Annotated in this window: 45 protein-coding genes (1 of these 45 cut by a window edge); 29 read left to right on the top strand and 16 right to left on the bottom strand. The window is 62.5% G+C overall.

Features of this window, described 5'->3' with window-relative positions:
- Positions 1 to 465, bottom strand: a 465-nt coding sequence (locus LPA34_RS18785) for a porin (RefSeq protein WP_228980992.1), incomplete at its 3' end; no start/stop codon positions are given.
- Positions 466 to 758: 293 nt separating this feature from the next.
- On the opposite strand from LPA34_RS18785, the gene LPA34_RS18780 reads away from it, so the two are divergent.
- The gene (locus LPA34_RS18780) at positions 759 to 1,571 is read left to right on the top strand and encodes a MetQ/NlpA family ABC transporter substrate-binding protein (protein ID WP_228980989.1); all 813 of its coding nucleotides are present in this window, start codon (positions 759 to 761) and stop codon (positions 1,569 to 1,571) included.
- A 102-nt stretch (positions 1,572 to 1,673) separates the two neighbouring features.
- Here LPA34_RS18780 and LPA34_RS18775 read toward each other — a convergent pair whose 3' ends face one another.
- Together LPA34_RS18775 and LPA34_RS18770 are read right to left on the bottom strand one after the other, a co-directional pair.
- Positions 1,674 to 2,795 (bottom strand): succinylglutamate desuccinylase/aspartoacylase family protein, encoded by a 1,122-nt coding sequence (locus LPA34_RS18775; protein WP_228980988.1) that lies wholly within the window; start codon positions 2,793 to 2,795, stop codon positions 1,674 to 1,676.
- Positions 2,796 to 3,162: 367 nt separating this feature from the next.
- Positions 3,163 to 3,945: an ABC transporter substrate-binding protein gene (locus tag LPA34_RS18770; protein WP_228980986.1), complete on the bottom strand. Its 783-nt coding sequence runs from the start codon at positions 3,943 to 3,945 to the stop codon at positions 3,163 to 3,165.
- A gap of 527 nt (positions 3,946 to 4,472) precedes the next feature.
- On the opposite strand from LPA34_RS18770, the gene phnN reads away from it, so the two are divergent.
- Positions 4,473 to 5,027: a phosphonate metabolism protein/1,5-bisphosphokinase (PRPP-forming) PhnN gene (phnN, locus tag LPA34_RS18765; protein ID WP_228980984.1), complete on the top strand. Its 555-nt coding sequence runs from the start codon at positions 4,473 to 4,475 to the stop codon at positions 5,025 to 5,027.
- A gap of 54 nt (positions 5,028 to 5,081) precedes the next feature.
- Here phnN and LPA34_RS18760 read toward each other — a convergent pair whose 3' ends face one another.
- Positions 5,082 to 6,560 (bottom strand): HD domain-containing phosphohydrolase, encoded by a 1,479-nt coding sequence (locus LPA34_RS18760; protein WP_228980982.1) that lies wholly within the window; start codon positions 6,558 to 6,560, stop codon positions 5,082 to 5,084.
- Positions 6,561 to 6,714: 154 nt separating this feature from the next.
- On the opposite strand from LPA34_RS18760, the gene LPA34_RS18755 reads away from it, so the two are divergent.
- Positions 6,715 to 7,494, top strand: a complete 780-nt coding sequence (locus LPA34_RS18755) for an alpha/beta fold hydrolase (protein ID WP_228980981.1) — start codon at positions 6,715 to 6,717, stop codon at positions 7,492 to 7,494.
- 242 nt (positions 7,495 to 7,736) lie between these two features.
- Positions 7,737 to 8,924: a M20 aminoacylase family protein gene (locus LPA34_RS18750; RefSeq protein ID WP_228980979.1), complete on the top strand. Its 1,188-nt coding sequence runs from the start codon at positions 7,737 to 7,739 to the stop codon at positions 8,922 to 8,924.
- 33 nt (positions 8,925 to 8,957) lie between these two features.
- Here the strand turns inward: LPA34_RS18750 and LPA34_RS18745 are convergent, their stop codons facing one another.
- Entirely contained in the window at positions 8,958 to 9,791 is an 834-nt protein-coding gene (locus LPA34_RS18745; RefSeq protein WP_228980977.1) for an IclR family transcriptional regulator, read from the bottom strand.
- 161 nt (positions 9,792 to 9,952) lie between these two features.
- On the opposite strand from LPA34_RS18745, the gene otnI reads away from it, so the two are divergent.
- The 4 genes from otnI (at position 9,953) to LPA34_RS18725 (ending at position 14,866) form a co-directional block, all read left to right on the top strand.
- Complete coding sequence (otnI, locus tag LPA34_RS18740) at positions 9,953 to 10,729, top strand: 2-oxo-tetronate isomerase (RefSeq protein WP_228980976.1); 777 nt, start codon at positions 9,953 to 9,955, stop codon at positions 10,727 to 10,729.
- Between the two features lie 347 nt (positions 10,730 to 11,076).
- Entirely contained in the window at positions 11,077 to 12,279 is a 1,203-nt protein-coding gene (gene pcaF / locus LPA34_RS18735) for a 3-oxoadipyl-CoA thiolase (protein ID WP_228980972.1), read from the top strand.
- 442 nt (positions 12,280 to 12,721) lie between these two features.
- Positions 12,722 to 14,077 (top strand): Fic family protein, encoded by a 1,356-nt coding sequence (locus tag LPA34_RS18730; RefSeq protein WP_228980966.1) that lies wholly within the window; start codon positions 12,722 to 12,724, stop codon positions 14,075 to 14,077.
- Positions 14,078 to 14,296: 219 nt separating this feature from the next.
- On the top strand, positions 14,297 to 14,866 hold the full coding sequence (locus LPA34_RS18725) for a hypothetical protein (protein ID WP_228980964.1): 570 nt from the start codon (positions 14,297 to 14,299) through the stop codon (positions 14,864 to 14,866).
- A 117-nt stretch (positions 14,867 to 14,983) separates the two neighbouring features.
- Here the strand turns inward: LPA34_RS18725 and LPA34_RS18720 are convergent, their stop codons facing one another.
- On the bottom strand, positions 14,984 to 16,918 hold the full coding sequence (locus tag LPA34_RS18720) for a sigma-54-dependent Fis family transcriptional regulator (protein WP_228980962.1): 1,935 nt from the start codon (positions 16,916 to 16,918) through the stop codon (positions 14,984 to 14,986).
- Positions 16,919 to 17,361: 443 nt separating this feature from the next.
- On the opposite strand from LPA34_RS18720, the gene LPA34_RS18715 reads away from it, so the two are divergent.
- The 5 genes from LPA34_RS18715 (at position 17,362) to lipA (ending at position 22,849) form a co-directional block, all read left to right on the top strand.
- Positions 17,362 to 18,420, top strand: a complete 1,059-nt coding sequence (locus tag LPA34_RS18715) for an ATP-NAD kinase family protein (RefSeq protein ID WP_228980961.1) — start codon at positions 17,362 to 17,364, stop codon at positions 18,418 to 18,420.
- Between the two features lie 81 nt (positions 18,421 to 18,501).
- Entirely contained in the window at positions 18,502 to 19,485 is a 984-nt protein-coding gene (locus LPA34_RS18710; RefSeq protein WP_228980958.1) for a thiamine pyrophosphate-dependent dehydrogenase E1 component subunit alpha, read from the top strand.
- A 263-nt stretch (positions 19,486 to 19,748) separates the two neighbouring features.
- Complete coding sequence (locus LPA34_RS18705) at positions 19,749 to 20,753, top strand: alpha-ketoacid dehydrogenase subunit beta (RefSeq protein ID WP_228980956.1); 1,005 nt, start codon at positions 19,749 to 19,751, stop codon at positions 20,751 to 20,753.
- Positions 20,754 to 20,756: 3 nt separating this feature from the next.
- Positions 20,757 to 21,869 carry an acetoin dehydrogenase dihydrolipoyllysine-residue acetyltransferase subunit gene (locus LPA34_RS18700; RefSeq protein ID WP_228980953.1) on the top strand — a complete coding sequence of 371 codons (1,113 nt, stop codon included), beginning with the start codon at positions 20,757 to 20,759 and terminating at the stop codon, positions 21,867 to 21,869.
- 2 nt (positions 21,870 to 21,871) lie between these two features.
- Positions 21,872 to 22,849 (top strand): lipoyl synthase, encoded by a 978-nt coding sequence (lipA, locus tag LPA34_RS18695; protein ID WP_228980952.1) that lies wholly within the window; start codon positions 21,872 to 21,874, stop codon positions 22,847 to 22,849.
- Positions 22,850 to 22,910: 61 nt separating this feature from the next.
- Here lipA and LPA34_RS18690 read toward each other — a convergent pair whose 3' ends face one another.
- Positions 22,911 to 24,380, bottom strand: coding sequence for an NAD-dependent succinate-semialdehyde dehydrogenase (locus LPA34_RS18690; RefSeq protein ID WP_228980950.1), 1,470 nt, complete (start codon positions 24,378 to 24,380; stop codon positions 22,911 to 22,913).
- Positions 24,381 to 24,416: 36 nt separating this feature from the next.
- Positions 24,417 to 25,715 (bottom strand): 4-aminobutyrate--2-oxoglutarate transaminase, encoded by a 1,299-nt coding sequence (locus tag LPA34_RS18685; protein WP_228980999.1) that lies wholly within the window; start codon positions 25,713 to 25,715, stop codon positions 24,417 to 24,419.
- Between the two features lie 156 nt (positions 25,716 to 25,871).
- Here LPA34_RS18685 and pdxR point away from each other — a divergent pair, with 156 nt between their 5' ends.
- Positions 25,872 to 27,419, top strand: a complete 1,548-nt coding sequence (pdxR, locus tag LPA34_RS18680; protein WP_228980949.1) for a MocR-like pyridoxine biosynthesis transcription factor PdxR — start codon at positions 25,872 to 25,874, stop codon at positions 27,417 to 27,419.
- A gap of 33 nt (positions 27,420 to 27,452) precedes the next feature.
- Here the strand turns inward: pdxR and LPA34_RS18675 are convergent, their stop codons facing one another.
- Both LPA34_RS18675 and LPA34_RS18670 read right to left on the bottom strand, forming a co-directional pair.
- Complete coding sequence (locus LPA34_RS18675) at positions 27,453 to 28,289, bottom strand: DMT family transporter (RefSeq protein ID WP_228980948.1); 837 nt, start codon at positions 28,287 to 28,289, stop codon at positions 27,453 to 27,455.
- Between the two features lie 212 nt (positions 28,290 to 28,501).
- Positions 28,502 to 29,419, bottom strand: coding sequence for a LysR family transcriptional regulator (locus tag LPA34_RS18670; RefSeq protein WP_228980947.1), 918 nt, complete (start codon positions 29,417 to 29,419; stop codon positions 28,502 to 28,504).
- Positions 29,420 to 29,542: 123 nt separating this feature from the next.
- Here LPA34_RS18670 and LPA34_RS18665 point away from each other — a divergent pair, with 123 nt between their 5' ends.
- From LPA34_RS18665 to LPA34_RS18655, 3 genes are all read left to right on the top strand, one after another.
- The gene (locus LPA34_RS18665) at positions 29,543 to 30,475 is read left to right on the top strand and encodes an alpha/beta hydrolase fold domain-containing protein (protein ID WP_228980946.1); all 933 of its coding nucleotides are present in this window, start codon (positions 29,543 to 29,545) and stop codon (positions 30,473 to 30,475) included.
- Positions 30,476 to 30,816: 341 nt separating this feature from the next.
- Positions 30,817 to 31,431, top strand: a complete 615-nt coding sequence (locus tag LPA34_RS18660; RefSeq protein ID WP_228980945.1) for a TetR/AcrR family transcriptional regulator — start codon at positions 30,817 to 30,819, stop codon at positions 31,429 to 31,431.
- Positions 31,428 to 32,657, top strand: a complete 1,230-nt coding sequence (locus LPA34_RS18655; RefSeq protein WP_228980944.1) for a glycosyltransferase — start codon at positions 31,428 to 31,430, stop codon at positions 32,655 to 32,657. The genes LPA34_RS18660 and LPA34_RS18655 overlap by 4 nt, the downstream gene beginning before the upstream one ends.
- A gap of 105 nt (positions 32,658 to 32,762) precedes the next feature.
- Here LPA34_RS18655 and LPA34_RS18650 read toward each other — a convergent pair whose 3' ends face one another.
- Complete coding sequence (locus LPA34_RS18650) at positions 32,763 to 33,743, bottom strand: phosphotransferase family protein (RefSeq protein ID WP_228980942.1); 981 nt, start codon at positions 33,741 to 33,743, stop codon at positions 32,763 to 32,765.
- A 593-nt stretch (positions 33,744 to 34,336) separates the two neighbouring features.
- Between LPA34_RS18650 and LPA34_RS18645 the strand changes: the two genes are divergently transcribed.
- The 8 genes from LPA34_RS18645 (at position 34,337) to LPA34_RS18610 (ending at position 42,916) form a co-directional block, all read left to right on the top strand.
- Positions 34,337 to 34,786, top strand: coding sequence for an ester cyclase (locus LPA34_RS18645; protein WP_228980940.1), 450 nt, complete (start codon positions 34,337 to 34,339; stop codon positions 34,784 to 34,786).
- Between the two features lie 445 nt (positions 34,787 to 35,231).
- The gene (locus tag LPA34_RS18640) at positions 35,232 to 36,260 is read left to right on the top strand and encodes a M14 family zinc carboxypeptidase (RefSeq protein ID WP_228980937.1); all 1,029 of its coding nucleotides are present in this window, start codon (positions 35,232 to 35,234) and stop codon (positions 36,258 to 36,260) included.
- Complete coding sequence (locus LPA34_RS18635; protein ID WP_228980935.1) at positions 36,257 to 37,039, top strand: alpha/beta fold hydrolase; 783 nt, start codon at positions 36,257 to 36,259, stop codon at positions 37,037 to 37,039. Before LPA34_RS18640 ends, LPA34_RS18635 begins: the two co-directional genes overlap by 4 nt.
- Positions 37,040 to 37,651: 612 nt before the next feature.
- Positions 37,652 to 38,884, top strand: coding sequence for a hypothetical protein (locus tag LPA34_RS18630; RefSeq protein WP_228980933.1), 1,233 nt, complete (start codon positions 37,652 to 37,654; stop codon positions 38,882 to 38,884).
- 16 nt (positions 38,885 to 38,900) lie between these two features.
- Positions 38,901 to 40,133, top strand: a complete 1,233-nt coding sequence (locus LPA34_RS18625; RefSeq protein ID WP_228980932.1) for a hypothetical protein — start codon at positions 38,901 to 38,903, stop codon at positions 40,131 to 40,133.
- Positions 40,134 to 40,316: 183 nt separating this feature from the next.
- The gene (locus tag LPA34_RS18620) at positions 40,317 to 40,775 is read left to right on the top strand and encodes a hypothetical protein (RefSeq protein WP_228980931.1); all 459 of its coding nucleotides are present in this window, start codon (positions 40,317 to 40,319) and stop codon (positions 40,773 to 40,775) included.
- Positions 40,776 to 40,778: 3 nt separating this feature from the next.
- Positions 40,779 to 41,465 (top strand): C39 family peptidase, encoded by a 687-nt coding sequence (locus LPA34_RS18615; protein ID WP_228980930.1) that lies wholly within the window; start codon positions 40,779 to 40,781, stop codon positions 41,463 to 41,465.
- A gap of 8 nt (positions 41,466 to 41,473) precedes the next feature.
- Positions 41,474 to 42,916, top strand: a complete 1,443-nt coding sequence (locus tag LPA34_RS18610) for a hypothetical protein (protein WP_228980926.1) — start codon at positions 41,474 to 41,476, stop codon at positions 42,914 to 42,916.
- Positions 42,917 to 42,985: 69 nt separating this feature from the next.
- Here LPA34_RS18610 and LPA34_RS18605 read toward each other — a convergent pair whose 3' ends face one another.
- On the bottom strand, positions 42,986 to 44,392 hold the full coding sequence (locus LPA34_RS18605) for an acetate kinase (protein ID WP_228980924.1): 1,407 nt from the start codon (positions 44,390 to 44,392) through the stop codon (positions 42,986 to 42,988).
- Positions 44,393 to 45,030: 638 nt separating this feature from the next.
- Here LPA34_RS18605 and LPA34_RS18600 point away from each other — a divergent pair.
- Together LPA34_RS18600 and LPA34_RS18595 are read left to right on the top strand one after the other, a co-directional pair.
- Positions 45,031 to 49,872, top strand: a complete 4,842-nt coding sequence (locus tag LPA34_RS18600) for an NAD-glutamate dehydrogenase (RefSeq protein WP_228980922.1) — start codon at positions 45,031 to 45,033, stop codon at positions 49,870 to 49,872.
- Positions 49,873 to 49,995: 123 nt separating this feature from the next.
- Positions 49,996 to 50,901, top strand: a complete 906-nt coding sequence (locus LPA34_RS18595) for a cation diffusion facilitator family transporter (RefSeq protein ID WP_228980919.1) — start codon at positions 49,996 to 49,998, stop codon at positions 50,899 to 50,901.
- 157 nt (positions 50,902 to 51,058) lie between these two features.
- Here the strand turns inward: LPA34_RS18595 and LPA34_RS18590 are convergent, their stop codons facing one another.
- Together LPA34_RS18590 and LPA34_RS18585 are read right to left on the bottom strand one after the other, a co-directional pair.
- Positions 51,059 to 51,400 (bottom strand): DUF1634 domain-containing protein, encoded by a 342-nt coding sequence (locus LPA34_RS18590; protein WP_228980918.1) that lies wholly within the window; start codon positions 51,398 to 51,400, stop codon positions 51,059 to 51,061.
- The gene (locus LPA34_RS18585; protein ID WP_228980997.1) at positions 51,400 to 52,263 is read right to left on the bottom strand and encodes a sulfite exporter TauE/SafE family protein; all 864 of its coding nucleotides are present in this window, start codon (positions 52,261 to 52,263) and stop codon (positions 51,400 to 51,402) included. Before LPA34_RS18585 ends, LPA34_RS18590 begins: the two co-directional genes overlap by 1 nt.
- Before the next feature lie 334 nt (positions 52,264 to 52,597).
- On the opposite strand from LPA34_RS18585, the gene LPA34_RS18580 reads away from it, so the two are divergent.
- Positions 52,598 to 53,359, top strand: coding sequence for a GntR family transcriptional regulator (locus LPA34_RS18580; protein WP_228980916.1), 762 nt, complete (start codon positions 52,598 to 52,600; stop codon positions 53,357 to 53,359).
- Positions 53,360 to 53,750: 391 nt separating this feature from the next.
- On the opposite strand, the gene LPA34_RS18575 is transcribed toward LPA34_RS18580, so the two are convergent.
- Positions 53,751 to 54,050: a DUF4148 domain-containing protein gene (locus LPA34_RS18575; RefSeq protein ID WP_228980913.1), complete on the bottom strand. Its 300-nt coding sequence runs from the start codon at positions 54,048 to 54,050 to the stop codon at positions 53,751 to 53,753.
- Between the two features lie 163 nt (positions 54,051 to 54,213).
- On the bottom strand, positions 54,214 to 55,218 hold the full coding sequence (locus tag LPA34_RS18570) for a LysR family transcriptional regulator (protein WP_228980912.1): 1,005 nt from the start codon (positions 55,216 to 55,218) through the stop codon (positions 54,214 to 54,216).
- A 174-nt stretch (positions 55,219 to 55,392) separates the two neighbouring features.
- Between LPA34_RS18570 and LPA34_RS18565 the strand changes: the two genes are divergently transcribed.
- Positions 55,393 to 55,993, top strand: the 5' portion of a protein-coding gene (locus tag LPA34_RS18565) for an alpha/beta hydrolase (RefSeq protein WP_228980911.1). Its footprint extends 251 nt past the window's final position; only the first 601 of its 852 coding nucleotides appear in the window; it begins with the start codon at positions 55,393 to 55,395; its stop codon lies off the right edge, out of view.

Below are 55,993 nucleotides of genomic sequence, written 5' to 3'. Positions count from 1 at the left end.
GCTGGACGTCAGCTGGTCGATATCGTTGATGTGGTAAGCGTAGTTACCCGCGACGGTCTGGCTGCCGGTCGAATAGTTGGCGCCGAGATAGTCGGTGCTGAACGTGTACTGACGACCCATCGTGAACGAGCCGATGTTGTCCTTCGTCACGCCGACATACGCCTGGCGGCCAAACATCGCGCCGCCCTGGCCGAGTGTTCCGTTGCCGCTGTTGAAGCCGCTTTCGAGTACGAAAATCGCCTTCAGGCCGCCACCAAGATCTTCGGTGCCACGCAGGCCCCAACGGCTGCCAGACGCTACACCGTCGTCATATTTGACGAGATCGTCGTGCGAATTGCCAACCTTGGAGTGGTTCGCATAGCTGATACCTGCGTCGATCAACCCGTACAGTGTCACGCTGCTTTGCGCGTGAGCCGCGCCTGCGAACGTGGCGAGAATAGCAGTGGTCAGTACTTTCTTGTTCAAGACGTTTCTCCGATTAGAAAAGATGCGATCGACACGCCACGCTCTACGGCTGGTCATGCGATGGCCCGAAATGTAAGCGACTGCCGGGAACTGAATATGACAGGCCAGTTATTTTTTGAAATGTGTCGCATGCGCACGACAGGCGCCGTTTCTCATCGACGAATTCGAGCAGGGCATGCGCGCATATGCTCTGCGTGAGCGGCTGCATATGCGTATGACAATTCATTGGTTATCGCCGTGGCTGCACCGTGTGACGATGCCCATCCAACATTCATGGATTCAACGGGGAACGTATGCAGCGCAGAACACTCATCAAGACGCTCGCCGTGCTGGCGGCAGCAGGTGCCACGCTGGCGACAACCCTGGCCCGTGCCGACGACAAGGTCATCAAGGTCGGCACGATGAGCGGTCCCGATGCGCAGATCTGGTCGGTGGTGACGAAGGTCGCGGCGCGCGACGGCCTGACGCTCAAGGTGATCGAGTTCAACGATTACGTGCAGCCGAACGCCGCGCTCGATGCGGGCGATCTCGATGCGAACGGCTTTCAGCATCAGCCGTTTCTGGACAGCCAGATCAGACAGCGGGGCTACAGGATCGTGAACGTCGGCCTGACCTATACGTCGCCGATGGGCTTCTACTCGAAGAAGTACAAGTCGCTGAAGGACCTGCCGGAAGGCGCGAAGGTTGGCATCCAGAACGATCCGTCGAACGGGAACCGTGCGCTGTTGCTGCTGCAGAAATATGGTGTGATCAGGCTGAAGGCGGGCGCTGGGGTAAACGGCGTCAACGCGACACCGCTCGACGTCGCGGAAAATCCGGAGAAAATCAGGCTCGTGGAACTTGATGCCGCGCAGTTGCCGCGCGCACTCGACGATCTCGACGCCGCTTCGATCAACACCGACTACGCGGTGAAAGCCGGTCTGCAGCCGACGAAAGACGCGATCGGCATCGAGGACCTGAAGGGGCCGTACGCGAACCTGATCGCCGTGCGCGAGCAGGACCGCAACAAGCCGTGGGTGAAGAAACTCGTGGCGGCGTACGAATCCGACGACGTGCGCCGGTTCCTCGACACGCAGTTCAAGGGCGCGATTGTGCCGGCGTTCTAGCGCGCTCCCGCGAAACGCGGATGTCCAGACGAAAATCGCCCGCATTAGCGGGCGATTTTCATGGGCGCAGCGGTCATGAAACCACAGAAGCCGTGCTACGCGTCATGCCGACAGCAGCGACCCCGTGCGATACGCCTTCGCGCCTGCCACACGCGCCACTTCCAGCCCGGCGGTCGCGAAGCGCGCGGAATGCCGCGCGTACAGCACGCCGGCCACCGCATTCTTCAGCGTCGCGACATGGCCCGTCAGCGGATCGATGATATCGGCGATCTCGGTGCCTGCATCGACCCACGTGCCCACCTGGGCGCCCGGCCGGTACACGACGACACCCGTGATCGGCGCGACGATGGGTTCGTTGCCGGCGAGCGGCGTAGCGGCGAATTCGAGCGGCGGCATGTCGGCTGCGGTGCCTTCGATCACGCCACGATGCGTCAGATATTCGATGATGCCCTGCGCGTCGCGTTCCGCGAGTTCATACGACACATCGCGCTGGCCGCGCAGTTCGATCGTGACCGACACCGAGCCGTTCGGAATCGGGAAACGGTCGCCGTAGTGGCTACGCAGATCCGACCAGATGAAACTGTGGATTTCGTCGAACGGGTTGCCCATTGAATCGACCGCGAGCAGCGACGCCTTCGAATCCAGATAGCGCGCGAGCGGTTCCACTTCCGGCCAGATGTCCGGGTTCGTGTAGATGTGCATCGCGGCTTCCCAGTCGCAATGCAGGTCGAGCACGACGTCGGCATCGTACGAGAGCTTTTGCAGTGCTAGCCGCTGCGACTCCAGTTCGTTCTTCGGCTGTTGCGCGTCGAGGCCTTCGCGCATCGCGAGGCGGATGGCCTGACGGTTTTCGTCGACGTCGTGTGTGAGACGCGCTTCGATCACAGGCTGCACGAGCCCGGCCAGATCGTAGAAGTTGCGGTTGAAGTTCTGGCCGCTGTTCGCTTCGAAGCGTCCCGCCAGATGGCTGTGTACATGCTGGTTCAGGCCGATCGGATTGGCGACCGGCACGAGCACGACTTCGCCGCGCACCTTGCCGGCCGCTTCGAGCGCGGCAAGCTTCTGGCGCAGGACATGCGCAACCAGCATGCCGGGCAGCTCGTCGGCGTGCAGCGACGACTGGATATAGATTTTCTGTCCACCGCCGGCGCCGTAGTGAAAACTCGTCAGGTTGCGCGCGGTGCCGAGCGTCGGGGAAATCAGCGGATGGGTCTGGGTTTGCATGGTTCTTCAGACGCCGCGAGCAGCAGGCAGGCAGCGTTTTCGGTTGGTTGCAGGGGATGAAAGCGTTGACAAAGCGAGCGAAAAAATCGTGATAACCAGCGAGTTCTGCTGTCACGAAGCGGGCATGAAGCGGAAGACACGTCGTGACGCTTCGTACACGAACTGGCTGCGAATCATTCGATCTTAGCCGATTCTGGCGAGGCAGCGTGGTTTCTCCGTCAGGCGCGGCGGATGCCGCGTGCCGCGCCGGCCCGCGCCGGCCAGCTGGAGAACGCGTCGTGGCGCCCAAAACAAAACGGGCTCCGCCTGTTCGCGGAGCCCGTTTCCTCAGACCTCGGCGGCGCGCCCGAAGACGTGCCGTCGTGGATCAGCTGCCGTACACGTCGAAGTCGAAGTACTTCTTTTCGAGCTTCTTGTAGGTGCCGTCCTTGATGATCTCAGCGATAGCCTTGTCGACCTTCGCCTTCAGATCCGTGTCTTCCTTGCGCATGCCGATGCCAGCGCCGTTGCCGAGGATCTTCGGATCGTCCAGATCCTTGCCCACGAACTCGAAGCCAGCGCCGCGCGGCGTCTTCAGGAAGCCGATCTCAGCCTGCACTGCATCTTGCAGCGCTGCGTCCAGACGGCCCGACAACAGATCGGCATAGACCTGATCCTGGTTCTGGTACGGCGTGACCTTCGCGCCCTTGGCTTCCCAGTAGGTCTTCGCGTAGGTTTCCTGGATCGTGCCCTGCTCGACGCCCACGTTCTTGCCCTTCAGCGATTCAGCCGTCGGCATGATGCCCGAACCCTTCTTCGCGATCAGGCGCGTCGGCGTGTTGAACAGCTTCGACGAGAAGGCGATCTGTTCAGCGCGCTGCGGCGTCATCGACATCGACGACAGCACGCCGTCGAACTTCTTGGCCTTCAGGGCCGGGATCATGCCGTCGAAATCGTTTTCAACCCACACGCACTTTGCCTTCAGGCGCTCGCAGATTGCGTTGCCGAGGTCGATGTCGAAGCCGACCAGTTTGCCGTCCGGGCCTTTGGATTCGAACGGAGCGTAGCTGGCGTCGACGCCGAAGCGGATCGTGGACCAGTCTTTAGCGTGTGCGGTAATCGAGACGGTGGCAAGCAGGGCAACCGTCAAAGTCGCCAGCAGTTTTTTCACTTATTTACTCCTCGGAGTGGTTCAGATTGCCCCGCATGGGTTGTGCCGCCGCGGAACACTACCCGGCGCGAGTCGCGACCGGACATGGTTATTGTCTGCCAGCGTGGGCCAGCAGTGCGCGCCAAGCTTACCAAGAAAAAAAATCCGTGTAGCTAGTGAAACACCGGATAGCAAACGGGCGTGCTCTTTCGGCGTCGATGTGCACTTGCAGCAAAAGCGCTCTGAAGATCCGGATGAAAGGCGGATGACAGCTTTGCATTGACGGCTGGAGTCAGGCCCACGCCCCGTGCGTACCACGGTGCACGGCGTCGCCACGTCACGCGGTGCGGCCGGAAACCGGCGGGTTTCGATCTTCGGCGTCGCGCGGCGGCTTTCATCGACGCGCCAGGCACGCCGGACGCGGCTTTGGAGCATGCCCTCTATCGCGGGGGCGATGTGTCGCGCGCGTTAGAATGCATCGAGGCAAGCGGCCATCCGTGGGCCTGACTGGCGACGTCAGGCGTTTTACCCCGTTCAATGGAGACTCGATGAGCGGCCAGTTGATTTACGTAATGGGGCCATCCGGCGCGGGCAAGGACTCGCTGCTCAGCTTTGCGCGCGAGAAAATCCCCGGCGAACCCGTTGTGTTCGCGCATCGTTACATCACGCGTTCGGCAGGCGAGGGGGAAAACCACGTTGCCCTGACGCACGAGGAATTCGAGGCGCGCTCGGCGCTGGGCCTGTTCGCGCTCGAGTGGTCGAGCCACGCATTGCGTTACGGCATCGGCATCGAGCTCGATGCGTGGCTCGCACGCGGCTGCACGGTGGTCGTCAACGGTTCGCGGGCGCATCTGGCGAAAGCGCTGGCGCGTTATCCGCGCGCAGTCGTCGTGCATGTGAATGCGGCGCCCGATATTCTCGAAGCGCGGCTCGGCGCCCGGGCGCGCGAAACGCCGGGGCAGGTTGCCGAACGGCTGGCACGGCGCGCCACCTTCACGTTGCCACAGGGTGTCTCGCTGACCGTGATCGATAACTCCGGTGCGCTCGAAGAAGCGGGGCACGCGTTCGTCGAAGTCGTGCGGCGCGCGGCGACGCGACGATAGCGCCGCCGGCATCTGAATTCGTGCCGTGCCGTGACCTGACCTGACGTGACCGGCCTACAGAAATCCCATCGCCGACGCCTTCAGCGTGGCCGCCGCGCGCGTCGAGCACTCGAGCTTGCGGAACACGCTTTCGACGTGCGTGCGCACCGTGCTCGGGCTCAACTCCAGTTCACGCGCCGCTTCCTTGTTGCTGGCACCGCGGCTGATCGAACGCAGCACGTCGATTTCGCGCGTCGAAAGAGGCACCCCCTGAGGCCGGTAGCGCAGCCCCTGCTGCGGCGTCGGGCCTGACGCGAGCAGCGTTTCGACGACTTCCGCGTCGAAGCGGCCCTCGCGGGCGTCGGTGCGTAGCGCTTCGGCGGCTTCGGGATCGGTCAGCGCATCGCGCCACGGACGCGCCGAGCGCAGCGCCACCCACGCCACCGATGCCGCGAGAACGCGCGCCTCCAGCGTCAGCGCCTGGGCGCCCACGCTACGAAAGTAGCCGGAGCCGTCCAGCCGTTCATACGCGTAGGACGCCAGTTCCGCCGCCTGCGCGAGCGCGCCGGTCTGCTTGCCGGCGCGCGCGGTCCAGTACGGCACGAGGCGCACTTTTTCCCACGCCGACGCCGACAGGCGCGTGGCGGTGTTCCATACCGCGTTCGGTACGGCGGCGCGGCCGATGCCATGAATCAGGCCCGCGTGATAGACACGCTCCTGCGTCTGCGGCCCGGTTCCCAGCCGCTTGCAGCATGCGACGGCCGTCGCGGCCACGGCGCGCGAATAACCCGTCATCCACGGCAGCTTCAGGTCGATCACGTCCGCGATCAGTTCGGCGGAGGTGGCCTCTCGCATCGGCGGCGTCAGCAGCGCGTCGTCGAGACGCGATATCGGCATCGCGTCGAGCGTGGCCAGCCATTGCGCCGCGTGATCGACGGCAAGCGAAGCGAGCCGCGCGGGATAGCGCGCATCGGCGCGTTGTGCGATCAGCGCGAGCGCGCGCTCGAACCCATAGATGCGGCTGAAGATTTCCAGGTCGCCCGCGAGCGCGACGACGAACACGGCGAGCGGCACCGAGCCGCCCGCCATGCGATCGGGCAGGCCGGTGCCGTCCCACGCCTCGAAAATGTGTCGCAGCGCCGTTTCTGTCCCGCTCGCGAGACCCATCATGTGTGCGACTTCGCCGGATACCTCGCAGTGAATCTTCGCGAAAGGCGTCATCGCGGCGCTCGTGCCGCCTCGAGCGTCGAGCGCGCTGTCCCAGTCGGGGCGCAGCGCAAGCATCGCTTCGCGGCTCGCGATGTCGTCGCCGAGCGCATCGGCGAATTCCGGCGCGTTCGCCGTGCAGCCTGACCAGCGCAGCAGCGACGCTTCGCGCACCGTGTCGCAGCCGGCCGCATCGAAACCGCTTGCCTGTGCGAGTTGCGCGGCGAGCCACGCGGTGCGCAGCGAGTGATCGGTGGGTTGCCCCATGCTCAGGTCGCCGATGAAGGCGAGTGCCTTGACGGCGTCGAACACCCGAATCGCCGATCCATTGTCCTGCTGTGTCTGCATGCTCCGCTGCGCCTCCCGAACCGGCCGTCTTGACGGTGCCTACTATAAACGTGCCAGGGAATTCCAGCCGATGGGTCGGTCATTCGACCGATACCGCGGCGACGCTCGCCCTGAGATAGTCCGTCTCAATCCAACCGAGGCGAGGAAGCCCATCATGAATACGCTGCTGAAAAAAGTCCTGACGTCCGCGCTGCTGCTTGGCAGCCTGTTTTCGCTGCAAGCGGCACACGCCGCGCCCGCGCAGGACCTGAAGGGCAAGAACGTCGTGCTGGTACACGGCGCGTTTGCCGACGGATCGAGCTGGGACAAGGTCATTCCACTGCTCGAAGCGCGCGGTCTGCACGTGGTCGCGGTGCAGAATCCGCTCAGTTCGCTGAACGACGACGTCGCCGCGACACGGCGCGTGATCGAGCAGCAGGACGGCCCGGTGGTGCTGGTCGGCCATTCGTGGGGCGGCGTCGTGATCACGCAGGCGGGCAATGAAGACAAGGTGAAGTCGCTTGTCTATGTGGCGGCATTCGCGCCCGACAGCGGCCAGTCGATCAACGACATGCTGAAGGGCAAGCCGGCGCCGGCGTGGGCGAGCGCCTTGCAGAAGGACTCCGCGGGCTTCCTGACGCTGTCGACCGATGCCGTGATCCATCAGTTCGCGCAGGATCTGCCGCCGGCCCAGGCGCGCCTCGTCGCCGCGACGCAGGGTCCGTGGTTCGCCGGCTGTACCGATGACAAGGTGACCACGGCGGCATGGCACACGAAGCCGTCGACGTTCGTGATTACCGGCATGGATCACATGATCGATCCGCGTTTGCAGGAAGCGATGGCGAGCCAGATCGACGCAACCGTCACGCGGGTCAGCGCGAGCCACGTCGCGATGCTCAGCCAGCCGAAAGCGGTGGCGGACGCCATCATCGCCGCGGCGAGCAAGGTGCGGTAAGTGTTGTTGAACGGGTAGGGCGCATCCGCGTCGTGCCCGTGCAGAGGGATACGCCCACGCGAAGCCCGCGCCTCGCGTGGGCGTGCGCGCCTGTTCGCGTGGCGATTCCGGCCGGCCGGCGCAGGCTGGTTTTAGCGTTCGGGCAGGAACGGGCATCGCATCGAAGCTGGACGGCGTCGATATAATGCTGGCAATTCGCCGTGATATACGGCGCGACCTGCCTGATACGACTGGAGTCAGTGATGAACGTAGCACGGCGTTTTGCCGAAATTGACGACCTGGTTCCCGCCGCCGAAAGCCTGCGCGAGATTCGCCACCACATTCACCATCATCCCGAACTGGCGTACGAAGAAGTCGCCACTGCGGCGCTCGTCGCGGAAAAGCTCGAGGCGTGGGGCTGGCAGGTGACGCGCGGCGTCGGCAGGACGGGCGTGGTGGGTACGATGAAGCTGGGCGCAGGTACACGCAGCATCGGGATTCGCGCCGACATGGACGCGCTGCCGATCGTCGAGCAGACTGGCCTCCCGTACGCGAGCGGCACGCACGGCAAGATGCACGCATGCGGCCACGACGGCCATACGGCGATGCTGCTCGGCGCCGCGCAGCATCTCGCCGCGACGCGCCGTTTTTCGGGCACCGTGCATCTGTATTTTCAGCCGGCCGAAGAAACCGGCATCGACAGCGGCGCGATGAAGATGATCGAAGACGGTCTCTTCGAACGTTTTCCGTGCGACGCCGTGTTCGGTCTGCACAATCATCCGGGCGCCGAGCCGGGCAAGCTGCTGTTCCGCAAGGGCGCGTTCATGGCAGCCGGCGACAAGGCCATCATCAACATCGAAGGGGTCGGCGGTCATGCAGCACGGCCGCATCTGACAGTCGATCCGATCGTGATTGCCGCGAGCATCGTGATGGCGTTGCAGACCGTCGTCGCGCGCAACGTCGATCCGTCGCAACCGGCGGTCGTGACGGTGGGTTCGATGCATTCGGGCATCGCGAACAACGTGATCCCCAGCTCGGCGAAGCTCGAACTGAGCGTGCGCTCGTTCAGCCCGGAAGTGCGTGCATTGCTGAAACAGCGCATCACGGAGCTCGCGGAAGGCCAGGCGGCCAGCTATGGCGGCAAGGCGACTGTCGAATACATCGAAGGCTATCCGGTCGTCGTCAATTCGGACGCGGAAACGGAATTCGCGATCGAAGTGGCACGCGAACTGGTCGGCGACGACAAGGTGGTCGCGCACACCGACCTGCTGATGGGCAGCGAGGATTTCGCGTTCATGTTGCAGAAGCGCCCCGGCACGTTCCTGCGCATCGGCAACGGCGTCGGCGAAGACGGGTGCATGGTGCACAACCCGCATTACGATTTCAACGACTTCAATTTGCCGGTGGGCGCCGCGTTCTGGACGCGCCTCGTCGAGCGGTTTCTCGAGTAGTTCGCCGACGTTCGAACGCGATGCAGCGCGTTGCTAGCCGCGTCGTGCGACCATGTCGGAGACGGTCTGCGCGGCGTGCTGCAGCGGTTCCAGAAACGCCTTCACCATCTGCTTTGCTGAATTGCGCTGCGCGTTGCCGCTGATGTTCATCGCCGCGATCACGCGGCCCTGGCGGTTGCGGATCGGCGCGGACAGCGAGATCAAACCACCTTCCAGTTCCTGGTCGACAATCGCCCACCCCTGGCGGCGCACCTGTGCGATCAGCTTTTTCAGTTCTTCCTTGTCGGTCACGGTGCGCGGCGTGTGCGCGTAGAGTTGCGTCGCACCGAGCGTCGCGTCGAGCGCGTCGTCGTCGAGCGCGGAGAGCAGCACGCGGCCCATCGACGTGCAGTAAGCCGGCAGACGGCTTCCGATCGACAGGTTGATCGTCATGATCTTGTGCGTCGGCACGCGCAGCACATAGACGATTTCCGTGCGGTCGAGCACGGCCGCCGAGCAGCTCTCGTGCACTTTCCCCGACAGTTCCTCCATCACCGGTTCAGCGAGATTCCAGAACGGCATCGACGTCAGATACGCAAAACCGAGATCGAGGATTTTCGGCGTCAGCCGGAAGAGGCGCCCTTCGGCTTCCACGTAACCGAGCGTCTGCAACGTGAGCAGAATGCGGCGCGCGCCAGCGCGTGTGAGCCCGGCTGCGGCGGCGACGTCGGTGAGCGTCTGTTCGGGGCGCTCCGCGTTGAACGCGCGGATCACCGCAAGGCCGCGTGCAAACGACTGCACGTACGAATCGCCCGGTTTGTCGGGTGCTTCCGGGGTTTGCGCGGCGTTGGCGGACAGCGACGGGGACGCGGGAAGAGCTTTGCTCATGTGCCTCAGGGAAAAAGCGATGGCCGGCGGAGTGGCCTCGAAAGCCGAGACGATAGCGTATGACCCGCGTTTCGCCAACCTTGACGACACCTCAGCGGCGCCGGGACCGCGACTCTTTGTATGATAGACGGACGAAAACCCGTCATGCAGGAGACAGCACGATGCCGCGCTTTGCCGCCAACCTCACGATGATGTACAACGAACACCCGTTCCTCGATCGTTTCGGCGCCGCGGCGCGTGATGGCTTCAAGGGTGTCGAGGTGTTGTTCCCGTACGCGTTTCCCGCTGCCGGTCTGAAAGCGCGGCTCGACGAACATCAACTGACGCAGGCGCTCTTCAATGCACCGTGCGGCGACTGGGCCGCCGGCGACCGGGGCCTGGCATCGGTGCCGGGGCGGGAAGACGAATTCCGGCGCAGCATCGACACGGCGCTGGAATACGCGCGCGTGCTGGGCAACCGGAGGCTGCACGTGATGGCCGGACTGATCGCCGCGGACCAGTCGCGCGAACGTCACCGTGAGGTTTATCTGAAGAACCTCGCGTACGCTGCGCAGGCCGCCCAGGCCGACGGCATCACGGTCGTGATCGAACCGATCAACACGCGCGACATGCCGGGTTTCTTTCTGAACCGTCAGGACGATGCGCAGGCCATCTGCGCGGAAGTCGGCGCATCGAACCTGAAGGTGCAGTTCGACTGCTATCACTGCCAGATCGTCGAAGGCGATCTGGCAGTCAAACTCAGGCGCGATATGGCGCACATCGGGCATATCCAGATTGCAGGCGTGCCGGAGCGGCATGAGCCCGATATCGGTGAAATCAACTATCCGTATCTTTTCGAGCTGATCGATTCGCTGGGCTATGACGGCTGGACCGGTTGCGAATACCGGCCGCGCGCGGGCACGTCAGCCGGGCTCGGGTGGCTCAGGCGCTGGCTGTAACGCGTGCGACGCCGGGACCAGAAACGCGACCATACTCATACGGGCGGCGTGGGCTTTTTCGGCACATTCCGCACTGCACGTATGCCTGCCTTTGCATCTGATGCAGCTTGACACGGGTCGCCGGTAGACCCTACTATCCAGTCTAAATGTTCGCTATTCGATATATTGTTCGTATATAGAACATATTTTGAATCGCGATCCAGTCCTTCCAGTCCCGCGATGAGCGGCGTGGGACGTTGAGAGAATCTGTTCCGCTCATCGCGAACGATGCCAGGCTGTCGGGCGGATTTCGCGTCAGGCGCCGGCTGGAAACACAAAGCGGCGCAGCCTGCAAATGGAGACATCACATGACCGAAGCTTTCCTGTGCGATGCAATTCGTACGCCGATTGGCCGCTATGCGGGTGCGCTGTCGTCGGTTCGCGCCGACGATCTCGGCGCCGTGCCGCTCAGGGCGCTGATGGAGCGCAACAAGGACGTCGACTGGTCGGTCATCGACGATGTGATTTACGGCTGCGCCAATCAGGCGGGTGAAGACAACCGCAACATCGCGCGCATGTCGCTGCTGCTCGCAGGGTTGCCGCTGGACGTGCCGGGTTCGACGGTCAACCGTCTGTGCGGCTCGGGCATGGATGCCGTCGGCATCGCCGCGCGCGCGATCAAATCGGGCGAGGCTGCGTTGATGGTCGCGGGTGGCGTCGAAAGCATGAGCCGCGCGCCGTTCGTGATGAACAAGGCCGGCAGCGCGTTTTCGCGGGAAGCGGCGATCTACGACACGACCATCGGCTGGCGCTTCGTCAACAAGCTGATGAAGCAGCAATACGGTGTCGACTCGATGCCGGAAACCGGCGAAAACGTCGCGCAGGATTACGGTGTGAGCCGCACCGATCAGGATGCGTTCGCGATGCGCAGCCAGCAGAACGCGGCGCGCGCGCAGCGCGACGGCACACTCGCGCAGGAAATCGTGCCGGTATCGGTTGCGCAGAAGAAGGGCGACCCGACCATCGTGTCGCAGGACGAACATCCGCGCGAAACCAGCCTCGAAACGCTGGCGAAACTGAAGGGCGTCGTGCGCCCCGATGGCACGGTGACGGCAGGCAACGCTTCGGGCGTGAACGACGGCGCCGCGGCCCTGCTGCTGGCGAACGAAGAAACCGCGAAGCGCTTTGGCCTCGTGCCGCGCGCACGCGTGCTCGGTATTGCGACCGCAGGCGTCGCGCCGCGTGTGATGGGCATCGGCCCGGCTCCGGCTACGCAGAAACTGCTGGCGCGTCTCGGCATGACGATCGACCAGTTCGACGTGATCGAACTGAACGAAGCGTTTGCGTCGCAAGGTCTCGCGGTGCTGCGGATGCTCGGCGTCGCCGATGACGACGCGCGCGTGAATCCGAACGGCGGCGCGATCGCGCTGGGCCATCCGCTCGGGATGAGCGGCGCGCGTCTCGTCACCACCGCGATGTATCAGTTGCAGCGCACGAAGGGTCGCTTTGCACTGTGTACGATGTGTATCGGTGTCGGTCAGGGCATCGCTATTGCGATCGAGCGGGTTTAGGGTTTTTTTGCTGTAGCGCTTCCTAAGCGTGGAACGGGCACCCGTGGTGGCTAGCGGTTTAAGGAGTGGCCCGGGCCGGTCGGCAGGTTCATTGAAAGCCCCCGGCCTCTGGCGCCAGTCCCTTACCGTGCGTGTCGTTGCCCGAGATTTGATTTAACGCTGAGCCCCGCCAGTCCTGGATTGACCGGACTTGTCTTGCTCCAGAAATATTTCCCTGCCGGAACCCGGCGAAGTCCCCGCCGGGCGACATTCGCCGCGGTCTGTCGACGCTGGGGGCGAGCGCCCTTCACCGACCTCACAGTGAACCGTAGTGCCAGTCCCTGGGCAATTTGCTCAAATTCATTAGTCACTGTGCCTATCTGCTCAGTATCTGCTCAAAATTTGATTTATCTGCTCATTTTGATAGTATCCGCTCAATACTGAGCAGATACTGAGCAGATACATGGGCAAATTGACCCCCGAAGCTATCCTCGACGCCATCCGACGTCTGGCCCAGGCAGGCGAACTGGAGGTTTCCTCTACTGACGTCATCCGCGCTACGCACGGCAGCTCCGCCACCGTCCGGCGCCATCTGGATGCGCTGTGTTCCAGTGGGCAGCTCACGCGTAGTGGCCAGGCGCGTGCAGTTCGCTACCGGCTGGCTGGGGTGGCTGCGACTGTCCAGACCGCCACCCGCGAGGCGCCTTCCGCCGTCCTGCATCCGGTGTGGTCACTCGACGCCGTTGAGCTTGGCCGCAAACTTGATGCCCCCCTGGCTGCGCGCGACCCGGTCACCTACCGGCGCGAATTTGTCGAAGACTACGTGCCCAATGAGAGCTGGTTGATGCCACAAGCCCTGGCCGAAGAGCTCTATCGTGCCGGTCGCCTGCGCGAACAACAGCCAGCGGGGACCTACGCGCGCAAGGTGCTGGAGCAACTGCTCATCGATCTGTCCTGGTCGTCCTCTCGTCTGGAGGGCAACCGTTACACCCTGCTGGCGACAGAGGAGTTGTTCAGGCGGGGGACCGCCGGCAGCGACGCTGACGCGGTGATGCTACTCAACCACAAAACGGCCATCGAGTTTCTGGTCGATGCAGTACCGTTGCAGGGTCTCTCGGCCGCGCTCATTCAAAACCTTCATGCAGTGCTCATGCAGGACCTTCTGGCCGATACCGATGCGCTGGGCACTATCCGCAAGAAGCTGGTCAACATCAGTGACACGGTCTACGTACCGACGCAAGTGCCGGCCGTGCTCGAGGAGATGCTGGAGATCATTCTGGCCAAGGCCAGGCTCATCAAGAATCCGGTCGAGGCTGCCTTTTTCCTGTGGGTGAATCTGGCGTACCTGCAGCCATTCGAGGATGGCAACAAGCGCACCAGTCGTCTCGCAGCAAACATTCCGCTGATGCTCTATAACTGCGCGCCGTTGTCCTTCCTGGACGTCGATCCTCACGACTATGCCCAGGCGATGCTGGGCGTGTACGAATTCCGGGATGTCTCGCGCGCAGTGGACCTGTTCGCCTGGAGCTGGCGGCGCTCGATGAAAAAATATGTCGTCGTGATGGAGTCCATGGGCGCCCCGAACCCTCTGAGACTGCGATACCGTGAGCATCTGACCGAAGCCATTGGCCTGGTGGTTCTCGACAGAAAATCCGCGCAGGCTGCAATGGAGAAGTTGGGGCTCACGGAGGACCAGGCCCCGGGCTTCCCGGCGATGTTGCTTGAGGAGCTGAAGAAGCTGGAGGTATTCAACTGCGCGCGGTACCGGCTGACGCTGACCGCCACGCAGGCCTGGATCGACGCCAGCCGGCCGTACTAAACTAATCCGCGACTGTGGACGCGAACCCAGGCTTGTCAGGCCCACAGCCTGCCGGGCGTCGGCATCATGACGGGCTGGGCTTGTACAATCATTTCGCCGGATGCTGTCGATTGTTTCAGCCGGTAGCATGATTCATTCGATGATGTCTTTTTCGCGGTTGACACGCGTTTTTTAGCCGATTCGAAATCGCTGGATCAGCCTTTCAAAGGAGAACGTTCAATGAAGGTAGCGACCGTTGGAACTGCCGTGCTGCTCTCGCTGGCTGCCGCGCAACCTGTCTGGGCGCAGGACTCGCTGGCGAGTTCGGCACAAGGCGTGATCGACGCAGTACAGCCGGTTCACATGAAAGGACAGATCACGGGTATCGAGCCCGCTTCGCGAACGCTGACGGTGAAAGGCGCGGCCGGCAATGTGGTGGTCGTCGTGGTGAACGAAGAGGTCACCGGTTTCGACAAGCTCAAGCTCGGCGACACCGTGGACGTTCTGTACAAGAACGCGCTGCTGCTCACCGCCGACAAGGTCACCGGCCCGGATGCGGGTCTGCGCAAGCGGGTCGATACGCAGGCTTATCAGCCGGCATCGGGCGGCTTCCAGTCGACGCGGCAGATCGAGATTCTGGCGACCGTGCAGAAGATCGATCGCAAGAAGCGCCTCGTGACGCTGCGCGGGGCGTATCAGACTCGGACCGTCGAAGCGCGCCCCGATATCGATCTGAGCGGCGTGAAAGTGGGCGATACCGTGCACGCGGTGTTCGTTTCCGCCGCGGCGGTCAAGGTCACACCGAAGTAAGCGTGTGGCTTCTCGCCCGTCATGAAACGAAAGCCCGTTGCCAGCCGCAACGGGCTTTTTTCATGTGCGCCGCTACGCGCCCTTCGCCACGAACAGCAAAGCTGTCAGCGCCTTACGTCAGCAGCGATGCGGCCCGATGATGTTCAGCTTTGCCATGCGCCGGTACAACGTCGCGCGCGACATCCCTAGCGCCTGTGCCGCTGCGTTGGGACGCCAGTGCTGCTGCGTGAGCACTTCGATAATGCGCGTGCGTTCATCCGTCGGTGCGGGTGCGTGTGACAGTTCGCGTCCGGTAGCGGGTGAAATGAGTGCGGCGATATCCGGCGCGATGTGGCGCATCTCGACCCGTGACAAATCGCATACCGCGCACGCATAACGCAGCACGTTGCGCAACTGGCGGATATTGCCGGGCCACGGTAGCGTCGCCAGCTGTTCTGCAAGATGCGCGTCGAGCATCAGCACGTGAGCGGCGTTCCCGGCTTCTTCATCGAAGACCGCTTCGATCACGTCGCGAATGTCGGCGCGCTCACGGAGTGGCGGCATCGTCAGCGTCGCGCCGCTCAGACGGTAGAACAGGTCCTCGCGAAACGCGCCTTCGCTCACCATCTGCGAAGGGCTGCGATGCGTGGCGCAGATCACGTCGATGTCCACACGCACCGGCACGTCGCCGCCGAGCGGCACGACTTCGCCTTCTGCCAGCACGCGCAGCAGACGGGTCTGCAGACTGAGCGGCATGTCGCCGATTTCGTCGAGAAACAGCGTGCCGCCGCTCGCCATGGCGATCTTGCCGCGCGCACCGCGGCTTCGGGCGCCGGTGAACGCGCCGGGCGCATAGCCGAACAGTTCGCTCTCGATCAGCGATTCAGGAATCGCCGCGCAGTTCACGGCGACGAACGGCCGCGCGCGCCGCTCCCCCGCCTCGTGAATCGCCCGCGCGAACACTTCCTTGCCAACGCCTGTTTCGCCGAGAATCAGGACCGGCAGTCGCTTTCCAGCGATACGCAGCGCAACCTGCGCGTTCTGGGCGATGCGCGGATCGGCGCTATGCAGGAACCGGCTCATCGCACCGGGATGCCGCCCGGCGTGCGATTCACGCGGCGCGGCCGCCGCTGTCGCGGCGACGCGCGTGGGCCGCCGCATCGGGGCACGGATGCGCGCGTGCAGCGTGGCGCCCGTCGCGCGCAGGCGCAATCCGGTAATTGCGTCGGTGCGTGCGAGGTCGTGCAGATGAACCTCGGACGTATCGAAGATATCGTCGATGTGGCGCGGTCCGCTCAGGTCCGGAATGCATTCGCGCGCCTTGCGGTTGGCCGTCACGATGTTGCCGCATTCGTCGAACGCAATCAGCAGTTCAGGCTGCGCTTCGACGAAGTTGCGGCTTTGATGGCCGAACAGGATCCAGTGCTGCGTCGTCTGGTTCAGGAAGTAGCCGTCTTCGATCAGCCCCGCGCTTTGACGTACCAGCTGGAACACGAGCCGCTGGCTGTCACGGTTATCCGGCGATTGCACCGCCGAGGCGTCGAGCACGCCGATCAGTTCGCCCGCGGGCGCGAAGATTGGCGCGGCGCTGCACGTCAGCGTCGTGAACGCGGCGCGAAAGTGATCTGTCTTGTGCACCGTGATCGGCGCGAGATCCGTCAGCACGTTCGCGACGCCGCAGGTACCTTCCTCACGTTCGGACCAGCATGAGCCGATGTAAAGACCCGCGTGCCTGAAATGACTGCGCCGGTCGCGATCGATCCGGTAGTCGATCGTCACGCCGTGCGCGTCGGTCAGCATCACGCAGTAATCGGCGACGCGAATCATGTCGTGCAACCGCGACAGGCACTGGCCCGACGCGCGCAGAAAGGCTTCTTCCTTCCCCTGGATTTCGCGCAGTTCCGCTGACGTCAACACGCGCGGACCGATGGCCGAGCCGGGATCGAGCTGCCAGGTTTCGAACGAGCGCTGCCACGAGGACACGAGACGCGGTGAGCCGGCGGGCGCGGGCAGACGTCCTTCGATGGCGCCCCGCACGCGATCGACGTGCTGTGTTTGCGAGACGTAAGGCATGATCGACTCCCGTCGAGCGATGCTGGAGGATTCCTGTTCGACCTTGTAGCACAACTCGAAAGCGCAATCACACTGCATTGCAGCACGAAAGACACTTGAGACGTTCGTCTCAACGCGAGGTGAGACAGTACCGGCCGCCCGCAATCGCACGTCCTGCAAGGCGCGGGCGGATTCGTTCGTCGCATGGCGTAGCGCGTGTGGGCGCGTCGCATCGACGACGAGACGCAGCATGCGTACCAGCGCACGCGTTTTTCCCCATGCGTTGAAACCGCGCCGATCGCGCAAAGCCCTTTAAATACGGGCTTTTCTTCGTATTCTGGTGTGCTGGATGTGTTTTGGCACGTCCCTTGCAGAGTCTCCCTGTACTCGAAGCGCGCGTTGCGTTTCATAAAAAGACCAGTCCGCGCATACGCGGGCAACTCTGGTCGACAGGAGACAACCCCGTGTCCGTTCCCGTCACAGTTGGCGTGATTGCGAATCCTGCGTCAGGCCGCGATATCCGGCGTCTCACGACGTACGCCTCCGTTTTCCCGACGGCGGAGAAAGCCAACATGATCGTGCGGCTGCTCGCGGGTCTCGGCGCGCTCGGCGTCGATCGCGTGCTGACGCTGCGCGACAAGACCGGCGTTTCCGCGTTGCTCCTGCGCGCAATCGAAACACACAGGGCCATCGCCGCACGTCAACGCTGGCCCGAGGTCGAATTCCTTGCATTGCCGTTTTCCGACAGCGTCGCGGATACGCACGTGGGCGTCCAGCACATGGTGCGTGAAGGCGTTGGCCTGATCGCGGTGCTCGGCGGCGACGGTACCCATCGCGCGGCCGCCGCGCATAGTGGCGACGTGCCGCTGCTGACGCTTTCGACTGGTACCAACAACGCGTTTCCCGATCTGCGTGAAGCCACCGTCGCGGGGCTTGCGGGTGCGCTCGTGGCCTCGCGCGCGGTGCCGCCCGACATCGCGCTGGTGCGCAACAAGCGGCTTGTCGTGCGCTGCGTCGACGGCCCAAACCGGGGGCGCGAGGAAATCGCGCTGGTTGACGTGTGCGTGAGCCGTCAGCGTTTTGTCGGGGCCCGCGCGGTGTCCGAGCCGTCCGATATCGAAACGCTCTTTCTGACTTTCGCCGCGCCGGATGGCATCGGCCTGTCGTCGATCGGTGGTGCGTTCGCGCCGGTCGATCGCGCGGCGTCGCACGGCTTGCATCTGACGTTCGCGCGCCCCGGCGAGCCCGGTGTGCCGATCGTTGCCCCGATTGCGCCCGGGCGTGTCGATCAGGTGACGATGCGCACCTGCGAGCGTCTCGAAGCAGGCGCATGGACGCCACTTCACGCAGAGCACGGCACGCTCGCGTTCGACGGCGAACGCGAGATCGAACTCGAACGCGGCGATCGATATGAAGTGATGCTCGACTGGCACGGACCGCTCACGGTCGACGTCGAGCGCGTGCTGCGTTACTCGGCGTCGCGGCAACTCATCCGGGAAGTGGCAGCAGGAGACAGTGTGTAAGAAGTCGGTGTCGCATGAAACGGATTACGTTCGTGTGGCGCTCATTGCAGCAGGCAGTGAAATCAATCAAGGAGACGCACCATGTCTGTTTCAGCACAGTTGGGCAAGGACGAACTGCTGGAGGCGTATCGAATGATGCGCACGATCCGCGAATTCGAGGAACGTCTGCACGTTGAATTCGCGACAGGAGAAATCCCCGGTTTCGTGCACCTGTATGCCGGCGAAGAGGCGTCGGCGGTCGGCACGATGCTGCATCTGAACGACGCCGACTATGTGGCTACGACGCACCGCGGTCACGGTCACTGCATCGCGAAAGGCGTCGACGTGCGCGGCATGATGGCGGAGATTTATGGCCGCAAGACCGGCGTGTGCCACGGCAAAGGCGGCTCGATGCATATCGCCGATCTGTCGAAAGGCATGCTTGGCGCGAACGGTATCGTCGGTGCGGGCGGCCCGCTCGTGTGCGGCGCGGCGCTCGCCGCGAAGCTGAAGAAAACCGGCGGCGTGGGCGTGTGCTTCTTTGGCGATGGCGCATCGAATCAGGGTGTGATCTTCGAATCGATGAATCTCGCTTCGGTGTGGCGGTTGCCGGTGATCTTCGTCGCGGAAAACAATGGCTACGCGGAAGCCACGTCGTCGACGTATTCGGTGGCGACCGACAACATCGCCGACCGTGCGAGCGGCTTCGGCATGCCGGGCGTGATCGTCGACGGCTTCGACTTCTTCGCCGTGCATGAAGCCCTTGGTGAAGCGATCGAACGTGCGCGCGGCGGTGGTGGCCCGACGCTCGTCGAAGTCAAGTTTTCCCGCTATTTCGGGCATTTTGAAGGCGATGCGCAAACCTATCGCGCGCCCGGCGAGGTGCAGAAACTGCGTGACGAAAAGGATTGTCTCAAGCGCTTCGAAGAGCGCGTGGTGCGCGCGGAAATGGCGACGAGCGACGACCTGCGTGGCATCGACGCAAAAGTGAAGACGCTGATCGACGACGCTGTCAGCGAGGCCAAGGCCGCGCCGATGCCAGGCGCCGAAGACCTGTTGACCGACGTCTACGTGTCATATCCGTAACGTCGTCACGCTGTGGCGCAAACGCGAGACGAACCCGACAGATTCAGCAAGTAACTTGCATGGGACCAGAGTAAGAGCTTTGCATGGGACCAGAGTAAGCACTAAAGCGCTAACTCTGGTCGACAGCTAAAGCGCTAACTCCGGTCGACCGCAATAAATTGCATGGGACCAGAGTAAGAGCTTTGCATGGGACCGGAGTAAGCGCTAAAGCGCTAACTCTGGTCGACAGCTAAAGCGCTAACTCCGGTCGACAGGAGACAGACATGGCACGGAAGATCACTTTTTCTCAGGCAATCAATGAAGCCCTGAGCCAGGAGATGGCGCGCGACGACAGCGTCATCGTAATGGGCGAAGACAACGCGGGCGGCGCAGGCTCGCCCGGTGAGCAGGACGCGTGGGGCGGTGTACTCGGCGTCACGAAAGGGCTGTATCACAAGTACCCCGGGCGTGTGCTCGACACGCCGCTTTCGGAAGGCGGCTATATCGGCGCGGCGGTCGGCGCGGCGGCGTGCGGCATGCGGCCCGTGGCGGAGTTGATGTTCATCGACTTCATGGGTGTGTGCTTCGACCAGATCTTCAATCAGGCCGCGAAATTCCGCTACATGTTCGGCGGCAAGGCGGTCACCCCCGTCGTCATCCGCGCGATGCAGGGCGCGGGCCTGCGCGCGGCGGCCCAGCATTCGCAGATGCTGACGTCGCTCTTCACGCATATTCCCGGCCTCAAGGTGGTGTGTCCTTCGACACCGTACGACGCAAAAGGTCTGCTGATCCAGGCAATCCGCGACAACGATCCGGTCATCTTCTGCGAGCACAAACTGCTGTACAGCCGTGAAGGCGATGTACCGGAAGAGTCGTATGCGATTCCGTTCGGCGAGGCGAACGTCGTGCGCGAAGGCGATGACGCAACCATCGTCACCTACGGCCGCATGGTGCACTACGCGACCGAAGCCGCGGAAAAGCTCGCAAAGGAAGGCATCCAGGTCGACGTGATCGATCTGCGCACGACCTCGCCGCTCGACGAGGAAACCATTCTCGAAAGCGCCGAACGCACGGGGCGCGTCGTCGTCGTGGACGAGGCGAATCGCCGCTGTTCGATGGCGACGGACATTTCGGCGCTAGTCGCCGGGCGCGCGTTCCATTCGCTAAAGGCGCCAATTGAACTGGTCACCGCGCCACATACACCCGTGCCGTTTTCCGGTGTGCTCGAAGACATGTATATCCCTTCGCCGGACCAGATCGCGGCCGCCGTACGCAAGGTAAGGAGCTGAGCAATGTCGATTCACATGATCACGATGCCCAAGTGGGGTCTCTCGATGGAGCAGGGCCAGGTCAACGGCTGGCTGAAGTCGGTGGGCGACAAGGTCGCGAAAGGCGACGAAGTGCTCGACGTGGAAACCGACAAGATTTCCTCCGGCGTGGAGTGCGCGTTTATCGGCACGTTGCGGCGGCAGGTCGCGCAGGAAGGCGAGACGTTGCCGGTCGGCGCACTGCTTGGCGTCGTGGCCGACGTGGAAACGCCCGACAGCGAAATCGATGCGGCCGTCGAAGCGTTCCAGCGCGACTTCGTGCCGCCGACGGCGGCCGACGGCGACGCCGGTCCGCAGCCCGGGAAAGCGCAGATTGGCGGCCGCACGATGCGCTTCCTGAAGCTCGGTGACGGCGGCACGCCAGTGGTGCTGATTCATGGCTTTGGCGGCGATCTCAACAACTGGCTCTTCAATCACGCCGATCTCGCCGCGCATCGCGCGGTATGGGCGCTCGATCTGCCCGGGCACGGCGAATCGGCCAAAGCGGTCGAAACCGGTAGCGCGGATGAACTCGCCGACAGTGTGACCGCGTTTCTCGACGATCGCGGCATCGAACGGGCGCATCTCGTCGGGCATTCGATGGGTGCGCTCATCGCGATGACAGTCGCGGCACGCGCGCCACAACGCGTCGCTTCGCTTGCGTTGATTAGCGGCGCGGGCCTTGGCGACGAGATCAACCGCGAGTACATCGAAGGCTTCACGGCCGGCTCCAGTCGCAACACGCTAAAGCCGCATCTGACGAAACTGTTCGCCGATGGATCGCTGGTCACGCGCCAGCTCGTGGAAGACATCGTTCGCTACAAGCGGCTCGAAGGCGTGAGCGACGCGCTGCAGAAAATCGCCACGTCGGCTTTCGAGGGCGGCGTGCAACGGCGAAACTATCGCGACCGGCTGGAGACGCTCGCGCCGTGCACGCTGGTGATCTGGGGCAGTGACGACCAGATCATCCCGGCACGTCACGCCGAAGGGTTGCCGTCGAATGCGCGTGTTCATGTGATCCAGGGGAAGGGGCACATGGTACAGATGGAAGCGGCAACGGAAGTGAACCGTCTGCTCAATGAATTTTTCGGGCAATGACGATGAATACCGCGACCGGGAATCAGAGCACGACCGCGCTCGGTCAGCACGGGTTGCGCAGCCGCGAGAAGCTGGCCCGCATTCCCGTGAAGATCGTGCCTGTGTCAGCGGGTGACGTCGGTGGCCTGCCGAAGCCGCCGTGGCTGCACGCACGGCCGATGATGAGCGAAACCATTGCGGAAATGGCGGCCATCCTGCGCGCGCATCGTCTGCATTCGGTATGCGAGGAGGCGATGTGCCCGAACATCGGCGAGTGTTTCGCGCAGCGCACGGCGACGTTCATGATCATGGGAGGGATCTGTACGCGCCGATGTGCGTTCTGCGATGTGGCGCACGGGCGGCCCGAGCCGCTCGATGCAGAAGAGCCTGAGCGGCTTGCTGACGCGGTCGCGGCGCTCGGCTTGCGCTATGTCGTGATCACGTCGGTGGACCGCGACGATCTGCGCGATGGCGGCGCCGGGCATTTTGTCCGCTGCATCGCGCTGATTCGCGAGCGCGTGCCGGGAATCCGTGTCGAAGTGCTGACGCCGGATTTTCGCGGTCGCATCGATCGGGCGCTGGCAGCGTTCGAAACGACATGGCCCGACGTGTTCAATCACAACATTGAAACCGTGCCTTCGTTATATCGCGCCGCGCGCGCCGGTGCCCACTACGAAGGATCGCTTGAACTGCTGGCGCGTGTGAAACGATCGAACCGGCATGTCGTCACGAAATCCGGATTGATGGTCGGTCTCGGCGAAACCGATGACGAACTGCTACGCACGATGCAGGATATCCGCGCGCATGACGTCGATATTCTGACGCTCGGGCAGTATCTGGCACCGTCGCGGTTTCACATGCCCGTGCGGCGTTACATGCCGCCGGATGCGTTCGACGCTTTACGTGAGGAGGGATTGAAGCTGGGATTTCGCGAGGTGGTAGCAGGGCCGCTGGTGCGTTCGTCGTATCACGCGGATGAGGTGGCGAGGCTGGGCGCCTGATGTGTGGTTGAACCGCGCGTGCCGGTCAGCGTCACGCGCGGTTCAACGTCAGGTACCTGCCTCAGATCCCGCCAATACACAAGTACTTGATAACGACATAATCATCGACGCCATAGTGCGAGCCTTCACGCCCCAGCCCCGATTGCTTGACGCCGCCAAACGGCGCGACTTCGTTCGAAATCAAACCGGTGTTGATACCCACCATCCCGTATTCGAGCGCTTCGGCCACACGCCACACGCGGCCGATATCGCGGCTGAAGAAGTAGGCGGCAAGGCCGAACTCGGTATCGTTCGCGAGACGGATCACTTCTTCGTCGGATGAGAAACGGAAGAGCGGTGCCAGCGGGCCGAACGTTTCGTCGCGCGCGACCTTCATCGCGGGCGTGACGTCCGCGAGAATCGTCGGTTCGAAAAAACCGTGACCGAGCGCGTGACGCTTGCCGCCGGTCACCACGCGCGCGCCTTTGGCGAGCGCGTCTTCGATATGCGATTCGACCTTGAGCACGGCCGCCTCGTTGATCAGCGGTCCTTGCGTGACGCCCGCATCGGTGCCGAAGCCGACCTTCAGGTCCGCCACCGCATCGCGCAGCTTCGCGGCGAACGCATCGTAGACGCGATCGTGTACATAGAAGCGGTTCGTACACACGCACGTCTGCCCGCTGTTGCGGTACTTCGATGCGATCGCGCCTGCAACGGCGGCATCGAGATCGGCGTCATCGAACACGATGAACGGCGCGTTGCCGCCGAGTTCGAGCGAAACCTTCTTCACCGTCGGCGCGCATTGCGCCATCAACAGACGTCCAACCGCCGTCGAGCCCGTGAACGACAGCTTGCGCACGACCGGGTTTCCGGTCATCTCGGCGCCGATCGTTTTCGGGTCGCCCGTCAGCACGCTGAAGATGCCGGCAGGCACGCCCGCGCGTTCGGCGAGCACGGCCAGCGCGAACGCGGACAGCGGCGTGGCTTCGGCCGGCTTCACGATGATCGGGCAGCCGGCGGCGAGCGCCGGGCCGACCTTGCGCGTGATCATCGCGACCGGGAAATTCCACGGCGTGATCGCCGCGCAGACACCGATCGGCTCCTTCGTCACGACGATGCGTTTGTCCGGTGCAGGTGTCGGAATCGTATCGCCGTTGATGCGCTTTGCCTCTTCACCGAACCATTCGAGAAACGACGCGGCGTACGTGATTTCACCTTTTGCCTCGGCGAGCGGTTTGCCTTGCTCGGTGGTGAGGATGAGTGCGAGGTCGTCTGCGTTCGCGAGCATCAGTTCGTACCATGCTCGCAGGATCGCAGCGCGTTCCTTGCCCGTTTTCGCGCGCCATGCGGGCCACGCGGCGTTCGCGGCCTCGATCGCGCGACGCGTTTCCTGCGTGCCCATGCGCGGCACCTTCGCGATGCGCTCGCCCGTCGCCGGGTTGACGACGTCGAACGTCGAATCGTCGTCCGCCTGCTGCCAGCGGCCTGCAATGAAGGCGTCCGTACGCAGCAGCGTCGGGTCCTTCAGATTTTCAAATGCCTTGATCGTCATGTGTCTTTCCCGAACCAGTCTGGAGAAAATCCGGCGTTACGCGGCAATGCCGACCGTTTCCTTCAACACGCCCTCGAGAATCGCGAGCGCCTCGTCGAACACGGCGTCCTGGATCGTAAGCGGGAACAGGAAGCGGATCACGTTCGAATACACGCCGCACGTCAGCAGCAGCAGACCGCGTTCGAGCGCGCGCGTCTGCACGCGTTTCGCGAAGTCGGCGTCCGGCTCGCGTGTGCCCGCCTTGAAGAACTCGACCGCGACCATGCCACCGGGACCGCGCACGTCGGCGATCTGCGGCACTTCGCCTTGCAGCGCGATGAGTTTCGCCTTCAGGCGGTCACCGAGCGTCGTCGCGCGTTCACACAGGTTTTCTTCGTCGATGATGTCGAGCACGGCGTGCGCCGCGGCGAGCGCCAGCGGGTTGCCTGCGTACGTGCCGCCCAGACCGCCCGGCGCCGGGGCGTCCATGATGTCGGCACGGCCGACCACGCCCGATAGCGGCATGCCGCCTGCCAGGCTCTTCGCGATCGTCATCAGATCGGGCACCACGTCGTGGTGATGCATCGCGAACAGCTTGCCGGTGCGCGCAAAGCCGGTCTGCACTTCGTCGGCGATCAGCAGGATGCCGTGCTGCGTGCAGAGCTTGCGCAGCGCACGCACGAACTCAGCCGGTGCGGGATTGAAGCCGCCTTCGCCCTGAACCGGTTCAAAAATGATCGCGGCGACACGCTTCGGATCGATGTCGGCCTTGAACAGATGCTCGATGGCGCGCAGCGAATCGGCGGTCGTGACGCCGTGCAGCGGATTCGGGAACGGTGCGTGGAAAACGTCCGACGGGAACGGCCCGAAGCCGATCTTGTACGGCGCGACCTTGCCGGTCAGTGCCATGCCCATCATCGTGCGGCCGTGAAAGCCACCCGTGAACGCGATCACGCCCGGACGGCCGGTCGCGGCACGGGCAATCTTGATGGCGTTTTCGACGGCTTCGGCACCGGTCGTGAAGAACGCGGCTTTCTTCGGATAGTCGCCAGGCGCGCGGGCGATGATCTTCTCAGCGAGTTCGACGTACGACGCGTACGGCACGATCTGATACGCCGTGTGCGTGAAATGGTCGAGCTGCTCGCGGATCGCGGCGACGATCTTCGGATGACGATGACCCGTGTTCGTGACGGCGATGCCGGCCGCGAAGTCGATGAAGCGGCGGCCTTCGACGTCCCACAGCTCGGCGTTTTCGGCACGCTCGGCGTAGAAATCGCACATCACGCCAACGCCGCGCGGCGTGGCGGCGTCCTTGCGGGCCTGAAGTCCTGCGTTCTTGTTGTCGGCCATGGTCATCATCTCCTTCACATCCGGTTGTCGGGAATACGCGGGGAATACGCGGGGGAACAGGCGGGATCGGATGGTGCCGCCCGTTGACAGCACATGCTGCGACTATAATCAGATTTGGCTCCAAACTTCAGAGCCATTTTTATATAAATACAGGAGCCAATCATGCGTGCGATCGTCTTGTCCGACTGGCTGGCGCAGCGGCTGGACCGCGGCAACGGTCAGCCGGTCTACCGGCAACTGCACCGGCTGCTCCAGCAGGCGATCCTGTCGAGGGAACTGCCGGCGGGCAGCAAGGTGCCGTCGTCGCGGCTGCTCGCTGCCGAACTCGGTATCGCGCGCAATACGGTGACGCAGGTCTACGAGCAGCTCGCGCTGGAAGGGTATGTGACTTCGGCGACGGGGCGCGGCACGTTCGTCGCGGACAGCGCGCCGGACGAGATCGTCGGCGCGCTCGACACAAGCGCGGTGGGTTCCGCTTCCGTCGCTTCGGTTCCGCCGGATATATCCGCTTCTGCTTCTGCTTCCGATGCGCCGCTGGCCGCACCGCGTGCGTTGTCCGCGCGCGGTGCGCGGCTGCTGTCGGGCGCGGGCGTGTCGAAGCGTCAATGGGGTGCGTTCATGCCGGGCGTGCCGGACGTGACGCGCTTTCCGGCGCGCGTCTGGAGCCGTCTGCATAACAAGTACTGGCGCAGGATGCGACCGGACCTGCTGACATACGCGCCGGGTGGCGGTCTGCCGCTGCTTCGCCATGCGCTCGCCGAGTATCTGCGCACGTCGCGTTCGGTGCGCTGCACGCCGGAGCAGATCGTGATCACGACGGGCATCCATCAGTCCGTGGATCTCGCCGTGCGTCTGCTTTCCGATCCCGGCGACGTGATCTGGACCGAGGACCCGTGCTATTGGGGCGTGCGCAGCGTGCTGCATGTGTCGGGCCTGCAGTCGCGCCCGATCGCCGTCGACGAAGAAGGCATCGCCCCTTCACCCGACGATCTCGCGCAGCCGCCAAAGCTGATGCTCGTCACGCCGTCACATCAATATCCGCTCGGCATGGTGATGAGTCTCGCGCGGCGCCGGATGCTGCTCGAATACGCACGCCAGCATCAATGCTGGATTATCGAGGACGATTACGACAGCGAGTTCCGTTACGGCAGCCGGCCGCTCGCTTCGCTGCAGGGACTGGATACGGCGGGGCAGGTGATTTACGTCGGCAGCTTCGGCAAGACGCTGTTTCCCGGGCTGCGCATCGGCTATCTGGTGGTGCCCGAAGCGCTCGCCGAGAGTTTCGCGACGGCGAGCGCGGAGCTGTATCGCGAAGGCCAGTTGCTGCAGCAGGCGGTGCTGGCCGAATTCATCGCGGAAGGGCACTTCACGTCGCATATCCGCAGAATGCGCACGCTTTACGGACAGCGTCGCCAGGCATTGCTCGACGTCGCCGGGCGCCGCTATGGCGGCGAATTGCCGGCGGTGGGCGGCGATGCGGGTCTGCATCTCGTGATGCAGTTGCCGGAGGACACCGACGATCGCGCGGTGGCGGCCGCGGCGCTCGAACGCAATATCATCGTGCGGCCGTTGTCGGGCTATTACGCCGAGCCGGCCAGTGCGCCTTCGGGCCTGTTGATCGGCTATGCGTGCGTGCCGGACGAAGAGATCGCGCCTGCATTCGATACGCTGGCCGATGCGATCGACCCGACGCTCGTGCGGTTTGCTTAGGCTCCCGCCGCGCGGCGCCGCGAACGCATGCCTTTAAATCCGGATCAGCACCGCGCCGAGCGTGACGAGCGCACACGCGACGACACGTCGCGTCGTGAGCTTTTCGCGCATCACGAGCCAGCCGATCAGCACCGCGAAAATCGTGCTGAGTTCGCGCAGCGCCGACACCATGGCGATCGGCAGATAGCGGTAAGCCTCGATGATGAAGCAGTACGCCGTTAGCGCGATGACGCCGGAGAGAATGCCCTTGAAGACTTTTTCTCGCCCGATGAAGAGGCCCTGAGCGCCGCCGCGCCATTTCCACACGAGCAGAAACTGCGGCACGTTCCAGATCAGATAGACCCACATGATGTAGCTGAGCCCGTTGCCGGACACACGCGCACCGATGCCGTCGACGACCGAGTACGTCGCGATGAACAAGCCGGTGAGCAGCGCGAACGGCACGCTTTCGCCGGAGAAACGCATGTTGCGGCGAAACGCGAGCGAGATGATGCCGGACGAGACGAGCGCGACGCCGGCCACGGCCAGCGGCTTGAGTTCCTCATGCGCGAAGACGAACGCGCCGATAAAGACCAGCATCGGCGACAGGCCGCGCGCAATCGGGTAGATCTGGCCGAAATCGCCGCTGCGGTATGCGCGGATCAGCGCGAGGCAATAACCGCATTCGAGTACGACAGAAGCCGCGATGTACGGCCATGCGCCGGGCGCGGGCAATGGCAGCAGGCAGACGCCGATCGCGCTGACGATCACATACGGAATCGCCATCATGCCGAGCAGCCAGATACGGTCTTCAGACAGATGCAGAAACGCGTTCCAGGTTGCGTGCAGTAACGCGGATAACAAAACCAGCAAGACGACGGACGTTTGCATCAAGAGCCTGGGTGAGAAAGGCGGCGGCAACCGCGGGCGTGTGATTGTTTCAGGGGAACCCGGCCTGCGGCCGGACAGATCGCCGGACACGCCTTTCTATCAGAATCTTTAATCAGGTGAAAGCGGAAGGCGTTGGCGCGCGTGGCGGGACCGTTCGGTGGCAGGTCTCACGTCCGGCCTGAAATGGACGGTCACCATCGACTAAAGACCGTTCAGACACCGATCGAGACAAAGGCCGGACCCTGATCGGCGGCAAGGATTTCGGAAACGAAGTCGATGAACACCCGGGTCTTGTTCGGCAATTGCCTTCCTGAAGGATGAACGGCGTGGATGGGCAACGGCGCCGGCGCGAAATCCGGCAACACGCTGATGACCGCACCGCTCGCAATCTCTTGTGCAAAGAGCCAGCCCGGCGCTTGAACCAATCCCATATGGGCAAGTACCGCAGCGCGAATCTGCTCCGCATCTCCGGTGCGAAAACTTCCAGACGGAACATGCAGGTCTGGACCGTCGATGCCCTGGAAGCGCCAGATCCGTGGCTCGTGCATGGGCGCGAAGATCACACACGAATGCCGGTCAAGATCTTTCGGCCGTTCAGGGCGCCCATGTTTTTCAAGGTAGGCCGGCGTTGCAACGACAACGATCGGACTAGACGCCAAATGCCTTGAAATCATCGAGGAGTCGGCAACCTGACCGTTTTTGATCGAAACGTCGAACCCTTCCTCGACCAGATTCACGGTGCGCTCCGTTGCCGACAGGTCCACGGATAGATGCGGGTATCTCGCGAAGAGCGCCGGCAGATGCGGCACGACGTACAGCCGGCCGAATACCGGCGCCACGCTGATCCGGACGAGACCGCCCGGAGAAGTCTGTCCGCGCTCGACGGACGACTCGAGTTCAGAGAAGTCTCCGATGATCCGTAAGCCCGCTTCATAGACCGATTGACCGGCTTCGGTCAGCGTCATGCTGCGTGATGTTCGTCGGACGAGTTGAGCGCCCAGATACCGTTCGAGCGACGCAATCTGTTTGCTGACCGCAGGCTGGCCGACCCCGATCTCGCGCGCCGCGGCAGCGAAACTCCCGCCGTCGACGATGCGAATGAAAAGTTTGAGCGCGTCCAGCCGGTCCATCTCCCCTCCAACACTTCCTGTATGGAATGGATTGTATTCCTTGAGTCCCTCTTCTAGATGCTGTTGGGAAACGATATCGTCTCGTCCACTGACGAAGTGCTAACACGACGAAGGAGAGCAGCGATGACCATCGAAAACCACAGTAGCCTGACCGAAGTCCGGCACGGCTTGCGCGAAGAGGACCGTGAGGCCGGGATATCGGTTCTTGCCGGTATCCAGAAGCATTTTTCGGGATTCAAAGGAACGATGCGTGAAGCGTACGACGCCATGACGGCACAGACGCCGATCGCCGATAACGTCGATCTTGAAAGTGTCGATAGCGAGGACGCAAAAGGCTGGTGGATTCGCCCGGAATCCGCCCCCGCCGATCGCGCGATTCTATTTCTGCACGGCGGCGCCTTCATGCTCGGGTCCGCAGAGGCCTATCGCGGGTTTGCGAGTCAGATCGCGGTGCGCGCCAGGGTTGACACGTTCGTTCTCGACTATCCGCTCGCGCCCGAGCATCCATTTCCAGCCGCATACGATGCCACGGTCGCAGCGCTGCAATGGATGGCAAGGTCTGGCATTCGCGAGATTGCACTGGTCGGCGACTCGGCAGGCGGCGGTCTCGCGCTGGCGGCCCTCGGTGCTGATGCGCGCGGGGCGTCAAACGTCCCATGCATCGCAGCCTTCTCGCCGTGGCTCGATCTTGCGTTGACTGGTCCTTCGCTTCTCAGTGATGAGACGTACGATCCCATTTTCAGGCGACCGGTGCTCGCCAATGCCGCCGCCACCTACCTGGGACTGGCCGACCCCACCGACGGACGCGCGTCGCCGCTATATAGCATTCCCGACCACTTGCCGCCGATCGCGTTTCAGGCAGGAACGAACGAACTGCTGCTCGACGACGCTCGCCGGTATGGCAGTAAGGCAGCAAAGCAGGGAGCCACGGTCCAGCTCGAGATCTTCGAGGGACTCCACCACGTGTTCCAGCGATCCACGCAAGAGCTTGCAAGCGCTCGATACGCGCTGGACCAGATCGCAGGTTTCATATCGCGGCACTGGACCGTCGCCTAGAACGATTTCCGGCTTCCGCATGACAGGACGCTCAAGGGTGCGCGCAGTCAAGCGACCGATGGCGTGTATCGTTCGGGCGTTCGAAGCGACAACGTTGACCGCCGCTTCCTGGCCGAGCACTGCCCGACGTCAGACCTCTGTCGACCCCACACGGAACACTTCCGGATTCCGAAAGCAGCCATAACCGACCGGCATATGCACGGGACGCTCGCGCCACTCGCCATGCCGCATTTGCAGGAAATTTGTGAACGAAGAATAATATTAGACGTCGTTCACATTTATCCATTCGCATGTCCGCATCCAGACCCTCAGGCCGTCGAGACCGCAAACGGCTGCAGAACATGGAACACCTTGCCCGTACCGCCGCCGCGCTGTTTGAAGCCCACGGTTACGAGGCGGTGACCATGGAGCAGATCGCCGCCACGGCGGACGTCGCCAAGGGCACGCTGTACAACCATTTCCCGGTGAAGGAGGCGGTGCTGGCGCATTGGCTACACCTGGAACTGGCGACAAATCTGGCGACGCTGCACGACCAGTTGGAGACCAGACCGGGCTTCGCCAAAGGCGCACTGTTCGTACTCGATCATTCGGCCGACTGGTGCGAAACGTACCCCGACTACCTCGCACCTTACCTGCGCTTCCGTTTCCTCAGCATCGGCACGGAGCCGTCGTCGTCGCGAGACAGCGAGCAGCCCGGCGATATCGCCGACACCTTCGACTGGCTGATCCGGCGCGGACAAACGTCGGGAGAGATTCGCGACGATCTCGATCCGGGACGGCTCGCCATTGCGTTCCACCATCTCTACCTCGGCTCCATGCTGCGCTGGCTTGCCGATCCGCGCCTGAAGCTGCGCAAGGAATTCGCCGCGACAGTCGAATTGTTCATGCGTGGTGCGGCGGTTCAACCCGGACCGTCTCTTAAGACATCCTCCAAACCCAGGAAGAAGCGCTCATGAAATTTATCGTCGCGACGTATGGCACCGAGGGCGATGCGCGTCCGTTCGCCGCGCTGTGCCGGGGTTTGATGGATGCCGGACACGAGGCGCGACTGCTCGCCGATGCAGCCACGCTCGGTAGCGCCCACGCGCTCGGCGTGCCGACTGCTGCGTTAGCCGGCGATATTCGCGGCACGCTCAACCCGGACCATGCCATAGCTGGCGTAGTCGCCAGGGGTGCTGGTTTCAACGCCACCGCACGCGCGCTGGCACGGATCGCCAATGAAAATGCCGAATCCTGGATGCGTACCATCATCGAGGCAGGGGAAGGCTGCGATGCGATCCTGGTAGCGGGGCTGGCCGCTTTTGTCGGCCTTTCCGCAGCCGAATACCTGGGCGCGAGAGGCATCGGCGCTGGCATGATCCCGATTACGCCGACTACCGCGTTCCCGTCGCCGTTTCTGCCGGGCAAGTGGGTGCCGCGCCCGCTCAATCGGGCCAGCCACCGCTTCGTGAACGCCATGCTATGGAAAGCATTCCGCGACAAGACCAATGCGGCCCGTGCGATCTTCAAACTGCCGCCGCGCAAGGCGGTATGGACGGATCACCCGATGGTGTACGGCGTCTCGCCCAACCTGTTGCCCACGCCTGCCGACTGGCCGGCCAACGCACACCTTTGTGGACAGTGGCTGGCGCCAGGCCCCGCCTGGACGCCGCCACCGGCGCTGGCGAACTTCCTCGCCGCCGGAGAAGCCCCGGTCTATATCGGCTTCGGGAGCATGACCGGCTTCGACAACGCGCGGCTGCTGGATGCTCTGATTGAGGCGATGGCCGGCCGACGCGCACTGTTCTATCCAGGCTGGAGCGGCATCGATCCGAAGGTCCTTCCGGAGAACTTCCTCGTCATCGACGACACTCCGCACGACTGGCTCTTCCCGCGCACTGCCGCGGTTATCCATCACGGCGGCTCCGGTACCTCGCACTCTGCTGCACGCGCGGGAGTGCCCTCCATCGTGACGCCGTTCGCCGGGGACCAGTTCTTCTGGGCCGGGCGCCTGCGTCTGGCCGGTCTCGCGCCGGCCGCCGTGGATGGGCGACGGCCTGAAGCCAGGGCATTCACCCGCGCCCTCGATTTCGCCGCCGACGCCCGGGTGCGAACCCGTGCACGAGTACTGGGCGAGACGATGCGAGCGGAAAACGGCGTGGTAGATGCAGTGGCAGCGCTTGAGCGCATCGTGTTGAGTTGACGCGACCACTTCGTCGGAGCCAATAGCCGATGTCAGCTATTTCACGGACAAACATGTCAGGCGATGGCTACTGTCAACGATCGGTGCGGCAATGTCGACCGTCGGTCACCGAGAGAAGCGCAACATGGCGGTGGGCGACTCCGCCACGCTCAGCAGGTGCTCGAGAACCGACGTGAGCAGGCGCGTGCGCGCGGCGTTGTCCTGCTCGATGGCAAGCGACAGCAAGCCGATGACCCACAGGGACGCATAGAAGCCCGTCGCGCGCATGCGCTCGCGCTGCGGCGCCCAGCAGCGCAGCAACGCCTCGGCATAGGAGCCGCCGCGCTCGCCCACCTCGGTGCCGATATGCGCGAGCGTCGCGCCCAGCACGAGCAGCGGATCGCCATAGCACACCGTATCGAAATCGATCAGACCGCTCAGTTCGCCGTCGTCCACCAGCACGTTCTTGATGGTCAGGTCGTCGAGAAAGCAGACTGGGCGCAGCGTGTCGAAATAGTCCTCGAGCGATGCACGAACAAGGCCGAGGCGCGCGCGAAAGCAGTCGAGCGCAGTGGCATCCGTGCGCGCCAGCGTCGCGGCGTGCAACGCGACCGGCGCGGGTTCGCCGAAGATTTCAGTCCAGCGCGCATGGGGCGCGCGAGCGCCGATCGCGGCCCAGCCGAAACCGCCATCCGCGGCGACGGGCAGCCGTTGCGCCACCTTGCACTGGAACGCCACCACGGTTTCGGCAATCCGTTCGGTTTGTCTCACATCGAGCGAGCCGAAAACATAGAAGAGATCGCGGCCGGGAAGCCAGTCGAGCACAACGAAATCACCGCCCGAGGGCATGGCGTCGTGCGCGAGCACCGTCTGAACTGGCAGGCCGAGGCCGCGCAGCATGGCGAGATTCGAACGGGTATGCAAAAACGTCTGCGCTTCCGGGCTGACGCGCACCGTCAGCGAACGATCGCCGGCCATGCGCGCGCGGTACACGGCGTTGCCGCTATGGGTGAACACCTGACGTTCGAGCCGCAGCGGCCGCTCGCCCAGGACGTCCGCCATGCATTGAGCGATCGCCGCATCGTCGTTGCCGTCCTGCGCGTCCATCGTTCCACCCGCTATGCGTCGTCAACGGCGGATTACAGCACCCGGGCCTACGTGCGGCAACTGAACGATTATTGGGTAATGTTTCCGGCGTAACCGGAAATGCAGCATGGACAGCCTTGCACCGTCACCGCTGTCATGGAACGTAACGCCCGGAAATATTCCGGAAGCAGATTCTCCATCTTCGCTGCGCCGGATTCGACGGCGAGCGAATGCTCATTGTCAGGGTGCAGGCTACTTCGAATGTCCGTATGAAATCCCGAGGCAACATCTCTTGCTGGCCGGCCTCCGCTGGACGCCGCGGGCTGTAGCCGATCCGTTTGAGCCGCGCAAAAGCTCGTGTCTTACTGTCCGCTCCCGCTGAAGCATGAGACGTTCGCTGACGCCCCGTCGACCTCGCACTCCTTCACAGGACCGCTGGCGCCGTCACTTGCGAACAACACGCGTAGCGACCATCGTCACCACAGGCCGCGAGTCGGCTTGTCGAGTAATGCAGCAAGAAACGGGGGGCGGCTGACTGCTTGCGCCAATATTGTTCAGGCAGAGGGAAGCGATTGCGTTTCCCTCGCTCAACCACAGTCAATGAGGAATTCACCATGTCCAGGGAAGATGACAACAAAGCTGTCGTGGGTCGCTGGTTCACCGATTTCTGGGGCAAGACCTGCAACCTCTCCATCGTCGATGAACTTGCTGCTCCTGACATGATCCTTCAATACTCGCTACACGAGCCACGCCGTGGCCGCGAGGACATCAAGGCATTCATGGCCAGTTTCCGCGAAGCGTTCCCGGACCTCAATTTCTGGGGCGCCGCTGATCTCATCGCCGAAGGAGACTATGTAGTGGGCCGTTGGGAGGGCGGCGGCACACATACCGGTCCGGCGTTCGGCGATTTCCTCATTGGATCGTTGCCTGCTGCGACCGGCCGGAAAATGCGCTTCACCGGCACGACCGTGCTACGGCTCAAAGATGGCAAGATTGTTGAAGAAATCGGGCTGGACGACGGTGTGACCGCGCTACAACAACTTGAACTTATCAAGGTAGCGTGATCGAAGGCGCAGCGCTTGCGCAGTCTTCACGCAACGTTGTGCGGATCTAACGCTGCAACGGGCTGGGTGCATCCGGCCTGTTCCATGGGCATCGCGCCAACCGTGAAGGTCGACCCTGGAGCGAAGAGCGGTTGTTCGAAGCGACAACGTCTGCTGTCGCTTCCTGCCCGACTCCAGAAGCTCACGGATCCCCAGCCCCATCAGCGAAAATCCCTGCGCTCAACGAATCCGCGTAGTTTGTCGGCAATCCGCCCCGGATTGCGCCCGCAATGTGATTCACATCCATAAAACGGCTACGGATTTGATACGATGCCTTTCGCGTCGGGCACGCCAATCGAGCGGACGGGGATCGCAATGCGAAGAGCTACGCTGAACATGAAAAATCGGCCTGGAAGCCTTGCCAGACAAGGTATCTCCGATCGATGCATGAAATATGTGTTCCATCATGCATAGCTTCCTCGCCGACAGCTTTGCGGAATACGAGGATCTCAAGTCGATCCTCGATGAAGGCAGCGCCAGCTTCGAAATCACCACCGTCTGCGAAACGCGCGTGCATGGACGCGTGTTCGCGGTCCACACGGCCAGCATCGGCTCGACCGATCCGCAGGCGCCGGCCATCGGTTTCTTCGGCGGCATTCACGGGCTTGAGCGCATCGGCACGCAACTCGTGCTCGACTACATGCGCGCGCTGCTGGGCCGGCTGGAATGGGACGAGCTGCTCGTGCGGCAACTGCAGTCCATTCGCCTGATCTTCATGCCCATCATCAATCCCGGCGGCATGTGGGCCGCGACGCGCGCGAATCCGAACGGCGTCGACCTGATGCGCAACGCGCCGCAGGACGCCGATGAACGGGTTCCGTTTCTCGCGGGCGGGCAGCGCGTGGGTGCGTGGCTGCCGTGGTATCGCGGCAGTCGCAACGCGCCGATGGAACCGGAAGCGATGGCGCTGCTGCACGTCGTCGAAAGCCAGCTCGCGGCGCGGCCCCTTAGCTTCGCGCTCGACTGCCATTCAGGATACGGCTGGGGCGACAGCATCTGGTTTCCGTATGCACGCACGCGTCAGCTGATGCGTCATCTGCCGGAGATGTTCGCGCTCAAGACGATGTTCGAGCGCGCGCATCCGCATCACGGCTACACGTTCGAGCCGCAAAGCCATCAGTATCTGTTGCACGGCGATCTGTGGGATTGCGCTTACGATCGCACACCTGCGCAGAACATCCTGTTGCCAATGACGCTCGAGCTCGGCTCATGGTTGTGGATCAGGAAAAATCCGTTGCAGCTGTTTTCGCGGCAGGGCATGTTCAATCCGGTGAAGGCGCACCGTACGGCACGCGTGCTAAGGCGGCATGCGAACCTGCTTGAGTTCCTCACGCGTGCGGCGTTCTCCGCGCAACGCTGGCTGCCCGAGGGCAAACGAAGGCAACAGTTACAGCAAAGCGCGATCGATCACTGGTACCGGGATGCGGATATATGAGCACATGGATTTTGCTGCGCGGACTCACGCGCGAAGCGAGGCACTGGGGCGTACTTCCAGCGCTGCTGGGCGCCGCGACGGATGCGGACCATGTACTGCTCCCCGACCTGCCCGGCAATGGCGTCCATACCCGTTTGCGGGCGCCGCTGGACGTCGCGGATATGGTTGGATTCGTGCGGCTCGTGGCATTGCAAAGCGGTCTGCCAAAGCCTTACCGGCTGCTCGCGATGTCGCTCGGCGGGATGGTCGCGATGGCATGGGCGCAGCGACATCCGCAGGATATCGAACGAATTGTGCTGATCAACACAAGCATGCGTCCGTTCAGCCGTGCGCGGGAACGGCTACGTCCGCAGGCCTGGCCGGACCTGTTGCGCATTGCAGCGAAGTGGAGCGATCCGCAGCAGGTGGAGGCGGTCGTTCATCGGCTGACGTGCAGCAATCGTCAGAACATCGTCGACGATCTTGCGACGTGGCGCACCATTCGCATGAGTTCGCCCGTCAGCCGCGCAAATGCACTGCGTCAGCTGTTTGCTGCAGCGCAGTTCAACGCCGGAAAAACACCGCCATCATGTCCGACGCTGATTCTCTCCTCTGAAGATGACCGCCTCGTGAATCCGGCGTGTTCCGCGCAGCTTGCCGCTGCCTGGCGTGCGCCGCATCGTCGGCATCCGTGGGCAGGTCACGACCTGCCGCACGACGATCCTGCCTGGGTATGTGAAACCGTTTCCAGGTGGATGATCCAGTCAAACAATCTGTCTTCATTCACGATGTCGCAATGACCGGATGATGACGCCAGGTCGTTAAGCAACGCTGATAACGATTTCTGTTGCAGTGCGAACTAAGCAAAAAAGTACAACATGGTCTGAACGGGTTTACCCGTCCCGCAAATGAGTGATGAGGATGGCTGAAAGCATCCGTTCAAGTTCGTTCTGACTGCAAAAGATACGTTTTTGAGGGAGTCGCGATTCTCTCTTTCGACCCCTGACTAATGTGGTCTATCGCACAGAAGCCATGCCAGACAAGGCTGAGCTCCCAAATGGTGGGGCGCCGTGAGTCCGCATTCGCCCGCATGCATCAATTGGCTCCGACAAAAGCGAAACGTTTTTCGGAGCGCACCCTCTGCCTCACGATCAACCGCTAACCGCTTGAATTAAAAAGAAATGTGCGACTGCACAAAAAACCGGAACGATTGTTTCATATGACGACGCGTTTCAATCCCGAAACAAAAAACAACAGGGAAAACCCTCGGAAAATTATCCCGCATTGCGGTAAATATATCTTCCTCTTTAGTTTCAAGCACTTACGCGGATGGCATCGCCTATGCATTTAGGTGCGGCGGATTGGTGAAGTCTGCCAAGCCGCCCACCCCGAATGAAGATCAGGAGGATTCCATGCGAAAGACTCTACTGGCGTCCGCTGCGGCCTTGGCTTTAGGCTTCAGCGGCTACGCGATGGCAAATCCATGTAGTGACAATGCAAAAGGAGGTTGCGATCAGTCATCCACCTCCGGCGCCAATACGCTGAGCGCCGCCGCAACTTCAACTCAAACAACGGGCACTGGCAGCAACGCCAACGAAATCGCGTCCGGTGCAAGTGTCTGGCAGGACTCCTTTAACAGCACCAAGGTCGTTGCACTGAGCAAACTGGACGGTACCGTCAGCAACGTCGGTGTCTCCGGAATCGGCAATCAGGCCGGCAACTGGGGCAGCGCGGCAGGCGGCTCCGGCGGCAAGGGCGGTGCCGGCTACGGTGGCAATGGCACGGGCGGCAACGGTGGCAACGGTGGTGCTGGCGGCAGCGGCGGCAGCGGTGGCAGTGCGGATAACGGCAGCGCAACAGCCGGCAACGCCCGGAATGGCAGCGCAACGGCCGGTGATGGCAATGCGGGAGATGGCGGCAGAGGCGGCTCCGCACATGCCGGCGGCACGCAGGGCGGCAACGGCTCCGGCAGGGGCGCACTCGGTGCGGCAGGCAGCATCGCAGTGGGCGGCCTCGGTGCAGCTGGTGGCGGCTCGGTAGGCGGCAACGGTGGCAGTGGCGGTGGCGGCGGAAACGGTGGCGATGGCGGCGGTGCCCGCGCCCATAACGCGGCCGCGACAGCCACGTCTGCAGGCGGCCTGGGCGGCGCTGGTGCAGCAGGCGGTGCAGGCGGCGGCACGGGCGGCGCAGGTTCTGGTACAGGTGGAGCGGGCACGACCGCCGCGACCTCGGGTACCGGTGGCTCAGGCGCAGGTCAGGGCGGGGCAGGCGGTGCAGCAACGTCGACGGCGGGTGCAGGCGGTGCCGGCGGTACAGGTACTGGCGGCGCGGCGACCAACGGCGGCGCAACCACCACGGCATCGAATGGCAGCGCGACTGCAGGTGTCGGTGCAGCCGGTGCGGCTGGCGGTGCGGGCGGCGCAGGTGCAACGGGCACTGGCGGCGCGGGCAACGGCGCTGTGGGTGGCGCAGGTGGCGCTGGTGGAGCCAATGCTGTAACCGCAGGCACGTTCGACATGGCCAACACCATGACGGGCGCAGCCCAGTCGGCAGCAGGCATTGTGGTGATGAACCAGAACAGCGGGATGGCATCGCTCGTACAGCAAGCCGTCACTGTTCAGGCGAATCTGACCGTCGGCCATTAGGACACAGGAGCGTGTGATGAAAAGAACCTTAATGGCCTCTGCTGCAGCCCTGGCCCTGGGCTGCAGCGGATACGCAATGGCCAACCCTTGTAGTGACAGCTCGAAGTCCTGCGATCAGAGTTCCACGTCGGGTGCGAACAGTCTGACTTCTACCGCAACCGGCACCCAGACCACGACGACCGGCAGCAATGCCAACGAAGTCGCGTCATATGCGTCGGTAAATCAGGACTCCTTTAACAGCTCCAAGGCTGTCGCGCTGACGAGGCTGAATGGCTCAGTCAGCTATGTGGGCGTTTCAGGCATCGGCAATCAGGCCGTGAACTTCGGCAGCGCCGCGGGCGCTCGCGGTGGCAGCGCGGGTGCGGGCTATGGCGGCGACGGCTACGGTGGCAACGGTGGCAATGCCGGCCGCAGCGGCAATGGCGGCGATGGCGGGAGTGCCGATAACGGCAGCGCAAACGCTGGTAACAGCCGGAACGGCAGCGCGACTGCCGGCACGGGCTATGGCGGCGATGGCGGCAACGGTGGCACCGCAAGTGCTGGCGGCACACAGGGTGGCAACGGTCGTGGCAGTGGCGGAGCCTCGGTCGCGCTCGGTGCGGCTGGTGGAGGCGGCGCCATCGGCGTTGGCGGCTACGGCGGTGGAAACGGCGGCAATGGCCGAAGCGGTGGCAGTGGCGGCGACGGCGGCGGTGCCCGTGGTCACAATAACGGGGCCGTTAGCGCCACCTCGGCTGGTGGCGCAGGCGGCGCCGGTGGAGCCGGTGGTACGGGCAGCGGTACGGGCGGAGCCGGCACAGGCACGGGCGGAGCTGGATCGGCAGGCGCGGTCACGGCGACGGGCGGTGCGGGTGCGGGTACCGGCGGTGCAGGCGGCGCGGCTTCTTCGACCGCAGGCAATGGCGGCGCGGGCGGCACGGGTACTGGCGGTTCGGGTACCAACGGCAGCTCGATGTCGACAGCCAGCAATGGCAGCGCAACTGGCGGAACAGGTGCAGCAGGCGCAGCAGGTACAGCAGGCGCGGCGGGTGCCACGGGTACGGGTGGAGTGGGTACCGGTGGGGTCGGTGGCGCAGGCGGTGCGGGCGGTGCAAACGCGGTCGATGCTGGTACGTTCGACATGAGCAACACGATGACGGCGGCGGCACAGTCGGCAGCGGGTATCTCGGTCATGAGCCAGAACTCCGGCGCTGCTTCGTTCGTGCAACAGGCTGTCACCGTGCAGGCGAATCTTACTGTGGGTCATTGAGCCATAGCAGGTTCTCCTGAATGTTGGGGGGGGTGCCGTGGGGCGCACACCGAAGCGCCTCACGGCAGCAACACAGGCCCGATGTCAGGCAGGCAGTGAGGCCAGCCCCTGAACGGCAGCGCACCACTATCCGGTCTTTTCATGCAGCCGCCGCTGGCCGCATGCAGGACCAAGGAGACACTCATGCAAGCGCGAAAGAGCATTTCGCTGCTCGTGTTACCGGTCGTGATGGCGACGACGGCGTTCGCTGCCCAGGCGGACGAAACGCCATTGCCACCGCCGGCGGCGCAAGCCGCTGCGACAGGTGAAGGACCGCCCGGATCAGCCGCGGTGTCCGGCACCGTCACACCCGCAACCGTCTCCGCCGCGCCCGCTTCGGCAAGCGTGTTGTCCGACAGCTTCGGTGTGGCGATGACTGCGGGACAACTCGACGAACATCGGGGCGGCGATGCACTGATTGGCCAGAACTATCTGACTGGATCGCTCACCAACACTTCGGCATACAAGGTCGAAACTGGCTCGAATTCGATCAGCGAAGGCTCGTTCGCCAGTTCAAGCGGACTGCCGACGGTCATTCAGAACACCGGCGCCAACGTGCTGATCCAGAACGCGACGGTGCTCAACGTTCGCTTCGGGAACTGAGTGATGAAATCCTTCGCCGTCTGCATCGCGTTGTCATGCGGGGTCGGGATGTCGGCCGCCCTCGCGGATCCGATCGACATCGCGGATCCCTCCGGCGGCTATTACTCGATGCACGTAACGAGCCTGAAGGAAGCCCGCTTCAAGCGGACCATCCGGCAGCAGTATGACTTCAGCTGCGGCTCGGCGGCACTGGCGACACTGCTGACCTATCAGTACGGTTATCCGGTCAGCGAACAGCAGGTCTTCGCTGAAATGTTCCAGCACGGCGATCAGGCAAAGATCCGCAGGGAAGGATTTTCCCTGCTCGATATCCGGCGTTTTCTGGTCTCACGGGGTTTCGAGGCAGACGGTTATGAAGCGCCGCTCGAAAAGCTCGAACAGACAAATACGCCTGCGATCGTGCTGATTGTCGAACACGGCTATCACCACTTCGTGGTGGTCAAGGGCGTGCGCAACGGGCGCATTCTGATTGGCGATCCGGCCACTGGCACACGGGCGATGTCGAAGGCGAGTTTCGAGGAGAAGTGGCAGGACCGCGTGCTGTTCGTGATTCACAACCGGCACGAGATGGCGAGATTCAACGATGCCGGAGACTGGCACGTCGCGCCGGATGCGCCGCTTTATACCGGCATTCCGCGCGAAGGTCTGTTCAGTGTGGTGGTGCCGAAGCTTGGCCCCGGCGAATTCTGAGAGCGACGATGAAACCTGAACATCTGAAGCTCGCTGGCATTGCCACCCTGATGTGCGGGGCGATGTCGTCGTTTGGCGCCGAGGCCGCGACCGGCGACCCTTCGGCGCTTGCTACCGGAAGAATCCTTTCATTGCGCAATACGTTGACGGACCCGACTCCGGGCATGACGGATGACACCGTGCAGGATACGGAGCCCGTGACGCAGGGCGATGTGCCCGACGTCGCGCCTGAGGCTGATACGGGTGTTGCGCCAGCAGCGGATGTCGTCACGCCTTCGCAAACGGATGCAGTGTCCGATGTGGTGTACACAGCGCGCATGGCGGTCAGGCAGTCACAGTCACAGGATTCCGGCGAGGCGTCGATCGCTGTACCTGAATCCGCGCATTTACCATACGTGCCCACTGTGTTCTCTGTGCCCGACGCGTCGGCAGACGAGCGTGCTCCAGTGGCGAGCGCGGTCTCCGATTCACTGGATTCGCCGGATTCGCGGCCGATGCCGGTTGCGTCGACCGATGATGTCGCGCCGGTGTTGAATGTTGTGCCGGCAGATCATGTCGAGCCGGTGTCGGGCGTCGTGCCGGATGTCGTGCGTGCACAGGACGGTCCGGTTGCTTTGGCAGACGATGCCGTACCGGTGAAGCATGTTGTGCCGAAGCCCGCGCGCGTTGCGAAAGCTCCGCGCACGTCGGTGAGCGTTACTGTTCCAGTGATGAGCGCAGTGCCCGGTTCCGCGCCTGTACCCGACGCGCGGGATGATTCGGCCAGACGCATTGTTTCCACTTCTGACGCATCCTCTAACATCGCGAGCAACGCAGATGCAGCGATTGTGCTTGCCCAGGGCACGACGCGCGCAGTACCCGATGCTGTTTCCCCGAACGTCCCGCATTCGAACGAAGCAGCGCCTGTGACCGCATCATCGGGAGAAGGTCTGCTCGAACGCGCGGCCGTGTCGCTGAAATCGACTGTGAATCCGGCGGCCCAGCCGGCGAGTCCTCATGTAACGAAACACGATGATGAGGATCCCGCCTGGGCGTCCGCGGACGTTGTCGCGGTCGACAGCGACCGTCTCGACAGCATGCGCGGCGGGTTTGACCTGCCGTCGGGTCTCGTGGTGTCGTTCGGTATTTCGCGGGCGGCATTCGTGAACGGCAATCTCGTTGCATCGACGAGCTTCAACATTCCGAACATCGCGCAGATGACGCCACAGCAGGCGCAGATGCTGGCGAACGCCAACACCGGCGCGCTGGTTCAGAACGGATTGAACAACACGGTGCAGCCAGGCGGGTTGCCTGCGCTGACCGGATCGGTCATCCAGAACTCGCTGAATAACCAGCAGGTTCAGGCGCTGACGACGATCAATACGAGCGTCAACTCGCTTGCCGCATTCAAGGCATTCAACATCGGATCGACGCTGAATGCAGCGCTCACGAGTGCTGTGCGTCCACGTTAGCAAAGGCGGTGGCTAGTTAGCAGATGCGGCGGGCGGGGCGGCAATGCATGTCGCGCGCCGGCACGTCGTTCAGAAGGAGATTGGCACACGCATGGTGAGCGAGAGGTCCGGCGTGTCGCGCGTGAGCCCTGCGCCGATCGAAAAGTTGAGCGTGGTCTTCGGCGTTACCCGGTACGAATAACCGATCAGCAGCGTGCCGAGAATGGTGCGCACTGAACCGACCACCGTCTGGCCGTTCTGGCTCGTCGGTTGAACAATGCTCATGTCGTAGCCGATACTGACCGACGCCTTTTCGTTCAGCGCGAGGCCCATGCCGATGTTGAATCCCCAGATGTCGCCCGGCTGGATCTTGCCGAGCGGCTCTTCGCCGTTGATGAGCATGAGGCTCTCGTTTTTCCCGAAGCTGTGCAGATAGCTGAAGTTGCCGAAAAACACGACCGGGTCGGTCGGAAAGAGCCAGGTGAGACCTGGCTGGATCGCGAGGAACCCGGAGCCGGTTGGTTGCTGCAGCGGCAAACCGGTTCCTGTCGTATTGGCGATACAGGTCGTCACGCAGTCGGTCAGGACATTGAACGGGCTCTTGCCGGTTGCCGTCTTGAAGCGCAGCCAGCCGACGTAGTAGAACTTGTCCGGGCCGCCTTCGTTTAACTGATAACGCAACGTCATCTCGACGTCGCCGATTCCGTTACCGTTGCTGCTGATCACGCTGTTCGATGCAGCACCCGTGAATACCTGACGCGCCACGGCATCGTTGGTCTGATACACGTACGGCACACGGAGCTCGAATTCGAGCCGGTTCGTCAAACCGTAGCGAAAGGCAAGACCGCCCGTCAGCGTCGTCGTCTTTACCTCGCTCACGTTGATGAGCCCGATCAGCAACGCCGGGATGACCGTGTACCCCACGAGCGAAAGCTGGTTTTCCGACGAATACGCAAAATTGAAGTACGGCTCGACCACCAGCGTATGGCGCGGTGTCAGCACGCCTGGCTGATCGAAGATCGGCGCGACGGCAGGCGGACGTGAGTCGACCACGGGGGCCTGGCCCACCGGTTGATTCTGCTGTTGTGCGGTCTGGCTGGCAGCAGGCTGTGCCGCCTGACCGGGCGCGGCTGCCTGGCCTGCGGTATCCGCCTGCGCAGCGGCAGCACCGGCCGCTGCCGCCGCTGCGTCCGGTGCGGCGGTGCCGACGGGCAACCCGTTGGCATCGGTTCCACCTGTGCCGCGCTGGGTATCGAGTGCGCCGGCATCCAGCGCGCGGCTAAGCCGCTCCAGACCCGCCTCCTGCTCAGCGAGCTTGCGCTTGAGCGCATCGATTTCCTTGATACGTTGATTGAGTTCGTCGCGCAATGCGCCGACGCCGGCCTGGTTAGCCTGCTCGGCTTGCGTATCGAGTGACTGCGCGTGGCTTTCGGCACTGAACATCAGCAACGCTGCGTAGCTGATGGCGCCGATGCGTCGATAGGGCACGCACTTCATGGTTCAATCTCCCATGATCCTGCCTGCTGATCGATTCCGGTTTTGACCGGGCAACAGGCCAGAGCTAAAGACATGAACGGTCCGATTTCGGCGCTGGACATGAGCGGGAATCCGGCATCAACGCCTGATCAGACGACATCGGTGACTGTCCGTTAATGCATATGGCGGTATCAGTCATGCGTGCCCATATTTCATATATCGATCTGGATTTCGAGGTCCGTTTATCGACACTGACATAGACCTTAGAAGACTAGTTCATGCATTGCCGGAGCGCTAATCAGTTGAACCCCTGAGATTCATTATTTGCACAAAATTCAGGGCTTTTATATGAAATACTTTGGAGTCCATGTAGTCTGGGGTCGAAAAAAATCTGTGCGCTGGACCACATATCCAGGGATGTCATGCTGGCGTCACGAGGAAGCGATCGTCGGGCGATTCGACCGTATCCGTACACAAGCCTCTGCAAGGAAGCGTATTGGGGAAGCGGAAAAAAACCGGGACGCGGAGCAAGACACTGGGAGATGTCCGTGGCATCGGGATGGTGCTTGCCGATGTGCGGACGCACATCGTCTTTCACATGGCAGGCGCATACTTCGCCTTGACAGTGCGATCGATGGTCACCCGCCGTGGAGGACGTTATGCAAGCGAAGAACGAAGACGCCGTTGGGCATCTGCTAAATGATCTTGTCGAGTTCGCGCGTGGACGATTGCCCGAACCCGCATTCGCGATCGTCGAGCCGTTTCTGCTGCACTACTACGACTTCGTCGATGCCGACGATCTGCAAAGCCGCGGCATCGCCGACCTGTATGGCGCGGCGATGGCGCACTGGCAGACCGCGCAACGATTCGTGCCTGGCAGCGAACGGTTACGGGTCTATAACCCGATACTCGAACAGCATGGCTGGCACTCCGATCACACGGTCATCGAAATCGTGAACGACGACATGCCGTTCCTGGTCGATTCGGTGTCGATGGCGGTCAACAGGCTGGGTCTCGCGCTGCATTCGGTCGTGCATCCGGTGTTCCGCATCTGGCGGGGCAGTGACGGCAGTATCACGCGGGCAGATCAGGGTTCGGCGGACGCCGCGGACCCTCAATCGCAACTTGCCTCGTTCATTCACTTCGAAGTCGACCGATGCGGCGATGCAGCGAAACTCGAAGCCCTGCGCGGCGACATCGCGAAGGTACTCGGCGATGTGCGCGCGGCAGTCGAGGACTGGCCGAAGATAGTCGATATCGCGCGCAATACGATCAAGGAGATGAAAGCGCACGAGAAGGGCCCGGAAGCGGTCGAGGCGCGGGCATTCCTCGAATGGATGACAGCGGATCACTTTACCTTTCTCGGCCAGCGCGATTACGAACTGGTATCGCATGAGGGCGGTTTCGGACTGCGCGGCGTCCCGGGTTCGGGGCTTGGCATCCTGCGCGAAACGCAGCCGCCGGCGAGTCCGGCCGAAGTGACGCCATTGCCTCCGGCAGCGGCCGAAATCATCGAAGGTGCAGTGCCGATCTTTTTGACCAAGGCCAATTCGCGGGCCACCGTGCATCGGCCGGGCTATCTCGACTATGTCGGCGTGAAGCTGGCCGGTGCGGACGGCAAGGTGATCGGCGAGCGGCGTTTTATCGGGCTGTATACGTCGACGGCGTATATGGTGTCGAGCACCGAGATTCCGATCGTGCGCCGCAAGTGCGCGAATATCGTCAAGCGCGCGGGGTTCTTGCCCAAGGGACATCTCGCGAAGTCGCTCGTCACCGTGCTCGAAACATGGCCACGCGACGAGCTTTTTCAGGCCGATGAAGAATCGCTCCATGACGCCGCGCTAGGCGTGCTGCGTCTGCAGGAACATCAGCGCACACGGCTTTTTGTGCGGCGCGACCGTTTTGACCGTTTTGTGTCCTGCCTCGTTTTCGTGCCGCGCGAAAAGTACAACACCGATCTGCGCCACCGTATCGCGAGGCTGCTGCGAAGCGCCTTTAACGGCGCGAGCGTGGAGTTCACGCCGCTGCTGTCGGAATCGACGCTCGCGCGCATTCATTTCGTTGTGCACGCCGAGCCGGGCGCGATGTCCGACGTCGATACGCGCGAACTCGAGGCGCGCCTCGTGCAGGTGACCCGGCGCTGGCAGGACGATCTGGCCGATGCGTTGCTCGACGTGTTCGGCGAAGAGCAGGGCAACCGGCTGCTGCAGCGCTACACGGATTCGTTTCCCGCCGGCTATCGCGACGACTATCCGGCACGAACGGCCGTGCGCGATATCGATCTGATCGAGCATCTCCAGGGCACCGGCCGGCTTGCGATGAACCTGTACCGTCCGATCGAATCGGGGCCGCGCGCGTTCCGCTTCAAGGTCTACCGGGCGGGCGAGCCGATTGCGTTGTCGCGCAGCCTGCCGATGCTCGAAAATCTCGGCGTGCGCGTGGATGAAGAGCGTCCGTACCTGATCGAGGCACCTGATGCGACGCCCGCCTGGATTCACGATTTCGGCCTGGAACTCGCGGATGACGTCGAGTTCGATATCGAGCACGTCAAGGACCTGTTCGAACACGCATTCGAACAGGTCTGGACAGGCGCGATCGAAAACGACGGATTTAACCGCCTGGTGCTGCGCGCCCGACTCAATGCGCGCGAAGTGACGATCCTGCGCGCCTACGCAAAATACCTGCGACAGGTGGGTTCCACCTTCAGCGACGCCTATATCGAGCGCGCGCTGACCGGCAACCCGGAGATCGCTCGCCACTTCGTGGACCTGTTCATCGCGCGCTTCGATCCGTCCGCGGCCGCGACACGCGATGCAAAAATCGATCAGTTGAACAAGGCGATCGGCACCGCGCTCGACCAGGTGCCCAATCTCGACGAAGACCGCATTCTCAGGCAGTTTCTTGGCGTCATCGACGCGACACGGCGCACGAATTATTACCGGCATGACGAGCTCGGCGAGCCCAAGCCGTATCTCTCGTTCAAGTTCGATCCGTCAAAGGTGCCGGGCTTGCCCGAGCCCAAACCGATGTTTGAAATCTGGGTGTATTCGCCGCGTGTCGAGGGCGTTCATCTGCGCGGTGGGCGCGTGGCGCGCGGCGGCTTGCGCTGGTCCGACCGTCGCGAGGATTTCCGCACGGAAGTGCTTGGCCTGATGAAAGCACAGATGGTGAAGAACGTGGTGATCGTGCCAGTGGGTTCGAAAGGCGGCTTTGTCGTAAAGAATCCACCGCCACCTTCCGATCGCGAAGCATGGCTGCGCGAAGGCATCGCGTGTTATCAGACATTCCTGCGCGGGCTGCTTGACGTAACCGACAACCTGGCGGGCGGTGCGATCGTGCCGCCCGCCGACGTGGTGCGTCACGATCCGGACGATCCTTATCTTGTCGTCGCCGCGGACAAGGGAACGGCCACGTTTTCCGACTACGCGAACGCCATTTCACACGAATACGGTTTCTGGCTGGACGACGCGTTTGCCTCCGGCGGTTCGGTTGGCTACGATCACAAGCGCATGGCCATCACCGCGCGCGGCGCGTGGGAATCGGTGAAGCGGCATTTCCGCGAAATGGACGTCGATACGCAGGCCACGAATTTCACGGTCGTCGGCGTCGGCGATATGTCGGGCGATGTGTTTGGCAACGGCATGCTGCTTTCGCCGCATATCCGCCTCGTCGCGGCGTTCGACCATCGACATATTTTTCTCGATCCCACGCCAGACCCGGCGACGAGTCTGGCCGAGCGCGGCCGTCTCTTCGCGCTGGAACGTTCGAGCTGGGCCGATTACGACACCGCGCTGATCTCGCCGGGCGGTGGCATATTCCCACGTACCGCGAAAACGATTCCATTGTCTGCCGCGGTGCAGGCGGCGCTTGGCATCACGGCGCCCACGCTGGCGCCAAACGAATTGATGCGCGCGATCCTGATGGCGCCCGTCGATCTGCTCTATAACGGCGGCATTGGCACCTATGTGAAGGCGAGCGGCGAAACGCATCTGCAGGTTGGCGATCGCGCGAACGACGCGCTGCGTGTGAACGGCGCGGATCTGCGCTGCAAGGTCGTCGCGGAAGGCGGCAACCTTGGCCTGACGCAACTGGGCCGCATCGAGTTCGCGCAGCGAGGCGGACGCATCAATACGGATGCGATCGACAATTCGGCGGGCGTCGACTGTTCGGATCACGAGGTCAACATCAAGATCCTGCTAGGTCTTGTAGTCGCCGACGGCGAGATGACGGAGAAGCAGCGCAATGCGCTGCTTGCCGAAATGACCGACGAGGTCGGGCTGTTGGTGCTGCGCGACAACTACTATCAAACCCAGGCGCTCTCGATTGCAGGGCGCTATGGCGTCGAGATGCTGGACACCGAGGTGCGCCTGATGCGCTGGCTGGAGCGGGCTGGCCGCCTTAACCGCGTGATCGAATTCCTGCCGACCGACGAAGAAATCGCGGAGCGCCAGGCGGGCAAGCAGGGATTGACCACGCCCGAGCGCGCGGTGCTGCTCGCCTACAGCAAGATGTGGCTCTACGATGCGCTGCTTGAATCCGACATGCCTGAAGATCCTCTGGTGGCGGACATGCTGGTCGACTACTTCCCGCAGCCGTTGCAAAAGCGCTTTAGCGCGCCGATGACGCAACATCCGCTAAAGCGTGAAATTCTGGCGACGCATCTGACGAACGCACTCGTGAACCGGGTTGGCTGTGCATTCGTGCATCGGCTGATGGAAGAGACCGATGCGAAACCTGGTGATATCGTGCGTGCGTGCATCATGGGGCGCGACGTCTTCGACCTGAATGCGGTGTGGCAGCAGATCGATGCACTGGATAACCGCGTCGCCGACGATGTCCAGGCACGCATGTTCGTCGAGGTCACGCACCTTCTCGAGCGTGCCGCGCTCTGGTTCATGCGGCAACTTCAGCTTGGCGCCGTGCAGGATGGCGGCGTTGCGGATCTGCTTGGCCGGTGTCGCGAGGCGGTGCAGAGACTCGCGCCACAACTGCCGGCGCTGTTGCCGCAGGCCGATATGGAAGGGTTATCGGAGCGTCAGCGCGTACTGGTGGACGCGGGCGTCGATAGCGAACTGGCATTGCGTGTGGCGAGCGGCGGAATTTCGGCCGAGCTGCTCGATATTGCCGAGGTGGCGGCAACGTGTAATCGCAATCTCGAACTCGTCGCAGGTGTGTACTTCGCACTTGGCACGCGGCTGAACTATAGCTGGATTGCCGAACGCGCGATGGCGCTACCAACGCCGACACACTGGGATATGCTTGCGCGCGCGGCGGCGCTCGCCGAACTGGCACGCCTGAAACGCGCATTGACAACCAGTGCGCTTGCTTCTGCTTCAGAGCACGATACGTCGGAGTCGATGGTCGAGACGTGGGACGCAAAGCGCAAATCCGCGCTTGAACGCTACGCGCGGCTGCTTGCCGATCTGCGTGCAACGGGTGGATCGAGCCTTTCCATGCTGCTGGTGATCGTGCGTGAAATGGCGGTGCTTGAAAGGGCGTGACGCAAGCCGGGGTAGCGCCACACGGCGCTGCCCCGGCAAGCAGATGTGTTCAGGGCGTGTCATCGTCGGCTGATAATTCGCTTTTCCGCTGCCTGATTTCAACTTCCAATCCCTTTTCACACGATGACAGAAGAATCACCGAAGGCCATTTTTTACGCGCTTGCCGCGAATCTGGGCATCGCGATCTGCAAGTACGCTGCCGCCGCATTCACCGGTTCGGGCTCGATGTTCGCGGAGGCGATTCACTCGACGGCTGACTGCGGTAACCAGATCCTGTTGCTGTTTGGCTTGCGCGAAGCGCGCAAGCCGGCCAGCCGGTTGCATCCAATGGGATCGGGCCGCGAGATCTATTTCTATTCGCTGCTGGTCGCGTTGCTGCTGTTTTTTGTCGGCGGCGCGTTTTCCGTTTATGAAGGAATTCACCGTCTGATCGCGCGAGAGTCGCTTTCGCATGCGTACGTTGCACTCGCCGTACTGGGCATTTCAGTGGTGCTCGAGGCGCTTTCGCTAGCGGGCGCCGTCAGGGAAATCCGCAAAGACCATCCGCGCAAGTCAATGTGGCGATGGTTTCGCGAAACGCGCGAGTCGGAATTGCTGGTAGTGGCCGGTGAAGATGTCGCCGCACTTGCGGGTCTCGCCATTGCGTTCGTCGCGGTGTTGCTGACGATGATGACGGGCAATCCGGTTTTCGATGCGTTGGGGTCGATCGGCGTCGGCGTACTGCTGATGGTGATTGCGTGGCTAGTGGCGACGGAGGTGAAGTCGATGATCGTCGGCGAGTCCGCGAGCCCGGAGGTTCGTCGCGAAGTCGAGGCGTTTGTGCGCGCGCGGCCGGAAGTACGCGGCGTGATCAATCTGATTACGCTGCAATGGGGCAAGGACGTGGTGGTTGCCGTGCAGGCGGAGATGATCGACTACGGCAGCGGACGCGCGATGGTCGACGCGATCAACGTGATCGAAGCCGACATGCAGGCACGGTTTCCGCAAGTGAAATGGGTGTTCTTCGAGCCTGATGTGGTTCGCGGATGAGACAAGCCAGCTGGGGTCTGTCGACATTCAAAACGTTGCCGCCGTGAGAAGGGGCTGTGTTAACTTCGTCGAAAATCTGCTGACATCCTGTCTTATCAAGGTCTGTACGGCAGTCCGAGGTGTATCTCATGGCAGGTTGTTCTTCTGCACGGTAGATTCATCCTGCAAGTGGACCCAGTCGGACACCGGCAAAGCAGCCCATGCCGACGATTAGAAGGACCAGCGCCACGATAAAGCTGAACCGGTAGTCCCGCTGATGCAGATAGACACCGAGCATGAGCGCAAGACGAAGGATCGGAAGAAGAATGAAGATGGCGACGCCGATCGAAACCGTGGTCATGCTCGCATGTGATCCGGCCAGCCCTGTGAAACCCAGGGGGACACATACACCAGGCACAATTCCCACTGCCACGACGGTTGAGCCTGCCCACGTTCCGTATTCGAGGAATGCGGCAAGTAATCGTTCAAGCGTGGATGATCTGATCGTTGTGGCGTTCATCAGGCTGTACCTCCAAAGGGATTTAATCCGAACCCCTGCAATAGCATCTGCATTGCGACTGCTACAAGGACCGTGACGAACAGAAGCCGGAGCTTCTCGCTGGACACTTTCATCAGGATACGGGCGCCGAGAATTGCGCCGACTACGGACCCCAGGGCGACCGGTCCCGCGATGGAAGTCACGATTTCGCCGCGAAGGAAATACGCGCAGGCGCTCGCAGCCGCAGTGACTCCGATCATAAAGTTAGACGTTGCCGTGGATACCTTGATTGGCAGTCGCAACGCGGTATCCATCGCCGGAATCTTTAGTACGCCGCTACCGATTCCAAGAAGTGCGGAGACAAGCCCGGCAACATACATCAGTGACAGGCCGGCTGGGACTCGCTGGACTTCATAGGCGATATCGCGCCCAGATGCGGGATCAGGGTAGCTGGCGTTCAGGTTGAGTGTCGTAGCGAGACGTCCACGTGGTCCCGAGCCGGCCGCGACCGAAGGGTCGACGCGCCGCATGAACATCTGCCACGCGGAGAGCAGGAGAATGCCGGTAAAGAGAAAGTAAAGTGCGCCGACCGGGATCACACCCGCTACCAGAACGCCCGATAGTGCCCCGAGGGTTGTTCCAGTCTCCAGAAGAACAGCCAGTCTGACGTTGGTCAGACGCTCCCGAAGAAAATGAGCTGCACCGCCGCAAGAGCAGGCGATGACGGACACTATGCTTGCACCAATCGCGGTGTGGATATCCATATGACCGAACACCGTCAGCGCGGGCACGATAAAGAGGCCACTCGCCATGCCCAGCATACCGCCCAGGGCGCTGACGCCTAACGCTACGAAGAAAAGCCAGAGGGTGAATCCTGCGTGCATTTTCCCCCCCCTGTTCGATCGACCTGAATACTGTTTTTGTCGTGCCCGCCATTCAGATAGCGACTGCAGTCGCGACGACGGGTCGCCGCGAAAGGGGCGTTTTCGCACCAGAATGCGGTAGTTGATGCAATACATCATGACATCATGATGTCGCTATGTCAACGTAGAGTTGACCTTTTGTTGTGCTCGTGGCGTTGTTATGAGCGTGCCAACGGGTGATCAAGCGACGGGGGGCAAGTGGGTGGCGATCAGTTCTTTGCGCGCCGTCGCGGCGCGCAGGGAGCGATGGATCAGGTCTATCAATATAATGACGTCATAACGTCAGGGTCCTATCGTGAAACCAAACGCCGAATCCGCGCTGCCGCTCTACGCGCAGCTTGAAGAAATCCTTTCCCAGCGAATCAATGCTGGCGAGCTGAATCCGGGAGATCAACTGCCCGCTGAAGATCAACTGGTGAGCGAATTCGAAGTGAGTCGCACCACGGTGCGTACGACCATCCAGAATCTGGCGCGACGCGGAATGGTCGAGATTCGTCGCGGGAAGGGCACCTTCGTCGCGCAACCGAAAATAGCAACGTCCCTGGCGGGTTTGACGGGTTTCGTGGAGGACATGCATGCACTTGGCCGACGGCCGACGGCTCGCCTGCTTGGCTATCAGATCGTGCCTGCGGACGAGACCGTGGCGACAAAATTGAAAGTGGATGTTGGTACATCAGTGATGTACATCCGGCGCGTTCGACTCGCTAACGACATCGCCCTTTGCTATGACGAGACGTATCTACCACGCGACCTCGGCGAAAAGGTGATAGCCGATAACCTTGAGACCGAGCCGATCTTCACGCTGCTTGAACTCAAATACCAGACGCCGCTCTCGGAGGCTGAATATCGCCTTGAGGCAATATCCGCTGATAGCAAGGTTGCCGAGGTTCTCAACATCGAGGTTGGCAGCCCGATATTTTTTATCGAACGTAACTCATATTCGGCTGAAGGTCGTCCGGTGGATTATGAGAAGTTGTACTACCGGGGCGATCACATCCAGTTCGTCACTCGCCTGATCCGACCCGCCTGCGTCGGAGGGCCGGCGGGGATCGCTTGAAGTTGGAGGCATGCGAGCGTTAAACCATCCGGCAGCCAGCTTCACCCTGGCCTCGATCACGTTCGTTTTCGCAACGCCGCCACACCCGGAAACCCAACGCCTTTTTCAGCGAAGGGTTTCCCGTGGCGACAACGTTTTGAATGTCTGCAGACCTTAGTACATCAAAGCGAGAAAAACGAAAAACCCTAAAACCCCAAGCGCTGCAGAGGCAATCAGAAGCCCGATAAAGACTTCAATGCTGAGCTTGACGAAAGGGCACCCACACAGGGGTATCCGAATTCCAGTGATCGAGTTCAGACGGATTAGCGTTGTTCATGATCAGCTCCTTGGAAATATAGCGGTGCCACCGCGCAAACTTCGCACCTGAGGCGCCGCAAAATACAAACCTGTGTTACTGACCGGCGCGTGCGAGGCGCGTGACACCGTCACCACCTGCCTGAACGGCGAGGCGCTCTGTCTGGGTGCGGCCGATCAGGCCTTGTTCCGGATAGCTCGTCTTGTTCAACGCCGGCAATGTGCCGTCGCGATACGCGTCGTTGATTTGAGCCTTCACTTCGGCGCGCGTCGTGGTGCTCGAATGATTCCACCATTGATCGTTATACGAACCGGCGTGACCAATACCGCCGCCCGCAAAAGCCGGCGCGCTGACGAGCAACGAAAGGGCGAGACCTGCAAAGAGATTGCGCTTCATGATTCACTCCTGTCGATTCTGTTTGCCGCGCTGTCAGTCAGCGCCGCGACAGGGTGAAATGTAGGCTTTGTGGCACTCCGGATAAACCCGGATTTGGCGAAATGAATTGTCGGGATTTCAGAACAATCGCGGCACGGGACCGCGATCGTCATTCACACACGGGTCAGGCGACCCACTCCGGCGTGACCGGCGTTTCAAGCGCGGGTGCCGATTCGCGCTGTTCAAACGTACGCATCGAACAGATTGCGTCGAGACTGCCGCGGCCGCTCAGGAGCGGGCATCGATCGAATATTTCCGCAATCCAGTCGACGAATACGCGCACCTTTGCCGACAGATGGCGGCTATGCGGATACACCGCCGAAATCGGCATGGGCAACGGCCGCAAGTCGGGCAGCACTTCCACGAGCTGACCTGACTGCAGATGCGGCAACACCATGTAGAACGCTGGCTGGATCAGGCCAAAACCTTCGAGACCGCATGTCACGTAAGCATCTGCGTCGTTGACCGACACGATGCTTTTCATCTTCACCTCGATTTCCTTTTCGTCGACCTTGAACGACCAGTCGATCACGCGGCCGGTGCGGCTCGAAAAGTAATTCACGGCCTTGTGGTTCTCGAGATCGTCGATTGAACGGGGCGTGCCAAAGTTCGCCAGGTAATCCGGCGAAGCACACGACACATGCTCGAAGAGCCCGATTCGCCGCGCAACCAGCGATGAATCCTGCAGCGCGCCCACGCGCACCACGCAGTCGACGCCTTCCTGCAGCAGGTCGACCGGACGGTCAGTCAATCCAAGTTGCAGATCGATATCCGGGTAGCGCGTGTGGAATTCACACAGCGAGGGAATCACGATCAGCCGGCCAATCGAGCCCGGCATGTCGATGCGCAGCTTGCCAGTCGGCTTTTTGTTGCCGAGCTGGAAACTGGACTCGGTTTCCTCGACGTCGGCAAGGATCCGGGTGCAGCGCTCGTAGTAGGCGGCGCCATCCGCCGTCAACGAGAGGCGTCGCGTCGTACGGTGCATCAGACGCACGCCAAGAAACGCTTCGAGATTCTGGATGATGGTCGTCACCGAAGCGCGCGGCATGTCGAGCGTTTCCGCGGCACGCGTAAAGCTGTTGGTATCGACGACCCGTGTGAACACCTGCATGGCCTGGAGACGGTCCATGGCTGACCTCCGGATAGGGGCTGGCGCAACTGGACTGTCACTGCAATCGCGAATGAGCGATTCGATTGTTCAGATGCACCGAATTGTGTTGCCGGATTATAGGCATTTATCTGTGAGTCTGCAGAACCCACAATTCGCTCCATTCAGAAACTTCGCGCGTTGCGCCGCTTCGACATGGATGCTTTCAAGCCGTCTTACCCTTTTGTCGCCGTCGAAGGCCTGGTGGCGGACGTTTCGTCCGCACTGGCCGTGACCGATGTCGAGATCGAAGGGTACGCGCAGGACATCACGCTGCGCCTTTATCGACGGCCTGGTAAAACCGCATTGCCGGTACTGCTTTACTTTCACGGCGGCGGTTTCGTTAAGGGTTCGATTGATTGCGCGGACACCCCCGCGCGTTATTTCGCAGAACACTTACCAGCGCTTGTCGTCTCGGTTGGCTATTCGCTTGCGCCGCAATTCCCGTTTCCAGCGGCGCCTGAAGACGCGCATCGCGCCGCGCTCTGGGTGCAGACGCGGGCACGTGCGTTTGGCGGCAACACGAAACGGCTAGGGGTGGCAGGACACGATGCCGGTGGCCAGCTTGCCAACTGTCTTGCGTTCATTGCCCGCGATCGCGGCGACGTGCGTATCGATGCCCAGGCGCTCTTTGCGCCGATGCTCGATCCAAGCCTCACAAGGCTGGGCGACGAAAAGCGTTTGCGCTCCGACATCACGGCGAGCGAGTGCGCGGCGTGTTATCGCGCGTACCTGCCGCAGGCGTCGCAACGGGTGC

It is taken from the genome of Paraburkholderia gardini, from assembly GCF_907164575.1.
Taxonomy (GTDB): domain Bacteria; phylum Pseudomonadota; class Gammaproteobacteria; order Burkholderiales; family Burkholderiaceae; genus Paraburkholderia; species Paraburkholderia gardini.
This window is presented reverse-complemented; position numbering and strand designations above follow the sequence as displayed.

Excerpts from the sequence above, each read along its gene's own strand:
- LPA34_RS18780 (WP_228980989.1), top strand. The coding sequence starts at position 759 with ATGCAGCGCAGAACACTCATCAAGACGCTCGCCGTGCTGGCGGCAGCA.
- LPA34_RS18775 (WP_228980988.1), bottom strand. The coding sequence starts at position 2,795 with ATGCAAACCCAGACCCATCCGCTGATTTCCCCGACGCTCGGCACCGCG.
- phnN (WP_228980984.1), top strand. The coding sequence starts at position 4,473 with ATGAGCGGCCAGTTGATTTACGTAATGGGGCCATCCGGCGCGGGCAAG.
- LPA34_RS18760 (WP_228980982.1), bottom strand. The coding sequence starts at position 6,560 with ATGCAGACACAGCAGGACAATGGATCGGCGATTCGGGTGTTCGACGCC.
- LPA34_RS18755 (WP_228980981.1), top strand. The coding sequence starts at position 6,715 with ATGAATACGCTGCTGAAAAAAGTCCTGACGTCCGCGCTGCTGCTTGGC.
- LPA34_RS18750 (WP_228980979.1), top strand. The coding sequence starts at position 7,737 with ATGAACGTAGCACGGCGTTTTGCCGAAATTGACGACCTGGTTCCCGCC.
- LPA34_RS18745 (WP_228980977.1), bottom strand. The coding sequence starts at position 9,791 with ATGAGCAAAGCTCTTCCCGCGTCCCCGTCGCTGTCCGCCAACGCCGCG.
- otnI (WP_228980976.1), top strand. The coding sequence starts at position 9,953 with ATGCCGCGCTTTGCCGCCAACCTCACGATGATGTACAACGAACACCCG.
- pcaF (WP_228980972.1), top strand. The coding sequence starts at position 11,077 with ATGACCGAAGCTTTCCTGTGCGATGCAATTCGTACGCCGATTGGCCGC.
- LPA34_RS18730 (WP_228980966.1), top strand. The coding sequence starts at position 12,722 with ATGGGCAAATTGACCCCCGAAGCTATCCTCGACGCCATCCGACGTCTG.
- LPA34_RS18725 (WP_228980964.1), top strand. The coding sequence starts at position 14,297 with ATGAAGGTAGCGACCGTTGGAACTGCCGTGCTGCTCTCGCTGGCTGCC.
- LPA34_RS18720 (WP_228980962.1), bottom strand. The coding sequence starts at position 16,918 with ATGCCTTACGTCTCGCAAACACAGCACGTCGATCGCGTGCGGGGCGCC.
- LPA34_RS18710 (WP_228980958.1), top strand. The coding sequence starts at position 18,502 with ATGTCTGTTTCAGCACAGTTGGGCAAGGACGAACTGCTGGAGGCGTAT.
- LPA34_RS18705 (WP_228980956.1), top strand. The coding sequence starts at position 19,749 with ATGGCACGGAAGATCACTTTTTCTCAGGCAATCAATGAAGCCCTGAGC.
- LPA34_RS18700 (WP_228980953.1), top strand. The coding sequence starts at position 20,757 with ATGTCGATTCACATGATCACGATGCCCAAGTGGGGTCTCTCGATGGAG.
- lipA (WP_228980952.1), top strand. The coding sequence starts at position 21,872 with ATGAATACCGCGACCGGGAATCAGAGCACGACCGCGCTCGGTCAGCAC.
- LPA34_RS18690 (WP_228980950.1), bottom strand. The coding sequence starts at position 24,380 with ATGACGATCAAGGCATTTGAAAATCTGAAGGACCCGACGCTGCTGCGT.
- LPA34_RS18685 (WP_228980999.1), bottom strand. The coding sequence starts at position 25,715 with ATGACCATGGCCGACAACAAGAACGCAGGACTTCAGGCCCGCAAGGAC.
- pdxR (WP_228980949.1), top strand. The coding sequence starts at position 25,872 with ATGCGTGCGATCGTCTTGTCCGACTGGCTGGCGCAGCGGCTGGACCGC.
- LPA34_RS18675 (WP_228980948.1), bottom strand. The coding sequence starts at position 28,289 with ATGCAAACGTCCGTCGTCTTGCTGGTTTTGTTATCCGCGTTACTGCAC.
- LPA34_RS18670 (WP_228980947.1), bottom strand. The coding sequence starts at position 29,419 with ATGGACCGGCTGGACGCGCTCAAACTTTTCATTCGCATCGTCGACGGC.
- LPA34_RS18665 (WP_228980946.1), top strand. The coding sequence starts at position 29,543 with ATGACCATCGAAAACCACAGTAGCCTGACCGAAGTCCGGCACGGCTTG.
- LPA34_RS18660 (WP_228980945.1), top strand. The coding sequence starts at position 30,817 with ATGGAACACCTTGCCCGTACCGCCGCCGCGCTGTTTGAAGCCCACGGT.
- LPA34_RS18655 (WP_228980944.1), top strand. The coding sequence starts at position 31,428 with ATGAAATTTATCGTCGCGACGTATGGCACCGAGGGCGATGCGCGTCCG.
- LPA34_RS18650 (WP_228980942.1), bottom strand. The coding sequence starts at position 33,743 with ATGGACGCGCAGGACGGCAACGACGATGCGGCGATCGCTCAATGCATG.
- LPA34_RS18645 (WP_228980940.1), top strand. The coding sequence starts at position 34,337 with ATGTCCAGGGAAGATGACAACAAAGCTGTCGTGGGTCGCTGGTTCACC.
- LPA34_RS18640 (WP_228980937.1), top strand. The coding sequence starts at position 35,232 with ATGCATAGCTTCCTCGCCGACAGCTTTGCGGAATACGAGGATCTCAAG.
- LPA34_RS18635 (WP_228980935.1), top strand. The coding sequence starts at position 36,257 with ATGAGCACATGGATTTTGCTGCGCGGACTCACGCGCGAAGCGAGGCAC.
- LPA34_RS18630 (WP_228980933.1), top strand. The coding sequence starts at position 37,652 with ATGCGAAAGACTCTACTGGCGTCCGCTGCGGCCTTGGCTTTAGGCTTC.
- LPA34_RS18625 (WP_228980932.1), top strand. The coding sequence starts at position 38,901 with ATGAAAAGAACCTTAATGGCCTCTGCTGCAGCCCTGGCCCTGGGCTGC.
- LPA34_RS18620 (WP_228980931.1), top strand. The coding sequence starts at position 40,317 with ATGCAAGCGCGAAAGAGCATTTCGCTGCTCGTGTTACCGGTCGTGATG.
- LPA34_RS18615 (WP_228980930.1), top strand. The coding sequence starts at position 40,779 with ATGAAATCCTTCGCCGTCTGCATCGCGTTGTCATGCGGGGTCGGGATG.
- LPA34_RS18610 (WP_228980926.1), top strand. The coding sequence starts at position 41,474 with ATGAAACCTGAACATCTGAAGCTCGCTGGCATTGCCACCCTGATGTGC.
- LPA34_RS18605 (WP_228980924.1), bottom strand. The coding sequence starts at position 44,392 with ATGAAGTGCGTGCCCTATCGACGCATCGGCGCCATCAGCTACGCAGCG.
- LPA34_RS18600 (WP_228980922.1), top strand. The coding sequence starts at position 45,031 with ATGCAAGCGAAGAACGAAGACGCCGTTGGGCATCTGCTAAATGATCTT.
- LPA34_RS18595 (WP_228980919.1), top strand. The coding sequence starts at position 49,996 with ATGACAGAAGAATCACCGAAGGCCATTTTTTACGCGCTTGCCGCGAAT.
- LPA34_RS18590 (WP_228980918.1), bottom strand. The coding sequence starts at position 51,400 with ATGAACGCCACAACGATCAGATCATCCACGCTTGAACGATTACTTGCC.
- LPA34_RS18585 (WP_228980997.1), bottom strand. The coding sequence starts at position 52,263 with ATGCACGCAGGATTCACCCTCTGGCTTTTCTTCGTAGCGTTAGGCGTC.
- LPA34_RS18575 (WP_228980913.1), bottom strand. The coding sequence starts at position 54,050 with ATGAAGCGCAATCTCTTTGCAGGTCTCGCCCTTTCGTTGCTCGTCAGC.
- LPA34_RS18570 (WP_228980912.1), bottom strand. The coding sequence starts at position 55,218 with ATGGACCGTCTCCAGGCCATGCAGGTGTTCACACGGGTCGTCGATACC.